Annotated in this window: 54 protein-coding genes and 2 pseudogenes (2 of these 56 cut by a window edge); 23 read left to right on the forward strand and 33 right to left on the reverse strand. The window is 68.1% G+C overall.

The window, feature by feature from the left end:
- Positions 1-396, forward strand: partial view of a DUF4190 domain-containing protein gene (locus ACZ6DT_RS16995; RefSeq protein WP_465595381.1) — the 3' portion only. Its footprint begins 255 nt before the window's first position; 396 of the gene's 651 nt are visible here — the last part of the coding sequence; the start codon falls outside the window, past its left edge; the stop codon is at positions 394-396.
- A gap of 210 nt (positions 397-606) precedes the next feature.
- On the opposite strand, the gene ACZ6DT_RS17000 is transcribed toward ACZ6DT_RS16995, so the two are convergent.
- From ACZ6DT_RS17000 to ACZ6DT_RS17035, 8 genes are all read right to left on the reverse strand, one after another.
- Positions 607-3396: an AfsR/SARP family transcriptional regulator gene (locus ACZ6DT_RS17000; protein WP_465595384.1), complete on the reverse strand. Its 2790-nt coding sequence runs from the start codon at positions 3394-3396 to the stop codon at positions 607-609.
- 426 nt (positions 3397-3822) lie between these two features.
- Positions 3823-4722: an ectoine hydroxylase gene (gene thpD, locus ACZ6DT_RS17005; protein ID WP_465595387.1), complete on the reverse strand. Its 900-nt coding sequence runs from the start codon at positions 4720-4722 to the stop codon at positions 3823-3825.
- A gap of 25 nt (positions 4723-4747) precedes the next feature.
- On the reverse strand, positions 4748-5137 hold the full coding sequence (locus ACZ6DT_RS17010) for an ectoine synthase (RefSeq protein ID WP_007033454.1): 390 nt from the start codon (positions 5135-5137) through the stop codon (positions 4748-4750).
- 35 nt (positions 5138-5172) lie between these two features.
- On the reverse strand, positions 5173-6423 hold the full coding sequence (gene ectB, locus ACZ6DT_RS17015) for a diaminobutyrate--2-oxoglutarate transaminase (RefSeq protein WP_465595390.1): 1251 nt from the start codon (positions 6421-6423) through the stop codon (positions 5173-5175).
- A gap of 42 nt (positions 6424-6465) precedes the next feature.
- Entirely contained in the window at positions 6466-6954 is a 489-nt protein-coding gene (ectA, locus tag ACZ6DT_RS17020; RefSeq protein WP_465595393.1) for a diaminobutyrate acetyltransferase, read from the reverse strand.
- Positions 6955-7189: 235 nt separating this feature from the next.
- On the reverse strand, positions 7190-10162 hold the full coding sequence (locus tag ACZ6DT_RS17025) for a patatin-like protein (protein ID WP_465595396.1): 2973 nt from the start codon (positions 10160-10162) through the stop codon (positions 7190-7192).
- 174 nt (positions 10163-10336) lie between these two features.
- On the reverse strand, positions 10337-11581 hold the full coding sequence (locus ACZ6DT_RS17030; protein ID WP_465595399.1) for a DUF445 domain-containing protein: 1245 nt from the start codon (positions 11579-11581) through the stop codon (positions 10337-10339).
- Positions 11582-11588: 7 nt separating this feature from the next.
- Positions 11589-12371, reverse strand: a complete 783-nt coding sequence (locus tag ACZ6DT_RS17035; RefSeq protein WP_465595402.1) for an Abi-alpha family protein — start codon at positions 12369-12371, stop codon at positions 11589-11591.
- Between the two features lie 88 nt (positions 12372-12459).
- On the opposite strand from ACZ6DT_RS17035, the gene ACZ6DT_RS17040 reads away from it, so the two are divergent.
- Positions 12460-13320: a maleylpyruvate isomerase family mycothiol-dependent enzyme gene (locus ACZ6DT_RS17040; RefSeq protein WP_465595405.1), complete on the forward strand. Its 861-nt coding sequence runs from the start codon at positions 12460-12462 to the stop codon at positions 13318-13320.
- Here ACZ6DT_RS17040 and ACZ6DT_RS17045 read toward each other — a convergent pair.
- On the reverse strand, positions 13283-13681 hold the full coding sequence (locus ACZ6DT_RS17045) for a pyridoxamine 5'-phosphate oxidase family protein (protein WP_465595408.1): 399 nt from the start codon (positions 13679-13681) through the stop codon (positions 13283-13285). The two genes, ACZ6DT_RS17040 and ACZ6DT_RS17045, sit on opposite strands and share 38 nt — an antisense overlap.
- Positions 13682-13763: 82 nt before the next feature.
- Here ACZ6DT_RS17045 and ACZ6DT_RS17050 point away from each other — a divergent pair, with 82 nt between their 5' ends.
- Complete coding sequence (locus ACZ6DT_RS17050; RefSeq protein WP_465595411.1) at positions 13764-14693, forward strand: cupin domain-containing protein; 930 nt, start codon at positions 13764-13766, stop codon at positions 14691-14693.
- Here ACZ6DT_RS17050 and ACZ6DT_RS17055 read toward each other — a convergent pair.
- From ACZ6DT_RS17055 to ACZ6DT_RS17070, 4 genes are read right to left on the reverse strand one after another with little or no spacing between them, the layout of a single operon-like run.
- Positions 14681-15046 carry a LapA family protein gene (locus ACZ6DT_RS17055; protein ID WP_465595414.1) on the reverse strand — a complete coding sequence of 122 codons (366 nt, stop codon included), beginning with the start codon at positions 15044-15046 and terminating at the stop codon, positions 14681-14683. The two genes, ACZ6DT_RS17050 and ACZ6DT_RS17055, sit on opposite strands and share 13 nt — an antisense overlap.
- Positions 15047-15084: 38 nt before the next feature.
- Positions 15085-16233: a dipeptidase gene (locus ACZ6DT_RS17060; protein ID WP_465595417.1), complete on the reverse strand. Its 1149-nt coding sequence runs from the start codon at positions 16231-16233 to the stop codon at positions 15085-15087.
- 9 nt (positions 16234-16242) lie between these two features.
- Positions 16243-16875, reverse strand: coding sequence for an alpha/beta hydrolase (locus ACZ6DT_RS17065; protein WP_465595420.1), 633 nt, complete (start codon positions 16873-16875; stop codon positions 16243-16245).
- Entirely contained in the window at positions 16872-17831 is a 960-nt protein-coding gene (locus ACZ6DT_RS17070; RefSeq protein WP_465595423.1) for a ring-cleaving dioxygenase, read from the reverse strand. The genes ACZ6DT_RS17065 and ACZ6DT_RS17070 overlap by 4 nt, the downstream gene beginning before the upstream one ends.
- 101 nt (positions 17832-17932) lie before the next feature.
- Here ACZ6DT_RS17070 and ACZ6DT_RS17075 point away from each other — a divergent pair, with 101 nt between their 5' ends.
- Complete coding sequence (locus tag ACZ6DT_RS17075; protein WP_465595426.1) at positions 17933-18394, forward strand: MarR family winged helix-turn-helix transcriptional regulator; 462 nt, start codon at positions 17933-17935, stop codon at positions 18392-18394.
- A gap of 134 nt (positions 18395-18528) precedes the next feature.
- Here the strand turns inward: ACZ6DT_RS17075 and ACZ6DT_RS17080 are convergent, their stop codons facing one another.
- Genes ACZ6DT_RS17080 through ACZ6DT_RS17095 form a run of 4 tightly spaced genes read right to left on the reverse strand, consistent with a single transcriptional unit; the run spans position 18529 to position 23680 of the window.
- Positions 18529-20136: a benzoate-CoA ligase family protein gene (locus tag ACZ6DT_RS17080; protein WP_465595429.1), complete on the reverse strand. Its 1608-nt coding sequence runs from the start codon at positions 20134-20136 to the stop codon at positions 18529-18531.
- An 18-nt stretch (positions 20137-20154) separates the two neighbouring features.
- Entirely contained in the window at positions 20155-21576 is a 1422-nt protein-coding gene (gene boxB / locus ACZ6DT_RS17085; protein ID WP_465595432.1) for a benzoyl-CoA 2,3-epoxidase subunit BoxB, read from the reverse strand.
- A 4-nt stretch (positions 21577-21580) separates the two neighbouring features.
- Positions 21581-23206, reverse strand: coding sequence for a 2,3-epoxybenzoyl-CoA dihydrolase (gene boxC, locus ACZ6DT_RS17090; protein ID WP_465595434.1), 1626 nt, complete (start codon positions 23204-23206; stop codon positions 21581-21583).
- A gap of 54 nt (positions 23207-23260) precedes the next feature.
- Positions 23261-23680: a hypothetical protein gene (locus ACZ6DT_RS17095; RefSeq protein WP_465595437.1), complete on the reverse strand. Its 420-nt coding sequence runs from the start codon at positions 23678-23680 to the stop codon at positions 23261-23263.
- A 709-nt stretch (positions 23681-24389) separates the two neighbouring features.
- On the opposite strand from ACZ6DT_RS17095, the gene ACZ6DT_RS17100 reads away from it, so the two are divergent.
- The gene (locus tag ACZ6DT_RS17100; protein ID WP_465595440.1) at positions 24390-24581 is read left to right on the forward strand and encodes a hypothetical protein; all 192 of its coding nucleotides are present in this window, start codon (positions 24390-24392) and stop codon (positions 24579-24581) included.
- Between the two features lie 32 nt (positions 24582-24613).
- Entirely contained in the window at positions 24614-25498 is an 885-nt protein-coding gene (locus ACZ6DT_RS17105; RefSeq protein ID WP_465595443.1) for an alpha/beta fold hydrolase, read from the forward strand.
- Here ACZ6DT_RS17105 and ACZ6DT_RS17110 read toward each other — a convergent pair.
- Both ACZ6DT_RS17110 and ACZ6DT_RS17115 read right to left on the reverse strand, forming a co-directional pair.
- A complete protein-coding gene (locus tag ACZ6DT_RS17110; protein WP_465595446.1) occupies positions 25479-26240 on the reverse strand; it encodes a 2-keto-4-pentenoate hydratase in 762 nt (253 codons plus the stop codon). The two genes, ACZ6DT_RS17105 and ACZ6DT_RS17110, sit on opposite strands and share 20 nt — an antisense overlap.
- The gene (locus tag ACZ6DT_RS17115) at positions 26237-27034 is read right to left on the reverse strand and encodes a 2-keto-4-pentenoate hydratase (RefSeq protein WP_465595449.1); all 798 of its coding nucleotides are present in this window, start codon (positions 27032-27034) and stop codon (positions 26237-26239) included. Before ACZ6DT_RS17115 ends, ACZ6DT_RS17110 begins: the two co-directional genes overlap by 4 nt.
- A gap of 130 nt (positions 27035-27164) precedes the next feature.
- Here ACZ6DT_RS17115 and ACZ6DT_RS17120 point away from each other — a divergent pair, with 130 nt between their 5' ends.
- The 7 genes and pseudogenes from ACZ6DT_RS17120 (at position 27165) to ACZ6DT_RS17150 (ending at position 31456) form a co-directional block, all read left to right on the forward strand.
- Complete coding sequence (locus tag ACZ6DT_RS17120; RefSeq protein ID WP_465595451.1) at positions 27165-27737, forward strand: hypothetical protein; 573 nt, start codon at positions 27165-27167, stop codon at positions 27735-27737.
- A 147-nt stretch (positions 27738-27884) separates the two neighbouring features.
- Entirely contained in the window at positions 27885-28292 is a 408-nt protein-coding gene (locus tag ACZ6DT_RS17125; RefSeq protein ID WP_465595454.1) for a CoA-binding protein, read from the forward strand.
- A 282-nt stretch (positions 28293-28574) separates the two neighbouring features.
- Positions 28575-29357, forward strand: coding sequence for an IclR family transcriptional regulator (locus ACZ6DT_RS17130; RefSeq protein ID WP_465595457.1), 783 nt, complete (start codon positions 28575-28577; stop codon positions 29355-29357).
- Positions 29358-29417: 60 nt separating this feature from the next.
- Positions 29418-29573 (forward strand): annotated as a pseudogene (locus ACZ6DT_RS17135) (hypothetical protein); the annotation flags it as partial.
- A gap of 22 nt (positions 29574-29595) precedes the next feature.
- A pseudogene (locus tag ACZ6DT_RS17140) lies at positions 29596-29856 on the forward strand (L-lactate permease); the annotation flags it as partial.
- A gap of 209 nt (positions 29857-30065) precedes the next feature.
- A complete protein-coding gene (locus ACZ6DT_RS17145) occupies positions 30066-30938 on the forward strand; it encodes a nuclease (RefSeq protein ID WP_465595460.1) in 873 nt (290 codons plus the stop codon).
- Positions 30939-31060: 122 nt separating this feature from the next.
- The gene (locus ACZ6DT_RS17150) at positions 31061-31456 is read left to right on the forward strand and encodes a sigma factor-like helix-turn-helix DNA-binding protein (protein WP_465595463.1); all 396 of its coding nucleotides are present in this window, start codon (positions 31061-31063) and stop codon (positions 31454-31456) included.
- 55 nt (positions 31457-31511) lie between these two features.
- On the opposite strand, the gene ACZ6DT_RS17155 is transcribed toward ACZ6DT_RS17150, so the two are convergent.
- Positions 31512-32783, reverse strand: a complete 1272-nt coding sequence (locus tag ACZ6DT_RS17155; RefSeq protein ID WP_465595466.1) for an RNA polymerase sigma factor — start codon at positions 32781-32783, stop codon at positions 31512-31514.
- 30 nt (positions 32784-32813) lie between these two features.
- The gene (locus tag ACZ6DT_RS17160; protein WP_465595469.1) at positions 32814-33230 is read right to left on the reverse strand and encodes a YciI family protein; all 417 of its coding nucleotides are present in this window, start codon (positions 33228-33230) and stop codon (positions 32814-32816) included.
- Positions 33231-33364: 134 nt separating this feature from the next.
- On the opposite strand from ACZ6DT_RS17160, the gene ACZ6DT_RS17165 reads away from it, so the two are divergent.
- Positions 33365-34360, forward strand: a complete 996-nt coding sequence (locus ACZ6DT_RS17165) for a small ribosomal subunit Rsm22 family protein (RefSeq protein WP_465595472.1) — start codon at positions 33365-33367, stop codon at positions 34358-34360.
- A gap of 170 nt (positions 34361-34530) precedes the next feature.
- On the opposite strand, the gene ACZ6DT_RS17170 is transcribed toward ACZ6DT_RS17165, so the two are convergent.
- The 3 genes from ACZ6DT_RS17170 to ACZ6DT_RS17180 all read right to left on the reverse strand — a co-directional run bounded on the left by ACZ6DT_RS17170 (position 34531) and on the right by ACZ6DT_RS17180 (position 36707).
- Complete coding sequence (locus ACZ6DT_RS17170; RefSeq protein ID WP_465595475.1) at positions 34531-35430, reverse strand: LysR family transcriptional regulator; 900 nt, start codon at positions 35428-35430, stop codon at positions 34531-34533.
- Between the two features lie 51 nt (positions 35431-35481).
- Positions 35482-35844: an ANTAR domain-containing protein gene (locus ACZ6DT_RS17175; protein ID WP_465595478.1), complete on the reverse strand. Its 363-nt coding sequence runs from the start codon at positions 35842-35844 to the stop codon at positions 35482-35484.
- A 242-nt stretch (positions 35845-36086) separates the two neighbouring features.
- Positions 36087-36707, reverse strand: coding sequence for a sigma-70 family RNA polymerase sigma factor (locus ACZ6DT_RS17180; RefSeq protein ID WP_465595481.1), 621 nt, complete (start codon positions 36705-36707; stop codon positions 36087-36089).
- Positions 36708-37010: 303 nt separating this feature from the next.
- Between ACZ6DT_RS17180 and ACZ6DT_RS17185 the strand changes: the two genes are divergently transcribed.
- Complete coding sequence (locus ACZ6DT_RS17185; protein WP_465595484.1) at positions 37011-38198, forward strand: beta-1,3-glucanase family protein; 1188 nt, start codon at positions 37011-37013, stop codon at positions 38196-38198.
- 79 nt (positions 38199-38277) lie between these two features.
- Here the strand turns inward: ACZ6DT_RS17185 and ACZ6DT_RS17190 are convergent, their stop codons facing one another.
- From ACZ6DT_RS17190 to ACZ6DT_RS17200, 3 genes are all read right to left on the reverse strand, one after another.
- Positions 38278-40473: a terpene synthase family protein gene (locus ACZ6DT_RS17190; protein WP_465595487.1), complete on the reverse strand. Its 2196-nt coding sequence runs from the start codon at positions 40471-40473 to the stop codon at positions 38278-38280.
- Between the two features lie 104 nt (positions 40474-40577).
- Positions 40578-41357 (reverse strand): DUF3800 domain-containing protein, encoded by a 780-nt coding sequence (locus ACZ6DT_RS17195; protein ID WP_465595490.1) that lies wholly within the window; start codon positions 41355-41357, stop codon positions 40578-40580.
- A gap of 32 nt (positions 41358-41389) precedes the next feature.
- Positions 41390-42181, reverse strand: a complete 792-nt coding sequence (locus tag ACZ6DT_RS17200) for an ArsR/SmtB family transcription factor (RefSeq protein ID WP_465595493.1) — start codon at positions 42179-42181, stop codon at positions 41390-41392.
- 184 nt (positions 42182-42365) lie between these two features.
- Between ACZ6DT_RS17200 and ACZ6DT_RS17205 the strand changes: the two genes are divergently transcribed.
- The gene (locus ACZ6DT_RS17205) at positions 42366-43151 is read left to right on the forward strand and encodes a tyrosine-protein phosphatase (protein ID WP_465595496.1); all 786 of its coding nucleotides are present in this window, start codon (positions 42366-42368) and stop codon (positions 43149-43151) included.
- A gap of 222 nt (positions 43152-43373) precedes the next feature.
- Here ACZ6DT_RS17205 and ACZ6DT_RS17210 read toward each other — a convergent pair whose 3' ends face one another.
- The 6 genes from ACZ6DT_RS17210 to ACZ6DT_RS17235 all read right to left on the reverse strand — a co-directional run bounded on the left by ACZ6DT_RS17210 (position 43374) and on the right by ACZ6DT_RS17235 (position 47768).
- A complete protein-coding gene (locus tag ACZ6DT_RS17210) occupies positions 43374-44219 on the reverse strand; it encodes a phosphotransferase (RefSeq protein ID WP_465595499.1) in 846 nt (281 codons plus the stop codon).
- Complete coding sequence (locus ACZ6DT_RS17215; protein ID WP_465595502.1) at positions 44216-45112, reverse strand: GNAT family N-acetyltransferase; 897 nt, start codon at positions 45110-45112, stop codon at positions 44216-44218. Before ACZ6DT_RS17215 ends, ACZ6DT_RS17210 begins: the two co-directional genes overlap by 4 nt.
- Before the next feature lie 83 nt (positions 45113-45195).
- Positions 45196-45339: a hypothetical protein gene (locus ACZ6DT_RS17220; RefSeq protein WP_465595504.1), complete on the reverse strand. Its 144-nt coding sequence runs from the start codon at positions 45337-45339 to the stop codon at positions 45196-45198.
- Positions 45340-45369: 30 nt separating this feature from the next.
- Positions 45370-46278 carry a radical SAM protein gene (locus tag ACZ6DT_RS17225; protein ID WP_465595507.1) on the reverse strand — a complete coding sequence of 303 codons (909 nt, stop codon included), beginning with the start codon at positions 46276-46278 and terminating at the stop codon, positions 45370-45372.
- A gap of 778 nt (positions 46279-47056) precedes the next feature.
- Positions 47057-47182 carry a hypothetical protein gene (locus ACZ6DT_RS17230; protein WP_465595510.1) on the reverse strand — a complete coding sequence of 42 codons (126 nt, stop codon included), beginning with the start codon at positions 47180-47182 and terminating at the stop codon, positions 47057-47059.
- A gap of 226 nt (positions 47183-47408) precedes the next feature.
- The gene (locus ACZ6DT_RS17235) at positions 47409-47768 is read right to left on the reverse strand and encodes a hypothetical protein (RefSeq protein WP_465595512.1); all 360 of its coding nucleotides are present in this window, start codon (positions 47766-47768) and stop codon (positions 47409-47411) included.
- A 468-nt stretch (positions 47769-48236) separates the two neighbouring features.
- Between ACZ6DT_RS17235 and ACZ6DT_RS17240 the strand changes: the two genes are divergently transcribed.
- The 7 genes in view from ACZ6DT_RS17240 to ACZ6DT_RS17270 are tightly spaced (each overlapping or abutting the next) and all read left to right on the forward strand, a layout consistent with a single transcriptional unit that may run on beyond the window.
- Positions 48237-49079: a DMT family protein gene (locus ACZ6DT_RS17240; protein ID WP_465595515.1), complete on the forward strand. Its 843-nt coding sequence runs from the start codon at positions 48237-48239 to the stop codon at positions 49077-49079.
- On the forward strand, positions 49076-50056 hold the full coding sequence (locus tag ACZ6DT_RS17245) for a polysaccharide deacetylase family protein (RefSeq protein ID WP_465595518.1): 981 nt from the start codon (positions 49076-49078) through the stop codon (positions 50054-50056). Before ACZ6DT_RS17240 ends, ACZ6DT_RS17245 begins: the two co-directional genes overlap by 4 nt.
- Entirely contained in the window at positions 50053-51282 is a 1230-nt protein-coding gene (locus tag ACZ6DT_RS17250) for an O-antigen ligase family protein (protein WP_465595521.1), read from the forward strand. The genes ACZ6DT_RS17245 and ACZ6DT_RS17250 overlap by 4 nt, the downstream gene beginning before the upstream one ends.
- The gene (locus ACZ6DT_RS17255) at positions 51264-52334 is read left to right on the forward strand and encodes a glycosyltransferase (protein ID WP_465595524.1); all 1071 of its coding nucleotides are present in this window, start codon (positions 51264-51266) and stop codon (positions 52332-52334) included. The genes ACZ6DT_RS17250 and ACZ6DT_RS17255 overlap by 19 nt, the downstream gene beginning before the upstream one ends.
- Complete coding sequence (locus ACZ6DT_RS17260) at positions 52331-53218, forward strand: YveK family protein (RefSeq protein ID WP_465595527.1); 888 nt, start codon at positions 52331-52333, stop codon at positions 53216-53218. The genes ACZ6DT_RS17255 and ACZ6DT_RS17260 overlap by 4 nt, the downstream gene beginning before the upstream one ends.
- Entirely contained in the window at positions 53215-54483 is a 1269-nt protein-coding gene (locus ACZ6DT_RS17265; RefSeq protein WP_465595530.1) for a glycosyltransferase 87 family protein, read from the forward strand. The genes ACZ6DT_RS17260 and ACZ6DT_RS17265 overlap by 4 nt, the downstream gene beginning before the upstream one ends.
- Positions 54480-55669, forward strand: partial view of an oligosaccharide flippase family protein gene (locus ACZ6DT_RS17270; RefSeq protein ID WP_465595533.1) — the 5' portion only. The gene runs 247 nt beyond the window's last position; only the first 1190 of its 1437 coding nucleotides appear in the window; it begins with the start codon at positions 54480-54482; its stop codon lies off the right edge, out of view. Before ACZ6DT_RS17265 ends, ACZ6DT_RS17270 begins: the two co-directional genes overlap by 4 nt.

Here is a 55669-nt window from a genome sequence, read left to right on the forward strand (position 1 = left end):
GGGATCGCGGGACTCGCGCTTTCCATCGCCGGTTTGGTGGCCGCGAGCGGGTTACTGGTCTACACCAGTTTCTTCGCTACCGGCGAGTCGGGACTGCACATCCCGGCCGTCGCCGGGGACAAGAACACCGTCGAGTTCGTCGTCAGCGCTTCGGGCGGCGCGACCGTCCGGTTCGGGTCGCTCAACGACCAGCGTACCGAGACGACCCCGGCGAGCACCGACGAATGGCGCGGCACGGCGTCCTTCAACTCGGGCGAATACCTGCTCACCGTCACCGCGGACACCCGGAACTCGTCGGTCAGCAACCAGATCGCCTGCTCGATCCTGGTCAACGGCCAGAAGGTCGCGGAGAACAAGGGCCAGACCATCGCCCTGTGCACCGCCGCCGCCGGCTGACGCGCCGCCTGGCGGCCGGCCGGTATCGCCCCCACCTCCACCGGCCGGACCGCCACGAGCCGCTCCTGGCGACTCTTCAGACGGGCCGCGGAAAGTGGCCCGCCCGAGCGCCGATCCCTACCGCGTGCCCCTCCCCTAGGGCTCGATCGACGCTGAACGGGACCCTACGCGCGGGAGCGCCGAGGCCACTAAGAATCCGCTAAGGATCACTCACGGACTTTCGTCGAGGTCCGTGAGTTCCGCACGGACGAGTCCGGCGAGTTTCGGATTGGCGTCCGAGAGGATTTTCAGCGCGAGCGCGAATTGCTCGCGGGCACCGTCCACATCCGACCCGGCTCGCAGTACCCGGCCCAACGTCAGTCGCAGCACGCCTTCCTGGAGGACGAACCGCCTGCTGATCGTCAGGTCCACGGCTTCCCAGACGTACCGTTCGGCGGCGGCGAGTTCACCGATCCGCATGCTCAATTCGGCGAGATTGTTCAGCGATACGACGACGTAGCTTTCGTCGCCGAGGGTCCGGTCGATCTCCAGCGAAGCGATCTGGTGCCCGATAGCCTCGATGAACCGCCCTGCCCGTTTTTCCGCCTCGGCGCAGTTGTTGAGCGCCTGCCCGCGCAGTTCGAGATCGCCGGTCCGGTCGGTCTCCTCGACCGCCTGCCGCAACGTCCTGATGGCCTCGTCGTACCGTCCCAGCAACGTCAGCGCGGAGCCGAGGTGGATGTTCGCGGAGATCATCAACCGGCTGTCGCCGATCGCGGTCGCGAGTTCCAGCGCGCGTTCGGCGTCGGCGAGGCACCCTTGCGGCAGTTCGAAAGTGAGCGCGATGGCGCAGCGTGAGATCAGCATCCAGCACCGGCCGAGGACGTCACCGGACCGCTCGGCGGCCTCCAGTCCGATCTCGACCAGCCGCCGCCACTCGTCCAGCAGCGGGTACACCGCGCGATAGGTGTGCGCGACCCTGGCCAGCCGCCAGACGTCGTCGTGACGGCCGCCGGCGCGGGCGGCTTCGAGGACCTCCAGGAGGTTCTCCCATTCCGCGGTGAACCAGTCCTGCGCGTCGGTGAAGGAGGTGATCGGCGGCGTCTGCGCGTCGCTCAGCGCGCCGGTGAAGTCGAGCGGGTCGACGATCCGCAGCATCTTGCGCCGGGCCCGGTCGGCGACGGCCTGATAGAACCGCACCGATCGCGACAGGACGTCTTCCCGGTCGGCTTCGTCGAGTTCGTTCTCCGCCAGTTCCCGGAGGAACAGGCGGACGAGGTCGTGCGGGACGAAGGAGTCGCGGCCGGTTTCGGCGAGCAGGTTGTGCGCGGCGAGCACCCGCAGATGCCGCCGCGCCTCGGCGACGGTGATCCCGCCGATCGCGGCCGTCAGATGGGAACCGGCCGAAACGCACTGGACCACGCCGAGCCGAAGGAACGTGGTCGCGACCTCGGACGGCAGTCCCCGGAACGAGACGTCGAACGCCGCGCGGACCCCGTCGTCCGGGCCCTCGACGTCGAGCGCGGCCAGCCTGGTGCGCTCATTGCCGAGTTCGTCGACCAGATCCTGCGCCGACCACTGCGCGCTGGCGGCGAGCCGGGCTCCCGCGATCCGCAGCGCGAGCGGGAGATAGCCGCAGAGCCGGGCGAGCGCGTGGTTGAGGTCGAATCCGGCGGGCCCGGCGAGTTCCTCGATCAGCCGGACGGCGTCACCGGGCGCGAGCGTGCCGAGCACACGCAGTCTGGCGGCGTTGGACACGGCGAGGCCGTCGAGCCGGGAACGGCTGGTCACCAGCGTCATCGATCGCGAACCGGGCGGCAGCAACGGCCGGACCTGCTCGGCGGAGCGGGCGTTGTCGAGGATCACCAGCATCCGGCGGCCGGCGATCATCGACCGGTAGAGCGCGATGCGTTCGTGGACCTGCTCGGGCACTCCCTCGGCCGGGACACCCAGCCCGAGCAGGAACTGGATGAGCAGATCGGCGGGTTCCAGCGGCGGATGATGCGGATCGAAACCCCGCAACGAGGCGAAGAGGATGCCGTCGGGGAAGCGGCGGCCCGCGCGATGCGCCCACCACACCACCAGGCTGCTCTTGCCGATCCCGGCGGTCCCGGTGACCACGCCGACCGCCGTCTCACCCGCTTCGGCCCGCTCGGCGAGTTCGTCGAGCCAGGCCAGATCGGCCTCGCGACCGGCGAGGTTCGGCACGGCGGGCGGCAACTGCTGGACGGGCGCCGCTTCGGCCTTCGGTTCCGCGACGACCTTGACCGGCAGGTCGTCGTTCAGGACGCGTTCGTGCAGCCAGCGCAGTCCCGCGCCGGGTTCGACGCCGAGGGTGCGCAGGGTCGCCCGGGACACCGTGCGGTAGAGCTCGAGCGCGTCACCGCGGCGCCCGGCGTGGTAGAGCGCGCGCATCAGCTGACCGGCCGTGCGTTCGGCGAGCGGATTCGCGCGGACCAGCGGGCTGAGCTCGACGATCAGTTCCGCGTGCCTGCCGAGTTCGAGATCCGCGTCGACCCTGGCGCCGTGGACGGCGAGCCGCAGATCCTCCAGTTCGGGCGCGCGGACCGAACCCGGAACCCCGGCCAGCGTCGGCCCCTGCCAGAGCGCGAGGGCCTCGGCGAGCAGTTCGGACGCCTTCTCCGGCTCCTCCGCCGAAGCCCGCTCCAGCAGCGACCGGGCGCGGTGGACGTCGATCCGGCCGGGTTCGACGGTGAGCTGGTAACCGGGCGGGGTGGTGAGGATCCGGGCGCCGCGTGCATTGTCGCCCTGGATGTCGCGGAGCACGCGCCGCAGATGCGAGACGTTGCCGTGGACGATCGTGCGGGCCGTGGCAGGCGGATCGTGGCCCCAGAGCGCGTCGATGATCTCGTCGAGCGCGACGACCTTGTTGACCTTCAACGCCAGCAGCGCGAGCAGACCGCGGACGCCGGGCCCGCCGACGGGGACCGGCCGATCGCCGTCGAGGAGCCGCACGGGACCGAGGAGCTGGAAACGGGCAGGGGAACCGCTTTCGCCCACGACAAGCCCCCCTCCTCCGATCTCTCCCCTTACCGGAGTAGCCAACCTACCGCGCGAAGACGCCGCCAACCAGAAAAGCCTCGCGTGCGATACGGACAAACACCCCCAAGCGGGCGGTTGTGTCCACTGTGGACTTCGGTGGCGGCTGTGCTCGCTCACGAAATCGAAAAGGCTCCGTGCCATCAGTCCCGATCTGATGGCACGGAGCCGGGGGATGTCCGATTTGGGCCGCCTGGGGGCGCGACCCACACCGGACATCAGCGTCCACGTCCGGCCGGGGGGCTCACCCCGAGCGAAGAACCCGTTCGGTCGTCGACAACACTTACGTGAGCGAGCCCACTGGCCCACACGCGTGGCGACAACGTAACAGGGTGCATACCGACGGCTACAAGCGCCCCATCATGGCCTTCGCTACCTGCGGTTTCGTCAGCGCGACAGGGGAGTCGAGTCGCGGCCGGCGATGAACGCCGGGCGTGGTTCGATCGCGGCGAACGGCTCCCGCAGCGCGTTTTCGACACTGTTGAACACGAGGAAGATGTTCGACCGCGGGTACGGCGTGATGTTGTTCGACGAACCGTGCATCACGTTCGAATCGAACCAGAGCGCCGAACCGGCCTGTCCGGTGAATTGGTCGATTCCGTGTTCGGCGGCGAGTTTGGTGATGTCCTCCTCGCGGGGGACACCGACCCGCTGCTCTTTCAGCGAACTCTTGTAGTTGTCCTCCGGGGTTTCCCCGGCGCATTGCACGAAGGTCCGGTGCGAACCCGGCATCACCATCAGCCCGCCGTTGAACGGGTAGTTGTCGGTGAGCGCGATGGAGCAGCTCACCGCCCGCGGCACGGGCATGCCGTCCTCGGCGTGCCAGGTCTCGAAGTCCGAGTGCCAGTAGAAGCCGGTGCCCTTGAAGCCGGGCATGTAGTTCACCCGGCTCTGGTGGATGTAGACCTCGGAGCCGAGGATCTGCCGGGCCCGGTCGAGTACGCGCGGGTCCCGGACGAGTTCCGCGATCAGCTCGTTGGTCTCGTGGACATCGAAGATGGAGCGGACTTCACCGGTCTTGGCCTCGGTGATGACGCGCTCGTCGCCGTCGTGGTCCCCGGAGGACATCCGGACGAGTTCCTGCCAGTACGTCTGTACCTCACCAGGCGACAGCAACTGGTCGACGACGGTGTAACCACGCGTCTCGTGGTTGGCGAGGGTGGCCGCGTCCAGGGGACCGTCGGCCTCGGTCCCCCAGACGGTGGGGTGTGTCCTTGGCAGGTGTTCGGGCTTACCCGTGATGCGGGTCGGGTAACTGTCGTCGACTCGGGTGTCGGTCAGCGTCAATGCAGTCGCCTCCTCGAGCGATTTTCTACGGTTCGGTCACGAGCGGGTATACGCCGTTTTCGTCGTGGACCTCGCGGCCGGTGATGGGTGGGTTGAACACGCAGACGCACTTGATCTCGGTCTTGGGCCGGACCTGATGCTTGTCGTGGTCGTTGAGCAGGTACAAGGTGCCCGGCTTCAGCTGGAAGACCTCGCCGGTCGCGGTGTTCTCGAGCTCGCCTTCACCGGAGGTGATGAACACCGCTTCGATGTGGTTCGCGTACCAGAAGTCGTTGACCGTCCCGGCGTACAGCGTGGTCTCGTGCACCGAGAAGCCGACGCCCTCCTTGGCCAGCACGATGCGCTTGCTGCGCCAGTTCGGGGTCTTGATGTCGGCGTCGGTGTCGGTGACCTCGTCGAGTGTTCTGACAAGCAACGGAAAAACTCCTTCTCGTTCTTGGTTGAGGGCGGTCAGTTCAGGACAGTCGCGATGGCCTCGTCGATGATCGACAGGCCCTTCGTGAGCTCCTCGTCGGTCAGCGTGAGCGGCGGGAGCAACTTCATGACCTCGCCGTCGGGGCCGGACGTCTCCATCAGCAGCCCGCGCTCGAAGGCGGCGGCGCAGACCTTGCCCGCGAGGTCGCCGTCGGCGAATTCGAGGCCACGGGCCAGACCGCGGCCCTTCGCGAGCAGGTTCGCGTCCGGGTACGCCTCGACGATGCCTTGGAACGCCGTGGCGATGCGCTCGCCCTTGGCCTTGGTCGACTTCTCCAGCTCGTCGTCGCTCCAGTAGACGCGCAGCGCCTCGGTCGCGGTGACGAACGCCGGGCTGATGCCGCGGAAGGTGCCGTTGTGCTCACCGGGCTCCCAGACGTCGAGGTCCGGGCGGATCAGCGTCAGCGCCATCGGGATGCCGTAGCCGCCGATGGACTTCGACAGGCAGACGATGTCGGGTTTGATGCCCGCGTCCTCGAAGCTGAAGAACGGACCGGTACGGCCGCAGCCCATCTGGACGTCGTCGAGGATCAGCAGGATGCCGTGCTTCTTGCACAGGTCGTCCAGCGCCTTGAGCCACTCGATGCGCGCGGCGTTGATGCCGCCCTCGCCCTGCACGCCTTCGACGATCACGGCGGCGGGCTCGTTCAGGCCGCTGCCGGAGTCCCCGAGCAGCTTCTCGAAGTAGAGGAAGTCCGGGATGGAGCCGTCGAAGTAGTTGTCGTACGGCATCGGGGTGGCGTGCACCAGCGGGACACCCGCGCCGCCGCGTTTCATCGAGTTGCCGGTCACCGAGAGGGCGCCCAGCGTCATCCCGTGGAAGGCGTTGGTGAAGTTGATGACCGATTCCTTGCCGGTCACCTTGCGGGCGAGCTTCAGCGCGGCCTCGACCGCGTTCGCGCCACCAGGGCCGGGGAAAACGACCTTGTAGTCGAGATCGCGCGGCTGGAGGATCGTCTCCTTGAAGGTCTGGAGGAAGTCCCGCTTCGCCACGGTGAACATGTCGAGCGCGTGCGTGACGCCGTCACGGGCGATGTAGTCGATCAGCGCCCGCTTCAGCGCGGGGTTGTTGTGCCCGTAGTTGAGCGCGCCGGCGCCGGCGAAGAAGTCGAGATAGGCCTTGCCGTCCTCGTCGTACAGGTAGCTCCCCTGGGCCCTGTCGAACACCACGGGCCAGCCACGGCTGTAACTGCGTACTTCGGATTCGAGTTCCTCGAAAATGCTCATAACGTTTTCTTTCTCCCTGAGATCCCCGGATTTACGTTCTGGTTATTGCCCGAGCGGACCGATTCGGTACAGGTCCTCCTGCTCGTGCGTTCCTTCCTCGGCCGGGAAATCCGTCGCGGAGAACAGATCCTGGCGTTCCACGGTGGCATCCCACCGCTTGGCGAACGAGGCGAACAACCGGATCGAAGCCTCGTTGTCCGGCGTGATCGTCGTTTCGAGGTATCGCACGCCCTGGGCGGTGAGACGGCTGAACAGCTCGTCGAGCAGGGCTCCGGCCAGGCCTTTTCCCCGCTGGGACGCGTCGACGGCCACCTGCCAGACGAAACAGGTGTCCTGCTTCCGGTACCCGATCACAAAGCCGACCGGGATTCCGTCCACTCGTCCGACGACCGAGGTGTCGGCGAAATCGTGGCACCACAGCAAATAGGCGTAAGGCGTGTTGAGATCGAGCTTCTTCGAATCGCGGGCGATTCTCCAGAGCGCGGCACCGTCCGCCTTGGTCGGGTTTTCGATCAAGTGCTTTCCGGACATGTCCAAGAAACGTACCGGAGGATTCGGGCGCGGTCAGTTCAGCGCGGCGGTGGCAACGCGGCTACCTGCAACAACCTTGAAACACACGTGACAAAGGTAACGGTAACGTTTGAAGCGCAGCACTGTTGGGTAAGGCCGCTTCGCCGCGGCCTCACCGGATGTGACGATACCAACGGTTACCACTTCGTCGCAGGCTCAGGGCGCGATTCGGGGCCCGGATACCCCAAGAAGAGGGCTACTTGCGGCGCGCACGCCCCCGGAAGACGGAAGCGAGCGGCGTCCAGACGGCGGGCAGCACGAGCAGGAGGCAGACGACCAGCCACCAGACCGGCGCCTCGCCGCGCCGCCAGCCCGCGACGACGTCGCCGAGCCGGCCGAACAACGGCTCGCGGACCGGGGGCAGGAACGCGGCGAACAACAACGCGGCCCCCACCAGCACGCCGAACACCGTGAGCACCATCCGCCACGTCCTGCGCAACGTCATCAGGCTGACCACCAGGAACACGAGGGCGCCCGCGGCCACCGGCACGCCGACCCACTGCAGGATGGGGCCGCCCTGCCCGCCGATGACGAAACCGGCCAGCACGGTGATCAGCGCGGCGAGCACGTTCCACGGTGACGGCAGGGTGGCCGCGCCGCGGGTGATCCACCAAGCGCTGCGCCCGGCGGCCTTGGCGAAGGTCGCGGCGGGCTGGACCGACTTCGGCACCCGGGTCGCCCCGGCGGCCGCGTTCAGCCCGGCGGCACCGGCCTTGACCAGCGTCTTCGTCAGCAGCATCGTCCCGCGTTCGTGTTCGAACCGTTCGCCGGAGACCTGGCACGCCTGGAACGCGCGCTGGGTCTGCTCGTCGGTTTCCGGCTCGTTTTCGATCAGGCGCCGGAACCGTTCCGACGGCTTCCCGTTCCCCTTGGCCGTTTTCACGTCGTGTCCACAGTGGAGGCCGACGCAGGGCAGCTCCTCGCGCGCGATCTCCAGCTGCCGGACCCTGGCGAGCACCATCGCCGTCACCGGCATGCTGATCGGCAGGGCGGCTTCGGATTCCACGTCGGCGAGCTCACCGTCGAGGCCGAGGAAAGCCAGCTCCCCGGCCAATTGCGCGCGCAGGGCGGCCGCCTCCTCTTGGGACAGCCCGTCTTCCGTCCCTGGCCGCCGCCAGCCGATCTTCTCGAAGGTGTCCCGCACCTGCGTCCGGAACGCCTCCCGCCCGGCGACGTCACGCAGCAGCCGCAGGCGTTTCGGGTCGAGCAGGCACTGGACCAGCCAGCCCGCGCCGTCGACCCGGCCCCACATCCAGTCGTTCGCGCGCCAGGAAGCCTTGTAGAAAGCGCCGAAATAGTCGGCTTGCATGCCCGTGAGCTTGTCCCACGAACGGCGTCGCTTCATGTCCAGCAGCGTCCGTGAATCCGCGCTCACCTGGACGAGATCCACCCGCTGGTCGACCGACGGCGGCTGCGCGAGCAGTCCCCTGGTCGCGATGTGCAGGCGCACCAGCCGCGAAGTGACGATCCTGTCACCCGCGCTCTCGGCGCCGGAGGTGAGCCCGGTCCACGCCAGCAGCGTGCTGACCGTGTCGGCGGCTTCGGTGCAGGGTTTCGCCTGCGCCAACGGCAAAAGGATCGGCGTCGCCTGCCGGAGCGCGGCGACCACGAGCGGCCACGCCTCCTTCAGCGTGTCCGAGCGGCCGAGCGCGGCCCATTTCCTGGCGAGGCCTTCGATCCAGGCGGCCAGTGTGTCGTCGGCCGTCGGCGGATCCTGTTCGGCGACCCAGCCCGCGAGCCGTTGCCCCCGCGCGGCCTTGTGCCGCGCCTCGTGCAGCAGCACGCGGCAACGGTTGAGCTGAACCGCGTGCTCCGGCGACGGATCGAGCCGGAAACCCGCGTTCACCAGTTGCAGGCCGGTGGCCACCGAATCGTCGAGCGCGGTGGTGCGGAAGGCGATCAGGTCGTCGAGTTCGCAGGTGTCCTTCGGCGGTTCGGCGGGCAGGCCGTCACGCAGCCCCGCCGCCGCGGCCGCGCGCAACTGTGCCGCCGTACCGGACGCCCACTGACGGCCGTGATCCTCCGCATCGGACAGTGAAAGCCCGCGGGTCGCGTCACGGACCAGCGCGGTGGCGTCCTCCTGTACCCGCCGGTCACGGTAATCGTTCATCAGCCGCTGGTCGACCAGCGCGTCCGGACCACCGCGAACCCCCATCGCGGCAAGGGAAACCCGGGTTCCCCTGGTACGGACGACGGCGTCGTTGTGCCGCGTCAGGTCCTCGAGTTCGGCGCTGATCGTCTGGCTCAGCACGGTGCCGACGACCTTGCTCATCGCGGTGCCCAGCAGCGGCGGCCGCTCCGGATCGACCGCGACCCGCCCGGCCTCGCGTTCCGCCGTCGGCACCACGTACAGCAGCAGCCGCCGGACGTCCGAATGCGACTGCCGTTCGAAGATCTCCCGCAGCGCCGGGCGCAACGGCTTGTTGAGCAGCACCCCGCCGTCGGTGAGCCAATGCGACCGCGTGGCGTCGGTGTACCGGGTCATGTCCGGATGCAACGGGCCGGTCTTCTCGCCGATCGGCATCCGGGAAAGTTCGAAGGCGCCGGGGAACGAGGCGGTGGACCGGGCCGCGAGCGCGAGCGGACCCACCACATCTTCCGTCCACAAAGGACCATCGAAGCGGAACAGGAGGCGATGTTCGGTGTCCCGCACCAGGTTGCCGAGCGCGTCGTCGAACCTGGTCGACTCGCCGTCGATCATCGTGCCGGTGAGCAGCACGGTGATGTCCGGGCAGTCGGGTTTCACCGTCGCCTTGTCGGTGATCCGGTGCAGCGCGTCCTTCAGATCCCCGAGCAGCACCTTGTCGCCGTCCAGCAGTGAGCGCGGCTCCTTCTCGCCGGGGTCGCGGATCAGGTTGTCGAGCGAGCCCGTGCTGATCCACGTGTCACGCAGCACCTGCGGGCTCGACCGGAAAGCCTCGGCCAGCCCGAGACACGCCGCGTTGATACCGCCCGCGCTCGTGCCGGTGAGCACGTCGAGCGAGACGCTGGCGTGGAGCAGGTCGAGCAAGGCCCGGTACGGGCTCTCGGATTCCGGCGTTCTCGACGCCTGGAGCAGATGCGAGGTCTCGGTGGCGACCCCGCCCATCCAGACCGCGAGACTCGCCCCGCCCACCATGGTCATCGCCAGCCGGATCTCCTGCGGCCACGGACTCCCCGCGTCGGCCATGTGCGCCCTCCCCAAGGCTCAGTGCAGGGGGCACTTTAGACCGGATGGGCCAGCCGGTGTACCACCGTTGGTGCCGCTTCGCTACCGGGGGTCGTCACCCACCCCCGCATTTCGTCCTCTGAATGCGCTCCTTGCGCGCGCAACTACCGCATTCAGAGGACGAAATGCGGGGCGTCAGGCGGCGAAGTGCTCCAGCAGCAGGACCTGGGCCTCACCGACGGCGCAGCCGAGGACGGCACCGGTCGCGATCAGGATCCATTCGTCCTGCTGGAAGGCAGGACGCAGCAGTCCCTCGAACTCGCGCGGCGACAGCTCCTTCATCTTCGACACCAGTATGTTCCGGATGTCCATCGCGTCGGTCGCGTAATCCTCGATGTACCGCATGGTCTCCGGCAGCTTGTCCATGATCTTCTCGGCGATGTTCAGCTTCATGTCCTGATATCGCCTGCTGCCGACGGCGAACACCACCAGCGGTTTCCCGACGCCGACGCGGCGCCCGAGTTGTTCGTCGAGCTGGCGCTGGATCAGGCCGAGCACCCGGTCCGACAGCGGGCCGTGCAGTACCGCCTCGATCACGTTGTGCGGGGTGATGATCTCCCGCGCGATCAGCGCGCCGTACGCCTCCGCGACCTCGCCGCGTCGCTTGAGGAACAGACCCTGCCAGCGCACGCCGAAGTACCGGCGTTCCTCGATCGGATAGAAGATCATCCGCAGCGCCAGCCAGTCGGTGAACCAGCCGGTGAAAAGCCCGAACAACGGCATGATCAGCGGAAACTTGAACAGGATCCACGCGATCATCTGGATCACGCCGATCAATCCGCCGAAGAAGATGCCGGAGCGGGCGATGAACTTGAACTCCTTGTCGCCCGCCTCCTGGAAGATCCGGTTCAGCAGCCGTTTGTCCTTGACCAGTGCGGTGACCACCATGCCCTTGAGGTCGAACACACTGTCCACATCGGACTTGATCAGCTCCAGCACGGCCGCGACCATCCGCGGTGTCTCGGCCTGGACGCGTTGGATCACCAGCCGCTGCATGCCCACCGGCAGGGATTCCCACAGCCCCGGCCGGTAGTGGGCCGCGACGTCGCGCACGATGTCCTCGACGGCGGCCTGGAGCGGTTTTTCGATCTCCTTGGCGATCCTCCGCGGATCGAGCCGGGCGACGACCTCCGCCGGTTCGATCAGCTGCTCGGTCATCGTGTCGCAGGCGATACTCGCCATCCGCGCGGCGCGTTTGGGCACGATGCCCTGCCAGCCGAGGAAGGGTTTGATCCCGACGAACTCGACCGGCTGGAACATCATCCGGATCGCGACGAGTTTGGTGGTGTAGCCGATCAGGGCGGCGACGATCGGGATGGAGACATAGATCGGCCAATGCTGGGCGAAGTCGGCGAGGATCCCGTCGAGGAACGCACCCATGCCGGGGTCAGCCGGCGCTCGGGTCGCAGGCCTGCCAGAACTGGGCGCCGAGGCGGGAAATATGGACGGTGCGTTTGACGAACTTGGCCCGTTTGACCGACTTCTCCGCCTCGCGGACGGTCTCGTCGGTCAGCAGGATCTCGTACTGCGTCTCGAGCGCGGGCACCTCTTCGTCCAGCTCGACCAGGCCGAGCCCGATCAGCCTGGTGAGGTAGCCGGGCACCTGGTCGGGCAGCGACACCCCGGCCGCCTTGCCGACCGTGGAGGCGTTGCGCAGTACGAATCGCCCGGCCGCACCGAGGTTCGTCCGCTCGGCGACGTCGACGGCGGGGAACGGCGAGCCGTCGGAAAGCGCGGAAAGGATGCGGGCCTCGTCCGGCGTGAGCTGCCGCAGGATGATCGCGTAGAGGTATTCGCGGGCCCGCTCGCGGCCGAAGCCGATCGAGTGGTTGAGCAGTTCCGCCATCGCGGCGCGGAGCGGTTCCAGCCGGGCGCGAGTGTGCACGAGGGTGATGGTCGCCTCGACCGGCCGCGAACCGTTGGTGCCGGGCCGGTTCATCGCGGACGCGGCGGTGAGCGCGGCGTGGTACGGGTCGTCGACCTCGTCGAGACGGCGGCGCAGCTCGGAAAGCAACTGCCGCTCACCCTCTTTGATGACCTGCTCGGCGATTTCGACGCCGGGGAGTTTGCGGGTGAACTCGAAACCCGTGCGGGCGGCCCAGCCCGCCAGCTGTCCCGCGCGTTTGGCGAAAGCGGCCAGGTCTTCTCCGGCGGGTCGATCGTCGCTCACGGGTACTCCCCTCACGTTCGCGCTGATGCTACCTGCGAGTAGGCCGAAGGGCCGAAATTGTGATCGACGAGGGTGTTTGGATGGAGACATGAGCTTCACGCGCTGGGGTCCGCCGATCGACGTCCTCCCGCTGTTCGCGCGGGAAGAGCAGGCGTTGCTGGACGTTCTCACCGGACTGGACGCGGAACGGTGGGCCGCGCCGACGGTGTGCGCGGGCTGGACGGTGCACGATCTCGCCGCCCACATCCTGGGCGGCAAACTCGGCAGACTGTCGCGCGACCGCGACGAGTACCGGACGACGGCGCCGCGTGCGGGCGAACGGTTCGGGGACTTCATCGACCGGATCAACGACGAATGGGTGGTCGCGTGCCGCAGGCTGTCTCCGGAAGTGCTGTTCGCGATGCTGGTGGACAGCACCTCGCAGATCGCCGAGATGTGGGGCCGCGCCGACCTCGACGGCGTCGGTGAGCCGGTGAGCTGGGCCGGGGACGAACCGGCGCCGGTGTGGCTCGACGTCGCCCGCGAGTACACCGAGTTCTGGGTGCACCAGCAGCAGATCCGCGAGGCCGTGAGCGCGCGGACGCTCGATGAGAAGGAGTTCCGCGGGCCGGTGGTCGACACCTTCATGCGGGCACTGCCGCACACCCTGCGTGACGTCGACGCGCGCGTCGGCAGGCAGGTCGTCCACACCGTGACCGGTCAGGGCGGCGGGAAATGGACGGCCGAGCGGACCGCCGACGGCTGGGCCCTCGACCGCGTCGCGCCGACGTCACGCTCGCCGCTGGCCTCGGTGACGACGGACGCGGACACCTTCTGGCGGCTGTGCACCGGGAACCCGGCGGACCGCGACCGGGTCACCGCCAAGGGCGACGAAAACGTTTGCGCCACCTTGCTCGGGATGACGTCGATCATCACATCAGGTAACGACGCACCTTCTCCGGCCGGATGACGAGCCGGACGAGATCCAGGTTCTGGATCACGGCGAGTTCGCCGGCGTGGGCCGGGTCTTCGAGGTCCCAGTAACGCTCGGCGAGGCGCGCGGCCAGTTCATGCGCCCCGTCGGGCTCCACCGTGACGCGGCCGGCGACCGACACCCAGCGCTCGCGTTCGCCCACCGGGGCGGCCACGATGATCGAGGCGCGGGGATCGTCGTCCAGCCGCCGGACCTTGGGCGACTCGCGGGGCGTGAACAGCTGGATCGCGCCTTCGCCGGTCGCCTCGAACCACACCGGCCGGACCGGACCACCGCCCACGGCCAGAAACCCGTGCAGGGGGCGGCGGAGGAATTCGAGGTCGTCAGTGGTCAGCATGAGCTCGATTCAACCCGGCCCGCTTGGACGTGCCCATAGGCGAGAGGCCGGATCGCCTGTGTATTCGTCTAACCTCGCGAGGGTGGACGTGTTCAGTGACCTGATCCGGGGCGTGCGGTCCCACGGCTCGTTGTTCGGCAGTTCGGCCCTGTCCCCGCCCTGGTCACTGCGTTTCGTGGACGGCGCGCCGCTCACCCTGTGCGCCGTGCTCACCGGGGCGGGCTGGATCGTGCCGGAGGACGGTCCGCCCGAGCCGCTTCGCGCGGGCGAGTCGGCCATCGTGCGTGGCCCTTCGATCTTCACCTTCGTCGACGAAATCGGCACCTCGGCCGAGCCGATCGCGTGTGGCGAGCACTGTGCGACGCCCGAACAGGGCGGGACGCGCCATCGTCTCGGCTGGGTCGACGACCCCGGCGGCGAGACGACCCTCATCGTCGGCGCGTATCCGGTTCGCGGCGAGATCGGCCGTCCGCTGCTGGACGCGCTGCCGGTCGTGCTGCGGGTGGACGCCGGGGGCGCGGGCGACCCCGTGCTGGAGCACCTCGCCGCCGAGGTCGCCATCGACGCGCCGGGGCAGCAGGTGGTCCTCGACCGGCTGCTGGACTGGTTGCTGGTCTGCTCGCTGCGCGAATGGTTCGACCGGCCCGGCGGCAGGCCCCCGGCGTGGTGGGCCGCGCAGCGGGATCCCGTGATCGGCGACGCGCTGCGCCTGCTGCACGCGGAACCGGCGGCGCCGTGGACGGTCGGCGCGCTGGCCGGGCGGACCGGGGTTTCGCGGTCGACGCTGGCCAAACGGTTCGCCGACCTGGTCGGCGAACCACCGCTGACCTACCTCACCCGCTGGCGGATGACCCTCGCGGCGGATCTCCTCGCCGGTCCGGGATCCGCGACCATCTCCGACATCGCCCGCACCGTGGGCTACTCCGATCCGTTCGGGTTCAGCGCGGCGTTCAAACGCGTGCGCGGGGTCAACCCGAGCGAGTTCCGGCGCGGCGTCCTTCAGCGCGGTTGATGCCGGGACTTCTTGGCCTGCTTGCGCAATTGCAGGATCCGGGCGCCGCCGACGAGCGCGACCAGCGCCCCGCCGGCGATCACGGAGAACAACATCGCGACCGCCAGCGGCATGCTGCCGGACATACCGAGGAAGTACACGGTGGCCGTGTCCTGGTTCTGCAGGATGAACACGAGCAGGAACACCAGCACGATCAACGCCACGACGACGGCGACCCAGGTGCCGCTCACCCGGGTCCGTTTGAGTTTCGGAGCGGCGCCGAATTCACCGCCGTGGCGTCCGCCGCCCGCGGTGCCGGACGGCGAGGCGGGCTCGACCGGAATGTCGGAGGCACCCTCCTGCGGCTGCGTCATGCGGGACAGTGTCCGCCGAAACGGACTTGATCGCCCTCTCAAGCGTCCGAACGGGTGACCTCGTCCGCCGCGCGCAGCACGCGCAAAGTGTTCTTCCCGGCCAATTTCGCGCAGTCCTCTTCACTCCAGCCGCGTTCCAGCAGCGCGGCGAACAGCACCGGATACTTCGAAACGTCTTCGAGGCCTTCGGGCAGCGTCGCGACTCCGTCGTAGTCGCCGCCGAGACCGATGTGGTCGACTCCGGCCACTTCGCGCGCGTGCTCGATGTGCGCGACGACGTCGTCGATGCCTGCCTTCGGCTTTTCGGGGCCGCCTCGTTCCGCGGTGAATTTCGTGCGCTGGTCGATGTTCCGGTAGTCCTTGCCCGCGGTTTCCATGTCCTGGCGCAGCTGGTCGTCCCACTCGGCGACCTTCGGTGAGATGAAGCCCGGCACGAACGTCACCATCGCGACGCCGTCCTTGGCGGCCAGGGTTTCCAGGACGTCGTCGGGGATGTTGCGGGGATGGTCGTTGACCGCGACGCACGAGGAGTGGCTGAAGATCACCGGCGCGGAACTGACCTCCAGCGCGGCGCGCATCGTGCTCGGCGCGACATGCGAGAGGTCGACCAGCATGCCGATCTTGTTCATCTCGCGGACCACGTCCCGCCCGAACTCGGTGAGCCCGCCGTGCGCCGGTTCGTCGGTGCCGGAATCGGCCCAGGTGGTGTTGTAGTTGTGCGTCAACGTCATGTAGCGGACGCCGAGCCGGCGCAGGATCCTCAGCACGCCAAGGGATTCCGCGATGCTGTGACCACCCTCGGCGCCCAGCAGCGACGCGATCTTGCCGTCACGGAAGGCGGCTTCGGCCTCATCGGCGGTGTCCACGAGGGCGAGGCGATCGGGGTAACGCTCGGCCATCTGGTGCACGATCTCGATCTGTTCGAGCACCGCCGTCACCGCGCTGTGCCCTTCGAACTGGCAAGGCACGTAGACGGACCAGAACTGCATACCGAGCCTGCCTTCGGCGAGCTTCGGGAAGTCGGTGTGCAGATGCGGCTGACGGACCGTGAGATCCGTGCCGGCCACGGCCTCGACCGGATCCGGCCCGGTCGTGACCCGCAGCTCCCATGGCAGATCGTTGTGCCCGTCCGCGAGGAGCACCCTCTCGAGCAGGGCCTGGGCGCGGACGAGGTCCCCGTTAGTCATCCGGCGATGTTACGTACGCGTGCTTTGCTCTCCCCGCTCCCCGTGGAGCCACCCCGCGGCCGCTACCAAACCGTTGCCGGTGACCTGGTGCCCACCGGGATGGCGGTGGGCGACGACGGCCGCGGAGCGCTCGCGCAGGTCACGGACGAGCGTGTCCGCCGAAGCGAGCGGCGCCATCGGATCGTGCTCGCCGTTGGACAGGAACACCCGCGTATCGGACAGATCGTGACGTGGCGGCGAAGGAAGCGGAGACATCGCCGCGAACAGCGCGGCCTCCCTGACGGCGTCCGGGCGGAGCAGGGTCACCGCGGCGGCGATGTTGGCGCCGTTGGAGAACCCGATCGCGACCAGCCGCCGATCACCGAGGCCGTACTTTTCGCGCGAAGCGAGCACGAAGTCGGCCAGCTGGTTCGCGCGGAAGACGACGTCCTCGTGGTCGAAAACGCCCTCCGTCAGCCTTCGGAACCACCGGGCGGCGCCGTGTTCCGACACCGGCCCGGCCGGCGCGAGCAGCGCCGACGTCGGGCTCAGCTGCCGGGCGAGCGGCACGAGGTCGTCCGGCCCGCCGCCGGTGCCGTGCAGGAGCAGCAGCACCGGCTCGTCGGGCGCCCCTTCGACGTACTTGTGCGCCAAGTCCGTCATCGCGGGTTGTTCTCGTTCGGGAGGTCCAGCTTCGGCAGCATGGCCTCGATGTCCTCGCGTTCGGGCTCCAGCCACGGCGGCAGTTTCAGCGCGCGGCCGAGTTCGAGCAGCGGCTCGTCGATCGCGAAGCCGGGCTCGTCGGTCGCGACCTCGAGCAAGGTGCCGCCCGGCTCACGGAAGTAGATCGAACGGAAGTACTGACGGTCCAAAATGGACGTCACGTTCACGCCGTCGTCGATCAGTTCGTCGCGCCAGGCGGCCTGGGTCTGCTCGTCCGGCGCGCGCCAGGCGACGTGGTGCACGGTGCCCGCCGCCACCAGCCCGCGCGGGGCGTCCGGCGTGACCAGGACGTCGACGAGCGCGCCGGGGCCGCCTTCACCGGCGGAGAACCGCAGGCGGTTGCCCTCCTGGTGGTCGAAGGTCAGGCCGAGCCCGTCGGTCAGCATCCCGGCGGTCGCGTCCTCTTTGGACACCGAGAGCGTGACGGAGTGCAGCCCGCGGATCGCGTGTTCGGCGGGGACGAGCTTCGTGTCCCACGGATCACGCGGGTCGCCCTGCGGATGCGCGACGAGCGCGAGCTTCAAGCCGTCCGGGTCGGCGAAGGTGAGCGTCTCCTCGCCGTCGGAGTTGCGGATCTGGCTGGTCTCGACGCGGCTTTCGGCGAGGTGCCGCTTCCACCAGCCGAGCGAGGTCTCCGGCACGGAGAACGAAGTCGTGGTCGCCTGGCCGGTGCCGTGACGGCCCTTCGGCGCGTCCTTCCACGGGAAGAACGTCATCAGCGAGCCGGGCTTGCCCGCCCCGTCGCCGTAGTAGAGGTGAAAGGTGCCGGGGTCGTCGAAGTTGACCGTGGTCTTCACCAGCCGCAGGCCGAGGGCCCGGGTGTAGAAATCCACGTTGCGCTGGGGATCGCCACCGATCGCGGTGACGTGGTGCAGGCCCGAGGTCTTGATCGACATGGTGGCCCCTTCCTCTGGTAGCCGGTGAACTCAAGTTAATCCGACAACCTCTCGCGCGCAAGATATATTCCGGAGAGACTTCTTGGTGTACCCTCGCTCGCGTGACAGGGGTGAAATCGGAGGAACCGAACGACGACGAAGTGGTCACGTGGTGGGGCCTGGTGATCGAGGGCTACCTGGCCACGCAGAACAAGCTGATGGGCGAGATCGCCGAACGGTTCGGCCTGGCGCCGGCGTCGTTCGACATCCTGCTGCGGCTCGTCCGGTCACCCGAGCACCGGATGCCGATGACGCGGCTGGCCGTCGAGGCGGCGTTGTCCAGCGGCGGGTTCACCAAGGTCGCGGACAGGCTGGTGGCCGCGGACCTGATCTGCCGCGTGCCCAGTCCGGACGACCGCCGTGTCACCTTCGCGGCGCTCACCGAGCACGGCCTCGACGTCGCGGAGCGGGCGCGGGAGGCATGTGCGGAAATCCTGCGGCGCATCGTCCTGACCCCCCTGGGCGACGACGCGCACGACCTGGCCGAGGCCATGCGGACCCTGCGCACCGTCAACGGCGCTTGACACCCACGCCGGAACTCGCGTGCTTCACGCCGGATCTCGCGTGATCAGACGCGGGACTCGCGTGATTGAAGGCGGAACACGCGAGATCCGGGTTCAATCACGCGAGATCCGGGTTCAATCACGCGAGATCGGGGTTAGCCGGGCAGGGGTGAGGCGGGGTCGGGCTGGTAGGCCCGCACCTCGTCCATGTCCCGCACCAGTTCCCGGATGACGTTGCGCCGGATCTTGCCGGTCGCCGTCTTCGGCAGTTCGCCCAGCTCGACGACGCTCCGCGGCCGTTTGAACGACGCGAGCCCGGCCCGGCAGAACTCGATCAGCTCGTCCGCGTCCAGCCGGTGTCCTGGCACGCCGACCACGCACGCGACCGGTTTTTCGATGCCGTCGGCGTCGAAAGCGGCCACCACCGCGACCTCGGCGACCGCCGGATGTTTCAGCAGCCTGTCCTCGACCTCGGCGGGCGAGACCCAGATCCCGCCCGGTTTCAACATGTCGTCGAACCGCCCGAGGCAGGTGTAGCTGCCGTCGGCGTTGCGCACGAAACTGTCGCCCGTGCGCAGCCATTCGCCCTGGAAGACCTGTTTCGTCGTCTCGTACCGCGCCCAGTACCCGGTCGCGATCGACGGTCCGGCGACGAACAGCTCGCCCGGTTCCCCGTCCGGCACGGGCGCGCCGTGCTCATCGCGCAGGACGATCTCGTAGCCGGGCACGGGAACCCCGGTGCTCCCGGGACGGACTTGCCGCGCCCGGTTGGACAGGAAGATGTGCAACGCCTCCGTCGAGCCGATGCCGTCGAGGATCTCGACACCGAACCGGTCACGGAACCGTTCGTACAGCACGGCGGGCAGCGGCTCCCCCGCCGAGACCGCTTGGCGCACCGAAGAGAACGTGTCGTCGGGGATGTCGCTGGCGAGCAGCGCAGCATAGAAGGTCGGGACGGCGAAGAACAACGTCGGCCGCTCCTCGCGGGCCCTGGCGGCGATCAGCCCCGGGGTCGGCCTCGCCGGTTCGAGCAGCGCCGTCCCACCCGCCGCGAGCGGGAAGAACGCCGAATTCCCCAGGCCGTAGGCGAAGAACAGCTTCGGGACGGAAAGGAATCGGTCGTTCGGCCCGACGTCCAGCACGTCGCGCGCATACGTCTCGCATACCGCCCGGATACCCGCGTGCCGGTGCATCGCGCCCTTCGGCTTGCCCGTCGTCCCCGAGGTGTACAACCAGAGCGCGGGCGAGTCCTCCCAGGTCGGCGACGGCGTGAAACCGTCATCCTCCACTGTGGACAGATCACTCCACTGACGCGCGCGGACCCCGGACGGCAGTTCGGCCGCCTTCGCCCTGTCCAGCACGACGTCGGTGACCTCCGGCGCCAGCCCCAGCGCGACCGTCGCCTGCGCGGCGAACTCGCCGGAAACGCACAGCACCCTGGCCCGCGAATCGGCGAGCATCTTGCCGAGGTCGAGCCCGGTGACCATGGTGGACACCGGCACCGCGACCGCTCCGGCCAGCATCGCGCCGAGGATCCCGGTGAGCAGTTCGACGTCGTCGACCATGCAGAACAGGACACGCTCCTCGGGGCGGACGCCGATCGCCTTCAGCCCCGCGGCGACCCGGCGGGTCTCGGCCGCGAGCTCCGCGTACGTGAGACTTCGCCGCGGGGAAACGACCGCGTCCTTCGTCCCGCGCCCTTCCGCCAGATGCCGGTCGAGCAGGTAGCTCGCCGCGTTGAACCCGGTAGCGGCAGCGGTCACGGGCGCACCTTCAATCGCTCAGCTCAGGTAAACGTATTCGTAGTCGAACGGTTTCCCATTGATGCCCTGGCGTGGCGGCGCCACCCAGCTCGCGATCTTTCCTCGCTCGTACACCGGGTGCATCAGCGATCGCACGAAGGTCAGGTCTTCGGGAGTGGGCAGCCACTTGCGTTTGCCGGCCAGCCAGGTCCGCTCGTCGACAACGGTGCCGTCGGGCGTCACATGGTGGCCGGAGTTTATGCCGACTTCGCGATTGAATCCAGGGTGCGGGAGGACGAATCGGAAGTCGATCCCGGCCTCCTCGAGGATCTTGTTCCAGCGGTTGACCCCGGTCTGGCAGTCGGCGCGGTACTCCTCCCGCAGGTCGAGGTTCAGCAGCAGGATGGCGGGGAGTTCTTCGGTCTCCCAGGTGCCGTCGGCCCTCGGCTTGGACAGCGTTCCGGCGGCGTCGGTGAGCTTGTGGTCGTCCTTGCGGCGGGTCTCCTGCCAGCGGCCTTTCAGCCCGGCGGTGTAGTAGTTCGCCGCGTTGGTCGAGGTCTCGCCGCCGAACAGGTCGAGCGAGACGGTGTAGTGGAAGTTGAGGTAACGCTGGATGACCTCCAGCGGGATCCCGCCGTGCCCGGCGATGTCGAAGGTGTCGTGCTCGCGGATCAGTTCGGCACTGCGGGTGACCACCCGGTCGACCCCGGTGGTGCCGACGAACATGTGGTGCGCCTCTTCCTTGAGCATGAATTCACAAGTACGGGAAAGCGGGTCGAAGCCGCTTTCCTTGAGGGTGCCGAGCTGGTATTTGCCATCGCGATCGGTGAAATAGGTGAACATGTAGAACGCGAGCCAATCCGCGGTCTCCGCATTGAAGGCGCCGAGGATCCGCGGGGCGTCCGGACTTCCGGAATTCCGGAGCAGCAACCCTTCCGCTTCATCCCGGCCTTCGCGGCCGAAGTAGGCGTGCAGCAGATACACCATCGCCCACAGATGGCGGCCTTCTTCGACATTGACCTGGAAAAGGTTCCGCAGGTCGTAGAGGCTCGGCGCGGTGAGCCCCAGCAGTTTCTGCTGCTCGACCGACGCGGGTTCGGTGTCTCCCTGGATGACGATGAGCCGCTGCAGGTCGGCGCGGTATTCGCCGGGGACCTGCTGCCACACCCGTTCGCCCTGATGCTCACCGAAGGTGAGGACGCGGTCCGGATCCGGTTCCGCGAGGAAGATCCCCCACCGGTAGTCAGGCACGTTGACGTGGTCGAAATGTGCCCAGCCGTCCCGGCCGACGCTGACCGCGGTGCGCAGGTACACGCCCTGTGTCCGCAGCGCGGGGCCCATTTCACCCCACCAGTCCAGGAATTTCGGCTGCCAGCCCTCCAGCGCCCGCTGGAGCCGCCGGTCCCCGGAGAGATCAACGTTGTTGGGGATACGTGCGTCGTAATCGATCTTGGTGGGCATGGGTTCAGACCCGCTTCCTGTCGAAGACGGCCTTCTGGCCGGTACCGTAGCGGCGCAGCGCGCCCTCGGGACCGGATGCGTTCGGACGGGTGAAGATCCAGTTCTGCCAAGCGGCCAAGCGGCCGAAGATCTTGCTTTCCAGCGTTTCGGGGCCGACGAACCGGTGGTTCGCCTCCATTCCGGTCAAGGCGTCCGGGCTGAGCGAAGCCCGTCCTTCCAGCGCGATCCGGATCTCGTCCGCCCAATCGAGGTCGTCCGGGGCGTCGGTGACCAGGCCGAGTTCGTGAGCCTCCGCCGGACTCAGCGGCCGGTCGCGTACTTCCGCGAGCCTCGTGACGTGCTCCGGGTCGCCGAAGAACCGGGACTCGAGGCGGGTCAGGCCGTTGCCCATCGGGAAACGCCCGAAATTGGCTTCCGACAACGTGATCGAGACGCGTTCTTCGCTTTCTTCGTCGTCGGCCGAAGACCTGCTTGCAGGGTCGAGCATCGACACTGGCGGACCGTCCAAGATGTACTGCCGGTCGGCGGCGAGCGCGAGTTCCAGCAAGAGCCCCGCGAAGCAGCTACCAGGTTCGATGAGCGCGATCAGGCTGCGACTGGTGACATCGAGCCGTTTCAGCGTCCGCTTGAAGTAATGGACGATTTCGTTGCTCAGACAGTCTTTCGCGTCGAACACGGCCCGCTCGTGTTCGAGAACCTTCACGGGATCACCTTCGGTGCGGAGTACCCAGGTGCCGAGTTCGGGTTCGTTGGTGCGCAGGCGAAGGATCGCGTCGTCCAATTCGCGGGTGACGTCCAGCAACCAGCCGTCGTCGTCCTCAGGTCCCTTGACGGTGATCGTCGCTTCAGTCTTGCCGCGGGCTATGTCGACGTAACGATGCTTCAGTGGCTTCAGCTCGACGCCTTCGCCGTCGAGCCGCTCGCTCGTCCGCGCGAACTCCTTCGCCCTGGCCAGTACGGCTTCGCGGAATCCCTGCCGCGGCACGAGCTCGTCGACGAGCCGCCACTCGACGGCCGTCCGCCCTTTCACCCCGTCGGGGCGGGTGGCGAAGACGTCGGCGAGGTCCCGCCGCACGCCGCGTTTGTCGACCACCCTGGTGAGCCCGCCGGTGCCGGGGAGGACACCGAGAAGGGGCACTTCCGGCAGCGCGACGGTCGAGGAGTTGTCGTCGACCAGCAGGATCTTCTCGCAGGCGAGCGCGATTTCGTAGCCGCCGCCGGCGCAGGTGCCGTTGACCGCCGCGACGTAGATCTGCCCGGAGTGCGCGGCGGCGTCCTCCATGGCGTTGCGGGTCTCATTGGTGAACTTGCAGAAGTTCACCTTCCACTCGTGTGATGACGACGCCAGCATGCGAATGTTCGCACCGGCGCAGAAGACGTTGTCCTTCGCGCTGGTCACGATGACCGCGCGGATCTCGGGATGCTCGAACCGCAGCCGCTGCGTCGCGTCGTACAACTCGATGTCGACGCCGAGGTCGTACGAGTTGAGTTTGAGCTCGTAACCCGGTACGAGACCCCCGTCGGCGTCGACATCGAGTTCGAGCCACGCGACGTCACCGTCGGTGGACAGTTTCCAGTGCCGGTAGCCGCCGGGATGACGTTCGAACGTCACCGATGTGGTCCGCGTCACCCTTCCGATTTTCTACATTGCACTGACTACCGTCAATGTCATGTAGAAAGTTGGTCACGCGTGCGCGGGTGCCCGGTTGAGCTTCGTCGCCGCCCAGGTCACGAACACCCACAGCGCCAGCGCGGAGACCGTGTCGGTGTAGATCGTGGCGAACCAGAACGCGGGAATCTGCGGCACGGCGATTAGGAAGTGACCGAGGCTCGCGAGGCCGGACAGCGAATAGACCATCAGGAACGCGAGCGCCCGCCAGTAACGTCCGCGCAGGTAGTCGCGGTAGCCGAGCACGCCGAACACCGTGAAGAGGACGTACGCGACGACGACCAAGATGGCGGTGGCGCCCACCGAGACCCCCTCGACCTGCGGATAGTCCGCCGCCCTGAGCACGTTGTGCGCGTAGTGCAGCGTGGTGGACAGCAGCGTGAAGGCCAGGATCAGCCGCAACGCGGTGAGTCCCCGGCTCTGAAGAGCTTCCATGTTCGCCCCCTTGCGATTTGATAGATCGCTCTAGCGAGAGCGTAGCCCATGGTGGGCGAGAGATGAAGGGACCTTTGCTACCGCGGGCGGCGGGCTGGCGTGACCGGGCCGACGACAGGACGGTGTGTGGGGATAGGGGGCCGCTTCACGCACGGGAGCAAGGGACCTTTGCTACCGCGGGCTGGCGTGACCGGGCCGACGACAGGACGGTGTGTGGAAATAGGGACGTTGAGTGTCCCTGTTCCCACACACCCCTCACCCCGCGTAGCAACGCTGACAGACCGTGTGGATTCTGGTGCGTTAGACGACCCGAAACCCACACGGTCACCTGAGGTGGCCGGGCCGCTTCACGCCACGGGATCAAGGGACCTTTGCTACCGCGTGGTGCCCGGCCTCGCCGCCGAGCGCAGGTTGCGAAAGGTGACCGGAGAGCGGCGATACATCGTGAAGGCACAGGCCCAGCGGGTCGAGAGCCCCTCAGCTCCCGGAATTGTCGGTGGGTGCGCGTAGACATGGACGAGTACCAGGATCCGCTCCGCGGACCGGATCCTGGTACTGGAGAAAGGACGACTGATCGAACAGGGCACGCACGCCGGACTCATCGAGGAAGGAGGCCTCTACCACGAGCTTCACGAAATCCAAGCCCGTGCGTATCGCGGCGAGTGAGCGGGTAACCGGTCGGGGAAAGCCCCGATCCAGTGGAGGAACCATGTCCGACCGGGAAGACCGCGAAGCAGCCGACGGCCCCAGCCCCGCCGACGCGTCCGAAGAGGCCATCCAGCTCAGCGCGCCTGACGGTGGTGAACCGGGGGACACCGAGCCGGACGAAATCGCCGAATACGCGGGCACTCAGCGGACCGCCGGGCCGGAAAGTCAGGCCATTCACATCGAAGACGCGTAGCCGTTTTCGCCGCCGACGATCACACTGTGCTGATGCCGGAGATGATCGCGGAAGTAAACGGCGTCGAGCTGTGCCACGAGACGTTCGGTTCGCCGGACGGCAGGCCGTTGCTGATGATCATGGGCCTGGCCTCGCAGATGATCTGGTGGGACGACGAGCTCTGCGAGGACCTCGCCGACGAGGGGTTCTTCGTCATCCGCTACGACAACCGCGACGCCGGCCGGTCCAGCCGGATGACCGGGCGGGTGAACCTGCCGCTCGCGTACGCCCTGCGCACGGCGCCGTACTCCTTGGCGGACATGGCGGGCGACGCCGCCGGACTGCTGACGAAACTCGGCGTCGAGAGCGCGCATGTCGTGGGCGCGTCGATGGGCGGGATGGTCGCGCAGACCCTGGCCATCGAGTATCCGTCGCGGGTGCGTTCACTGACGTCGATCATGTCGACCACCGGCAACCGGTTCGTCGGACGGCCGAGCGCCAAGGTGCTGGCGATGCTGCTTTCGGCGCCTCCGCGTGATCGTGCGCAGTACGTCGATTCACTGGTGCGCACCTTCCGCGTCATCGGCTCGCCCGGTTACTCCTTCGACGAGGCTCGGATGCGGGAACGGGCGGAGCGGTCGTTCGATCGCGGCGTCGATCCCGGTGGGACCGCGCGGCAGCTGGCCGCCATCGTTTCGAGCCGGGATCGCTTCCGCGCGTTGCGGAAACTCGAACTGCCCGCGTTCGTCGTGCACGGTTCGCGGGATCCGCTCGTGCACGTTTCCGGTGGCCGGGCGACGGCCCGCGCGCTGCGGGAGTCCGAAGTGGACATCGTACCCGGGATGGGGCACGACCTCCCGCGGGCGATCTGGCCGCGGTTGACGCGCGGGCTGGTCCGCACGGCCGACCGCGCCGACGTCAAGACCCGGCGAGCGTGATCGAGCCCAGATGCGAGAAGTGCGCCGCCACCCGTGAACCCGGGCGCACGTCGACGGCGTCGGTCATCCCGCCGGTGAGCACGATCCAGCCCGGCTCCAGCGCGAGCCCTCGAGCGCCGAGGGTGTTGGCCGCCAGCGCCAGTGCTTCCGCCGGATGGCCCTGTACGGCCGCGCCGGTGGCGGTGTCGACGATGGCGCCGTCGACCTCCAACAGCGCCGCCTCCAGCGAAAGGTCCACCGTGGACGGTTCGACGCCGACTGGGCCCAGCGTGAAATACGCCGAGAAACCGTTGTCCGCCACGGCGTCCGGCAGCTTGCCCCGGTAGTCACGGTAGCGACTGTCGACGATCTCGATACCGCCATGGACCCGGCTCACCGCCGCCATCGCGGTCGCCGCGGTCACGCCGGGCCCCGAGAGTCGTTCACCCAGCACGAAAACCAGTTCTGGCTCCGCACGCGGGTGGATCAGCGACGGCACCGGGACCCCGGCGGGCAGGACCATCGCGTCGGTCAGCCACGCGAGCAACGGCGTGTCGATCCCCATCCGTTGTCGCATCGCCTGCGACGTCAAGCCCAGCTTGACGCCGATCAGTGTCTCGCCGCGCTCCAGCCTGAGCCGGAGCGCCTCGTCCTGGATCGCGTACGCGGTGTCGACGTCCAAAGCGGGCCACGTGTCCGTCAACGGCTCGCGTTCTTCCCCGGACAGCAGCGTTTCCGCCGCCTCCCGCACATCAAGGCTCACGACCGCTCCTCTCCGGAGAACTTCGCGGTGACACTGCCGAGCCCCGCCATCGTCGCGACCACGGTGTCGCCGGGGCTCACCGGGATCGCGCGCGTCATCGAGCCCGGCAGCACGACGTGCCCCGGTTCGAGCGCGACGCCGAGCGGTCCGATCGTGTTCGCGAGCCACACCAGCGCGTTCACCGGCGAGCCGAGCACCGCGCCGCCGGCCCCGGTCGCCGCGATCTCACCGTTCTGATGCAGGACACAGCCCACCAGCCGCAGATCGACATCGCCGATCGCGGTCGGCCTGCCGCCGAGGACGACCCCGCCGGAGGACGCGTTGTCCGCGATGGTGTCGACGATGCCGATCTTCCAGTCCTGGATGCGGGAATCGACGATCTCCAGCGCCGGGACGACGAAGTCCACCGCCCGCAGCGCGTCCGCCACCGTGACCCCGGGGCCGCACAGCCGCGAGCCGAGCACGAACGCGATCTCCGGTTCGATCTTCGGCTGCAGGAATCCGCCGATCGGGATCGGCTGGTGTTCGAGGTGGAACATCGAACCGGTCAGATGGCCGTAGTCGGGCTGGTCGACGCCCATCTGCCGCTGCATGGCGGCGGACGCGAGACCGACCTTGTGCCCGCGCACACCGTCGCCGCGTTCGGCCCAGTGGTGGACGAGCCGCTGCTGGATGCGGTATGCGTCTTCCAGCGTCGCGGCGGGGTAGGTCTCGATGAGGGGCGCGATCGGCTTGCCGGTCTCGTACGCGCTGAGCAGCGCGGCCGCGGCCTCCTGCAGTGTGGAGGCGTCCATGGGCTCCTTCCGACAGTCGGACTCTGCCCCGCCCCCGGTGCCCGCACAAGACGCCCGTTCCACTGGCCGGTACGAGAAGATTAGGCCGAAAGTGTCTTGCGGGGCCGCGATCATCACCTAGCCTGCACCCATGTCCGATTGGGCGCTCTCCCGGGCGAAGACCAGGATCGACCGCCGTGAGGAGCTCGACGAGCTCACCGCGCGCATCCGTTACGAGGTGCGGGTGCACCTCAACGAGCCCCCCGCGCACAACGCCTACGACGAACTGACCGACATCTTCGCCATCGGGCACGCGGAGTGTTCGGCATTGCTCAAGCACCGCCGTGTCCTGCCGTTGTGGGAGCGGCTGTTGCTCCAGCGCTACACCCGACGGCTCTACGGCAAGGCCGTCTCCTCGACCGTCGGTGACCTCCCCGCCGACGCGGGGCCGGCGCCCGCGGCCGCGTTCGGCCCGGAGATCGCCTCACTTTCCCCCGATTCCGGTGACACCGGCGCGAAGTTCGACCTGCAGGGCCGCGGCCTGGTCAACGTCTTCCGGATCGCCGCCGGGAGGCACGGTGATATCTGGCCGGACCGCCACGACGTCGCGACGACGTCCGCGCGCAGCGTCTTGACCTGTTCGGCGGTATTCCTGCGGCGCCGCCCCTGGCACGTCGTCTGGCCGGTGTACCGGGTGCGCGGCCTGCGGCTCTGGAAGCTTTAGAGCCTGTTGATGGGTTCATCCGGAAAGTGACCATAGGAGTGAACCCGCCCTGGCCGAAGGCCCCGCTATCGCGGTGGCGGGGCGCGGACGCGGGTTCACCACCAGACACTCAGGAATTCACCGGCGTCCGCCGTGGTTGTATCGGATATGACCGATCGCGCCACCGAGATCCTCGCCGGTTCGAAGACGATCGCCGTCGTGGGCCTGAGCCGCGATCCGGCCAAGGCTTCGCACGGGGTCGCCGCCGTACTGCAGGCACACGGGTTCCGGATCATCCCCGTCCATCCTTCGGCCGACGAGTTGCTGGGCGAAAAGGCCTACCGCTCGCTCACCGACATCCCGGAGCCGGTCGACCTGGTCGACGTCTTCCGCCCGGCCGCGGACACCCCGCCGATCGCCGAACAGGCCGTCGCGATCGGCGCCAAGGCGCTCTGGCTTCAGCAGGACATCGTCTCCGCCGAGTCCCGCCGGATCGCCGAAGAAGGCGGCCTGGCCTATGTCGAAGACCGCTGCACGGCCGTCGTCCGAGCGGTCGCGAATCTGTCGGTGCGTTAGAAACGCACTCCCGCCCGAGCCCTCGCCGCGATTTTCCGGCGAGGGTTCTTTCATGTCCGTGAACAGAAAGATGACCCCTGAAGTCATACGCCGAATCGGAACCCACCTAACGGATTGGGCCGAACCGGTGATCTTGACCGGATGGCCCCGAGCAGGGAAAACTTGTCCGGTAGTCACTTTGTTAAGAGACCTTCCCAACGGTGGGCCGAGCTGTTAACGTCCGAACCCGCTTAGCGGAAACAGGTGCCGATCACCGGTACCCCGGTCCAACGGAGGGGCGAAGTGGGCACACCACGAGGCCTGGATTCCAGTGGCACACTCGAGCGCGGCCTAGCTGTTCTCGAGCACGTCGGCAAGAACCAGGAGATTTCCACCAACGCGATCGCCCGGACTCTGGGTCTCTCCCGGAGCGCCGCCTACCGCATCGTCGGCACCCTCAAGAACCTCGAATACCTCGAAGCCGATCGCGCCACCGGCCGCGTGCGGCTCGGCACCAGGCTGGTCGAACTCGGCGCCCGCGCGATGGCGGCGACCGACCTCCACCGGTGCGCGCCGCGCTATCTCGCGTCGCTCGCCGAGCGGAGCGGCGAGACGACGTATCTCGCCGTCCCCGACAACGACACGATGGTCTACGTCGCCACCGAACGCAGCGCCAACGCCGTCACCCTGGCCTGCCGTCTCGGCACCCGCCGCCCGCAGCACGCGACGTCGCTGGGCAAGGCGTGGCTGGCGGCACTGCCCGAACAGGACCGCGTCGAACGCATCCGCCGGATGAAACTCGACAGTCTCACGCTCAAGACGATCAACGATCCGGCCCGGCTGCTCGACGACCTCGCCAGGACGAGCCGTCGCGGCTGGGCCGTGGACGACGTCGAAAACGAACCGGACGTGGGCTGTGTGGCCGCCGCCGTCCGCGACCACACCGGACGGCCGATCGCCGCGATCAGCATCGCGGGCCCCGCCGGCCGGGTGCTCCGCCGCACCGACGAACTGGGCGCGACGGTGGCCGGGACCGCCGCCGCGCTTTCGCTCCGGCTGGGTTACGTCCGCGCGCAAAGGGGCTGAGGTGGGCTGGGTCCAGGACTAGCAGCCGGCGGGCTGTGGCTGTCCGCGGCGCTGGCGGCGTTGCCGATCGTCGTGCTGCTGGTCGCGGTATCGCTGTACCGCATGACCGCCGGGCTCGCCTTCGATTCCGTGGCCATGGGCCTCGTGTTCGGGGTGTGGTCGGTGGCCTGGATCGCGTTCCACGCCGTGTACTTCCACCACGTCACCGTCGCGACCGGACGGTTCGAGTGGCGACCACGGGGTGCTGTTCCCGTTGTTCTCCGCCTACATCGGCCGGCTGGGCGTCTTTCTCACCGGCTCGGACGCGTCGACGAACAGCCTCTTCGGGCCGATGCAGGTGATTTCGGCGCGGCAACCGCACGTCGACCCGATCCTCGCCGGTGCCACGAACACCTCCGGCGGCGTGATGGGCAAGCTGATCTCGCCGCGGAACCTGTCCATCGGCGTCATCGCGTTGCCGCACGCGACGGTGCTGGAGTTCATGATCCCGAGCCCGTGAAGTCGACGTGCAACCACTCGCAGCCCGCCGCTCGCGCGTGGGTCACGGCCGACGCGATTCATCCGGCGGCATCGCCTGCTCGATCATTGCGCGCGAATGAATTCCGGCCTCCGAAAATGTCCACAATGGTCACGCGATCTTTACCGGCGATTGGGCTGGATGGATGAACGTCAGCTTCGTTCACCGAAATGGGAACTACCGTTGTCCTCATGCCCATGACGCTGATCAAAGGTACGTTCCAGTTAGTCGGAGCCGCACCGGACGGCGATTCGGTGCGGTTCTATCCCGAAGATCCCCAGGCTACCAAGAAGGCGGGCCTGAAGGTCCGGCTCAATTCGCGGGGCGGGATGCAGTTGCGGCTCGACGCGATCGACGCGCTCGAAACGCATTACCAGGCCAGGGGAACCGGCGGGATGTGGCATCAGCCCGCGGAATTCGCCGACGCCGCCGCGACGAACCTGCTGAAGGTCCTCGGCTTCAAAACGGTCGAACGCGATGAACGGGGAAGGGTCACTTCGGCGACCCCGATCAAGGTACCGGGTCACATACTGACGCGATTCGCCGACAAATACGGACGAGCGGTGGCGTTCGCCTTTCCCGGACAACGGCCGGGAAGGTCCGCGGACCTTTCCAAGGTCCATCTCGACGTCAAAACGCTGAAGAACTCCGTGAACCACCGGCAGGTCGCGGACGGCCTCGTCTATCCGACGTTCTATTCACTGCTCTATCCCGATCTCCGTGCCGCTTTGGCCGAAGCCGCGATCAAGGCCCGTCAGGACGGGCTCGGGCTGTGGTCGCAGGACGTCACGAACTCCGGGTTCAGGCTTTCGTCGCGGCGTCAGCTGGCCGACGAACTGGTGATCCTGCCGAAACTGTTCCGCAGGCTCGTCGACTACCTCGCGCTCGACGAAACCGGCGGGGTCTCGCTCACCGGCTTCTCCGACTTCCTCGATTCCCGCGACGACCGCCTGTTCACCGTCCCGGACGGGCACGCCACGGAGTTCGAGACCCTGGTGAGCGTGAAGCGGCAGACCGTGAACCTGACGACCGAGCCCGAGCGGATCGTCTTCATCGAGGCGTGAATGTCGGCCCGTGTCGGCAAAAAGACCGTACCTGCCGCCCCTTCGCCGTGCTCATCTGAAAGGTGGAGAGGGAGCCGATGCAAGGACACGGTTCGCGACGGTCGCCGGAGGCCGGCGGGCGGATGGAGACAGCCTCGAAGCTCGTCGACGCCGTCCGCGTCTTGGTCGTGCGTTACTGCCGGGCGCGGATCGGACGTCGGTCGGGCACCTACGACATCGCCGACGAGATCGCGAAGGACAGCTGCCGCGAAATCCTCGCCGGGGCGGCGGGGGCGGCCGCGCCCCTCGCGTTCGCCTACGACGTCACGCACGGCCTCGTCGACGACTTCCACCGGACCACCGCCGAACTGCCGAACCCCCTTTCGGGGCTGCCGGGCCAGCAGCGCGAGATCATGGTGCTGCGGTCGCTCGTCGGGCTTTCCGCCGACGACACCGCGCTGGCGCTCGGCTGCACCGTGCAGGCCGTCCGGCTGGGCCAGCACCGGGCGCTGACCGCGCTGCGGCCGGCCCCCGCCTGACGCATTTCGTCCTCTGAACGCGGTAGTTGCGCGTGCAAGGACCGCATCCAGAGGACTAAACGCGGTCGCACTCCGCCGCGCGGTTCAGCAGGAGGGTGCGCTCACGGTCGTTCCCGGTCATCTCCGCCGCGCGCTCGAATTCGGCGCGGGCCTCGGCCAGACGGCCGAGCTTCGCCAGGAAGTCGCCGCGCACGCTCGGCAGCAGGTGGTACGACTTCAGCGCGGGCTCCGAGGTCAGCTTGTCGACGACCGCGAGTCCCGCTTCCGGTCCGACGGCCATCGACAGCGCCACGGCGCGGTTCAGTTCGATCACCGGCGACGGGTTCAGCTTCCCGAGCCCTTCGTACAGGGTCGCGATGCGTGCCCAGTCGGTCTCCTCGCCCGTTCGCGCCCGCGCGTGGCAGGCGGCGATGGCGGCTTGCGCGGCGTAGACGCCGAAAGCGCCGCCCGTGAGCGATTCGGCGAGTTCCAGGGCGGCGAGGCCGCGGCCGATCAGGAGCCGGTTCCATTTCGTCCGGTCCTGATCCATCAGCAGTACGGGTTCGCCGTTCGGTCCGACGCGCGCCGCCGATCGCGACGCCTGGATCTCCATCAGCGAAACGAGTCCGTGCACCTCGGGTTCCTTCGGCACGAGCCCGGCCAGTATCCGGCCGAGCCGCAGCGCTTCTTCACACAGCGCCGGCCGCATCCAGTCCTCACCCGCCGTCGCGGAGTAGCCCTCGTTGAAGATCAGGTAGATCACTTCGAGCACCGACTCCAGGCGCGCGACGCGGTCGGCCCCCTCGGGCACCTCGAACGGCACCTTGGCGTCGCCGAGCGTCTTCTTCGCGCGGACGATGCGCTGCGCGATGGCGGTCTCCTTGGCGAGGAACGCCCGGGCGATCTCGTGCGTCTGGAGTCCGCCGATCATCTTCAGCGTCAGCGCCACCCTGGCCTCGGTCGAAAGCACCGGATGGCAGGCGGTGAACACCAGTCGCAGCAGATCGTCCTCGATGTGGTCGTCGAGGCCCGCGGTGAAGTCGGGTTCCTCCTCGAACTCCTGCTCGCGGCCGATCTCGCCGAGCTTCCGTTCGTACCGCTCGTTGCGCCGGAAGGTGTCGACGGCCCGGCGTTTGGCCGTGGTCATGAGCCAGGCGCCCGGATTCCTCGGGACCCCCGACTCCGGCCACTGCTCGAGCGCGGCGACCAGCGCGTCCTGCGCGAGTTCCTCCGCGAGGCCGACGTCGCGCGTCATCCGCGCGAGGCCGGCGATGAGGCGGGCCGACTCGATCCGCCACACCGCGTCGATCGCCGAACGGGGGTCTGCTGTTGCCGTCACGCCGACCAATCAACATCGTCGGCGCGACGACCGCAACCACTAGTTCGCCTCGGCCTGCTCCCGCAGCTTCTGCTCGTGCTCGACGATCTCGGGAGTGGCGTTGTCGAAGTCTTCCATCTCCGCGACCCGGCGAATTTCGATCTCGCCCTCGCGGAACGGCGCGCGCTTCATCCATTCGATGACCTCGGCCTTGTCCTTGACCTGCAAGATCCAGAAACCCGCGATGAGTTCCTTGCTCTCGGCGAAAGGCCCGTCGACGACCCTGGCCTCGGTGGTGCCGGAGTACTGGAGGCGGACGCCCTCGGCGCTGGGGAGCAGTCCTTCACCCGCGAGCATGACGCCGGCCTTCACCAGCTCCTCGTTGAACTTCCCCATCTCCTGCAACTCCTCGGCACTCGGCTGAGCACCGGCCACGTCGGTCTTCTCGTCGCTCTTGACAATCACCATGAACCGCATCTCGAGTCTCCGTTCCCGGCGGGGCTCGTCCCCTGCCACATCAACGCGTCGATCGGGCACCCCCGGTTTCGACACGGTCCCCGAACTTTTTTCGCGAGTATTCGAACAGCCGCGAAACCGCAGGTCAAGGCCGCATGGGAGAATCCTGGGCCGTGGCGACCCTCCCCTCAGATCTCCGCTCCGCCCTCGATCAAGAGCTGGGCAAGTACCCGCAGAACAGGCTGACGCAGTCCGTCGAGCGGCTCAGCACGCGCTACCGCGAGAACAACCCCGCGGACGCGCCCATCCTCTCCTCCGAGATCGACATCGCGGCGTACGCGGGCTACCGGATGCCGGCCACGTACGCGGCCGTACACGCCGTTCTCGCCGAAGCCGCCCTTCGCGCTCCCGGGTTCGCTCCGCGCACGCAGATCGACGTCGGCGGCGGGACCGGCGCCGCGATCTGGGCGGCGGCCGACGTGTGGCCGTCGCTGGAGGAGAGCACCGTCGTCGAACAGGTCCCGGGCGCGATCGCGCTGGGCAGGCGACTGGCGGGGAACGCCGGTGGCAAGGCGGTCCGCGGCTCGACCTGGCAGCGCGGCCTGATCGACCCGGCCGCACCCGCGCCGGACGCCGATCTGGTGACCCTTTCCTACGTCCTCGGCGAGCTGCCCGAAACCCGCCGGGCGGACACCGTCCGCTGGCTGTCGGCGAAGGCCGGGATGCTGGTGCTGATCGAACCCGGCACGCCCGCGGGCTACGAACGGATCGTCGACGCGCGGGATCGGCTCGTCGAACTCGGGCTTTCGCTGGTCGCGCCCTGCCCGCACGAGGGCGCGTGCCCGATCCCGCGCGGCAAGGACTGGTGCCATTTCTCCGCGCGCCTCCCGCGCACCGGCCTGCACCGCCAGCTCAAGTCCGGGACGCTCGGCTTCGAGGACGAGAAGTTCTCGTACGTCGTCGCCTCGCGCACGGCGCCGGCACGGGCCGAAGGCCGGATCCTGCGGCATCCGGTCAAACGCAAGGGCATGGTCAGCCTGTCCCTGTGCGCCGAAGCCGGGCTCACCGAAACGATCGTCACCAAACGGCACGGCGAGGCCTACCGCGCGGCCCGCGACGCCGAATGGGGTGACGCCTGGCCCGGCCGGTGACCTCATGAGTGTGTCGCCGGGTCCTGCCGTCAACCCGGATGACGCGTGCTTCCAGCCGTAACTCGCGTGATTGGAGCCGTTCCGGCTCCAATCACGCGAGATCCGGCTCCAATCACGCGAGTTAAGGCTCCAATCACGTGTGTTCCGCCTCCAGTCCCCTCAGGTGACCTTCACGGACCTCGCCGCGCGGGATTGCCGATGACGGCGAGCAACGCGCCGAGTGCCGGATTGTCGTTGCCCCGCCGCCACATCAGTTCGAGTTCCACCGGACGGCCCTCGACCCCGCCCACCGGGCGCAGCACGACACCCTCGAACCGCAGCGCGGCGGCCGCGGCGGGCACCAGCGCGACGCCGAGGGCTGCCTTGACCAGTGCGAGCACCGTATGCACCTGACAGGGGTATTGCGTGTACTCCGGCAACACCCGGGCGGCGCGGAACACCGCCACGAGCAGATCGTGGAAGTACCGGCCCTCCGACGGCGAGTACATGATGAACGGCTCGCCGTCGAAGTCCCGGACGTCGGGATTCTTCTCGCGCCGCGCCAAAGGATGCGCGGAAGGCAGCGCCGCCAGCAGCGGTTCCCGCCACAGCGGCAAAGTCACGACGTCGGCGCCGGTGACCGGCGGCCGGATCATGCCGAGATCGATCCCGCCCGCCAGCAATTCCTCCACCTGCGCCGCGGTCGCCATCTCCCGCAGCACGAGATCGACACCGGGCACCTCGGCGTTCACCGCGCCGACGACGCGGTCGAGATACGAATAGGCGGCGGTGGCGGTGAAACCGAGCGTGACGACGCCGACCTCACCCTTCTTCGCCCGACGGGCATACAACGTCGCCTCTTGCGCCGAACGCAGTATCTTCCTTGCCTCGGCGAGAAAAACCCGTCCGGCGGGTGTCAGCCGGACCATACGGTGCTTACGGTCGAAAAGTTCGACCCCCAGTTCGCGCTCCAGCAACTGGATCCGTCTGCTCAACGGCGGCTGGGTCATCGAGAGCCGCTCCGCCGCCCGGCCGTAGTGCAGTTCCTCGGCCACCGCGACGAAACTCACCAGCTGTTCCAGGGAGAACACCCATCCAGTCTAGGTATCACCGGCGAGCGGACAAGCGCCAATCGGTATCGTTCAGCGCGGGATTTCCACTGTGCGGTCGATGATCCCGGTCGCGACGGAGAGAATCTTGCGATTGTTGCTCCGCGCGTAGGCGCACATTACGCCGAACGCGTCGTCCACCGAAACCCGGAGCCGTTCGGCGAGCACTCCTTTCGCCTGTTCGATGATCACCCGGCTGTTCAACGCCGTTTGCCGCCGCGCGGTGAGGGTTTCCTGCCGCCACAACAGACGGTGATGCTGGATGCCGATCGTGGCGATGTCCGCGAGCGCCTGCCCGAGCCTCGATCCGGCGTCGTCGCGCGAATCGGGGCGGGTGCCGAACAGGTTCAGCGCGCCGATCACTTCGTCGCGGCGGCGCACCGGCAACGCGTACACGGAACGAGATTGCGCGTCATCGCCCGGACCCCCGAAGAGCCGAACGGACGAGCCGGATGGCATCAATCGTCCGTTCAGCCGGTTCCGGTCCCCCGGTCCGGCCCTAGGGTGGGACCCGAGACCGCTCGTCCTGGCCCCCGGCGAACGTGTCCGCCGGCGAGCTCTGGAGGGGCCATGTGCGTTCGCATTCTCGAGACCCGGGCCAAACGGGGGAATCCCTTTCTCCGGCTGCTGGTCCGTATTCAGCTCAAGACGTCCTGGCGCTGAACGCGGGCGCGCAGCCTGCTGATCGCCCGGTGTTTGGTCACCCGCACGCGCGACGACGTCGTACCGAGCGCCGCGGCGGTCTCGTTCGACGTCAGTTCGCCGATCACCCGCATCCCCAGCACTTCCCGATGGGCGACGGGCAGGGACCGCATCAGCCTGCCGAGCCGGACCCCGAGGTCGGCCCGCAGTGCGCGCTGTTCCGGTTCGTCGGCGGCCATCGCCGGACGTTCGGGGAGTTCACCGGTCAGCACCTGTTTGCTCCGCGACGCCTTCCGGAAGGCGTCGGCGACCTTGTTCGCCGCGATGGCGCGCAGGAGGAACAGGAAGGAGCCGCCGCGCAGGCCGTGCCCGGGAAGCGCGACGAAGACCGCGAGGCAGATCTCCTGCGCCACGTCGGCCGGTTCGAGACAGGTCAGGTCGCGGCCGCCGAGGCGGATCTCGGCGTACTTCCGCGCCCACGCGTTGACGGCGGCCATGAGGTCGTCCATGCCGTGCGGCCCGCCGTCCACCGCCGCCTTGGCGAGGTCGTCCCAGCCGACGGGGGAAATCCACGTCTCGCCGCCGCCGGTTCTTCGCATCGGAAAATCGTCGTTCATGTCCCGCTCCCACGGATGAGAAACCCGGCCGCCGGGGTCCAGGACGGAACGCGGTCAACGGTAGTCGAGAGAACCGGCCACCTCAATCGACGAAGGTCCGCGACAAATTGTCCGCCCCGGCGGAAAACCGGACAGATTCCCACCAGTGGTCTGGACATCTCCGGGCCCGGCGACGTAACTTCCCGTGCTGAGACCCTTCGCCAAGGTCACACCCCAGGCCGGGAACGCGCCCCCGGCCGACATCCGCAAGCACCGCCGCGGCGCGTTCGCGTCCCGCGGCGGGATTCCGCCGAGGAGTGAATTGTGCGCATCCGTAAGAAGATCCGGCGCGTTTTGACCGCGTTGACGGTCGCTCTCCCCCTGGTCACCGGCGTTTCAGCGCTTTCGGCACCCACCGCGGTCGCCGCCGGCCCCGATCCGCTGCCTTTGACCGTCACCAACAATTCGAACCGCTCCGAGGCGGTTCATCTCTACGTACTCGGGACGAACCTCGACACCGGCAAACTCGGCTACGTCAACGCCGCCGGCGCCTTCACCCCGTGGCCTCCGGGGGCGAACCCGCCGAGCCCCGCGCCGGACGTCGCGATCGCGGGGCCCGGCAACGGCGGTTCGACCACGCTGCGGATCCCGCGGATGCTCTCGGGCCGCGTCTACCTGTCGTTCGGGCAGAAGATCAAGTTCTTCCTGACCCCGGACGGGCTGGTCCAGCCGGCGCCGTGGGCCGACGGCGACCCGAACCGCGACATCCTGTTCGACTGGAGCGAATTCACCTACGACAACGGCGGGTTGTTCATCAACAGCTCGCAGGTCGACATGTTCAGCGTGCCGCACGCCGTCGGGCTCACCAACGGGGCCGGTACGAACAAGGAGGCCGGACGCCTCAAGGCCGGCGGCCGCGAGAACATCTTCAACGCCGTCCAAGGCCAGTCCGGATTCTCGAATCTGGTGTACAACCGGCTGCGGGTCCTCGCGCCGGGCAAGGGGCTCGACACCGGCAAGTTCAGCGGGAACTACCTCGACGGCTATGTCACGAGCGCCTGGAACACCTACAAGTCGACACCGCTGACCGTGGTCCCGTTCGAGGCCGAACCCGGCAAGAAGTTCACCGGCCGGACCGGCGGGGACGACGTCATGCGCTTCACCGACACCTCGGGCGCGACGGTCGCGTCGTTCGGCAAGCCGAGCACCCGCGACGTCTTCAACTGCGACGGACGGCTTCACGCGCCGAACGATCAGGTCGTCGGCCCGATCGCGCGGACGCTGTGCGCGGCGCTGCACCGCTCGACCCTCGGCTCCCTGCACACGCAGCCGACCTACGACGCGGGCCAGTTCTACAAGCAGCCCGTGACCGACCACTACTCGCGGATCGTGCACGAGCAGATGGTCGACGGGAAGGCGTACGGATTCGCCTTCGACGACGTCGGGCACTTCGAGTCGCTGGTGCACGACGGCGACCCGCGCACCGCGCGGATCATCCTGACCGCGTTCTGAGCCGCGAGCGCCCGATCAGGGTAGTTCGCGCGGTTTCCCGAGTGAGTCGTGAGTGTCCGTTATGGACACCCACGGCCCGTCAACGCGCCCCGCTCCCGATCCGCCAGGCCGACATGCCGATCCCGCTCGGCTTGAGCGAGAACTTCGGCGGCTCGGGAGTGCGGAGGCGTTCCAGCTCCTCCGGTGTGTACCGCACGCATTTACGGTGCCACTCCAGGATTCCGGCCATCCAGTCCTTCATGTTGTCCGCGTATCGGGTCAGCACCGCGCGGACGTCGTCGTGGAGCCCGAGGTCGTCGCACATCCGCGGCAGATCCTCGTCGGCGAGCTGGTCGAACTGGTCCATCCGCGCGTTCATCAGCCGGGCCGCGATGTCACGGGCCTCGATCCGGTCGAGGCCCAAGAAACGCTCCACGACGTAGACCAGGTTGTGCACCTCGCCCTCGTATTCGACTTCCTTCTGGTAAGAGAAGAGATCGTTGGTGAACGTCGCGTAGTCCTGGGCGGCGGTGTCGAGTTCGAACAGCACCCGATTCTGGTAGATCTCCGGCGGTACGACATCGCCGAGCTGGAGCCGGGCGAGGCTCTTCGTCAGGTCCGAACCGAACGTCCGCCGCCGCATCTCCACGTAGTCGACCGGGTCGGGTACACGGTTCTGCGCCTGGTTCGCCACCTCCCAGACCCAGCTCGCGGTCATCCTCTCGATCGCCTGCCGGAATTCCGCCCGCGCGGGTGGGGCCAGCGGTCCTGCGGTGCGCTTCCACAGGTCCTCGAGGCCGCGCTCGACCGGGTTCGACGGCTTCGGCACCGGCTCGCCGTCGAGTGGCATGAAGAGGGAAAGGCGGTCATTGCACAGTTTCGCGGCGACGGGGTCCCTTCTCATCCCGAAGACGACTGGGAAGTAGTCGTCGCCGTAGGTGCCCCAGGTCAGCCAATCCGACGACAGTTTGAGCTGTTCGAGATCCGAGTCCGCGTGGATCATCGCGGCGCAGTGCGGCAGGTCGATGCCGCGCATCCGGCGCTCGTCCCAGATCCCGCCGTCCTCGAACATCCCCATCTCCCGCGCCCAGCCCGGCGCGTACTCCCGGGCGGCGGCGAGATGCGGACTGGTGCGCACGGGGTACGGCATGCGGAATTCCGGCAGCGGCAGCTGTCCCACCTTCGCGAACGGCGGAGGCGCCTGCTGCCGTACCCGCTGGGCCAGCCCCAGCCGGTTCGGCGAGAGCCGCAGCGATCCGGTGCCGAGCCCGCTCGGCCCGTGGGCGCCGGTCACCGGGCCCTCGTTCATGTACCGGCTCGACCGCGCGTGCCATTCGTGACCGCCGGACTGCCAGTCCTGCAGGCCTTTGACGTACAGGCCGATCCCGATCTGTTCGGGCAGCGAGACGTCGTGTTCGGCCAGCAGCGCGGGCACTTCGACGAGCGCGGTGTTCTCGAACTGCTGCAACCGCGAGGTCAGCAGGTCGTTGGTGAGTTCGGCGGCCTCCTGCGTCGGGCAGTCGAGGAACTTCTCGAAGACGAGGACGGCGTTGGAGTTTTCGCCCTCTTCCCGCACTTCTCGTTGGTAGGAAAAGAGATCGTTGCGAAGGTGGACGGCGTCGGCGAAGGTGTCACGCAGCACCTCCATCGGCCTGGTCGCGGCGATCCTGTCCGGCACTTCGGCACCGACGGCGTACTCGATCAGGTTCGCCGACCACGGCGCCCCGCCGACGCGACGGCGCATCTGGACGTATTCGATGGGGTTCGCGATCCGGCCGCGGTCGATGTTGTCCAGTTCCCAGAGCGATTCGACCATCAGGTTGTGCGTACTGGTGACGAAACGCCGCCGCCAGGCTTCCGACATCGAAGGAATGGTGCGCGCCCAAAGGTCCTTGAGCCCGGCTTCGGCGGGATTCTCCGGTTCCGGAGAGGTTTCCCCCGGCCCGGTCATGAACAGTTCCAGCCGGTCCAAATAAGCCTTCGCGCCCTCGGTGTTCCGGGTGTACTTGAATTGCGCGAGGAAATCGTCGTCGAAGAAGAACACCCAGACGTACCAGTCCGTGACCAGATCGAGGGACGGCCCGTCACAGTCCGGATGGGTGTGCGCGCAGAGCAGCGCGTAATCCATTTTCGCCAGCGCCTGTTCGGTCCAGACGACGTCACCGGACGGCGCCGGTGAATCGAGCATGCCCATTCGCCTGGACCAGGCCATACTGTGCGTTCGCGCCGCTTCGAGGTGCGGATTCATCCTGGCCGGATGCGGCACGTAGAACTCGGGCAAGGTGAAAGCCTGCATCGGCGACTGCCTCCCGCGCGGGTGTCGGATACGTCTCGACGTTTCCAGTCCGCGGCGGTGCCGGGCAACGGCCACCCGGGCGATTCGGTGCACCATGGAGTGAATCAGTCCCAGATGGACGCCGAATCGACATACGGCGCGAGCAATCCGCTCAAGACCTCGTCACCGTTCCCGGTCAATTCGTCCTCGGCGATCCGGCGGGCGACGCCGACCAGGAAATCGGCGGCCTGCACCCGCGGATCCGACCGTGAATCCACGAACTTCACCCCGGCCGAAGCCGGGCTCGACTCGATCCGGGCGAGTCGTTCGCCCTTGAGCGACGGTTGTTCGTCGTGGACGAGGAACACCTGCTCCCCGCCCTCGCTCCAGTACTCGACGGCGCGGAGGATCGCGGGCACCAGCGGATCGAGGAGCTTGGCGTCACGCGCCGCGGCGACCTTCGCCCGCAATTCCGCGGTGTCCCCGACCATCGCGAAGAACGACCCCGCCGCCGGATCCCGGCGGTTCCTGGTCCGCAGCACGTCGTTGAACGCGGCCAGGAGTTCGTCGTCCGGCCGCACCGCCGGGCCGACGAGTGCGCGGAGTTCGTTCGCCAGCAGCAGTTTCTTGTCCACGAGGTACACGTGCGCCCGCCCGTGGACCGGCCCGCGCGGGCCGAGGAACCATTCGAGGACCCGCCGGTGTTTCGTGCGGAGGAGGTGGTTGGCCTTGTACTCGACCGCCGGCGAGCGGATCCTGCGCCGCAGTTCGGCCAGGCATTCCGCGGCCTCTTCGGGACTCAACCGGACCCCGGCGTGCGCGAAGACGTCGGTCTGCCCGCCGATCAGTTTCTCGCCCTCGGACCCGGACTCGTCGCAGGCGATCTCCAGGGGCACGCTGCGCATCGTGCCCGATCACGGCGGCGCCGTCGACCGGGTTACGCGGGTTCGGGCAGCGGCTCACCGGTCTCGAGCAGCGTCTTGAGGCTCGACAGGATCGACGGCCAGCCGCCCTTGACCATCTCCAGCACGGTGCTGCCCTGGTCGAAACCGTCGTGCACGACGGTCAGCTTCACCGTGTCGCCGACGGGTTCGAGGTCGAACGTGACCTTCGACCGTGACTCGGCCTGAAGCTTCGCCGACACGTCGTCGTCGAGCCTCACCGACTTGGCGAACTCCGGGGTGAAGGTGTGCCAGGTGTAGGACAGGCGCCGGTACGGGTCGGACTCGAGGATGACCTGTTCGGGGTCTTCCAGCCGCACGCCGAGCTGCTCCCAGGCCATGGTCGACCCGGGCTTCCAGTCCGAAGTGAACTCACAACCCCAGTACTGCTTGGTGAAGACCGGATCGGTGAGCGCCTGCCAAAGCCGCTCCGGCGTCGTCCTGATGTAGCTGGTGTACACGAATTCGTCGGTGCTCATGGGTTGCTGCTCCAATGCCTTCTTGAGGTCGGCGAGCGCGTCGACCCGGCCCTGGTGGTACCGGTCGATCCAGCGCTCGGCGATCGCGTTGATCGGCTCCGCGTTCACGTAATGCAACTTCTCGCGGCCGCGGCGGACCGTGGTCACCAGGTTGGCCGCTTCCAGCACGGCCAGATGCTTGCTGACCGACTGCCGCGCCATGTCCAGCCCCGCGCACAGCTCACGCAGGGTCTGCCCGTTGCGCGCGTTCAGGTCGTCGAGCAACCGGCGCCGGCTGGTGTCCGCCAGCGCCTTGAAGACCTCGTCCATGCCGCTCTCCCTGACATGCAGCCGCCCGGCTGCCTTTTAACTTTAGGCAGCCGCGCGGCTGCCTGTCAAGGCCGGTCAGAACCGCACCACGACTCGGGGGCAAACGAGGAACCAACCTGCGTGCCGAGCGTCGATACAGGCAGACCCGGCTTGACCGACAACTTCAGGAGGGAGCACCCGAACGATGAGCACGAGCAGAGGCGTGGCCTGGGAAGGCTTCTTCAACACCAGGGACCTCGGTGGACTGCCGACCAAGTCCGGCGGCACGACCAGCCATGGAGCCTTCTTCAGGGCAGCGGACCTTCGTTTCGTCACGGAGACAGGTTGGGCCCAAGCGCGCGAGTCCGGTGTCCGTACGGTCATCGACCTCCGCAACGCGGACGAGATCCGGCCTCGCGAAACTCCGTTGACGGCACGGGCGGGCTCGGCACAGTTCGCTGCCACCCCAGAAGGTCCCACCACACCGACAGGCGTCGATCTGCTCGAAGTCCCGCTCGACGACATCGACGACATCGAGTTCTGGCAGCACGTCAACCGTGAGCGACTCAACGGCACCCCGCTCTATTATCCCGTCTTCCTCCAGCGGAAGGCCGAGCGTTGCGCGGCCGTCATCAAGGCGATCGCCGACACCGATCCAGGCGGAGTTCTGTTCCACTGCGGCGCCGGCCGAGACCGAACCGGCCTGATCGCCCTTCTGTTGCTCGCACTGGCCGACGTCGAACCCGAGGAGATCGCCGCGGACTACACCATGTCGACCGAAGGCCTCAAGGCCCTGTTCGCCGCGATGGGAACCGCCGGCCAAGAACCGATCATCCAGGCTGTCCTCATGGACCGGGGCACCACGCTCGAAGAGACCGTCATCGCGACCCTCGACGGCATCGACGTCGAGCAGTACTTGCTCAGCGCCGGCGTTACCAGCAGCGAACTCCACAACGTTCGCAACAGACTCTTGAGTCTCCCCTCGCACTGAAGCTCGCAACGGCTCCGGAGAGCCTTGGGAGTCCAGCGAACACCTGACAGCGCCGGTCGGTCCGCGACGCTAAGGGAGGGAGTTCGCACTTTCATCGCGATGAAAGTGCGCCGAAAGCGCGAGCCGCATTGTTCGCCATGCTCTTCGGTCGCGTCGTGGCCGCCACACGGACGACATCGTTCCCAAAGGTGCACGCAGCTCGGACGTCGAAGCCCCACGAACCTAACGTGGAGCCGCGACGCGGTACTGGTGCCAGTTCCGCGCGGCTTGGCAGAGCTTGTGCTTCCACGGTTGCGGGTCGTCGTCGGCGATCTGTTCCCAGAGGTGCACGTTGACCGCGGCGAAGGTGTCGATCCCGGCGGCCGGTGCTTCCTGCCAGGCGGGGATCGTGGCTGCCCAGGTTTCCGCCGTCCTGGGTGAGTGACCTTCGGCGATCAGCCACAGCGCCGCGCACGCGGGATCGACCCAGGCGGCGCCGAGGGTGGGCCATGCCCAGTCCACGATCCTGGCCCCGCTGCTGGTGACGAGGATGTTGTGGGGGTTGAGGTCGGTGTGCAAGAGCTGATCGCCGGCCAGCAGAGCCAATTCGCGCTGATCGACGTGGCCCGCCCAACGTTGCTCGATACGTGCCAGTGACAGCCCTGGTGCCGGCACCTGTCCGAGCCGGGTGAGAACAGTGGTCAGCTCGCCGAGGTCGGCGGAGCCTGGTCGTAGGTCAGCGTGATGTCCACTGAGGTGTTCGAAGCCGAGGATGTTCCATCCACCGGTTTCGACCTGCCAGCACAGTGCGGGCCCGATGCCGGCGATGTGTTCGGCGATGGTGGCCTCGCGCAGCTGCGTGGCGATACGACGGTGGTCAGCGGGCATGCCTTTGATGAACACCGAGGTGCTCGTGGTGTGCAGGATCGCCGTGAGACCGGAGTTCAGCCCGGAGCTGATCGGGTCCACGGCGTGGATGGTCCCGGTTTCGTGCTCGACCGCGTCGCGAACGGTGGCGGGCAGGTCGAACCACGCGGTGCGTTCTCTGGTGTCGTTCAGCATGGCGCGAGCGGTCGAGGTGGTGTTCATGCGGGCACCGTGGTGGCGAAGCCGAGGGTGATCAGGCCTTCGGAGCGGAACAGCAGGTCCGACGGGCCATCAGCGGCGGTTTGCAACAGCTGATAGTCGGCGCGGTGACGTTCACCCCAGGCGGCGGCGTGCCGCCACAGGGCACGGCCATGTCCGCGTCCGCGGCGGTCCGCCAAGACGCCGAAGTACTGCGGCAACATCGCCGACGCGCCGTGGCGGTCGGTCATCGTCGCCAGGGGCCCGATCGCGCCGACGATTCGCTCGTCCACCACGGCGACGAGGATCGGACCGTCGACCAGACCGTCACGCCAGCGTCGATGCAGGAATTCGAAACCCATCCCGGGCAGCTGCTCGGCGAATTCCCAGAACGTGTTTCTCACCTGCGCGGATGTGGCGTCCAGGTCGAGCACCGCTGCCCCCGATACGGGCGGGACGCCGGTGGCAAGTGATGCGCCAAATGCTTTGAGCAGGATCCGGGTAGTGCTCTGTGTACTTTCCGTAATTACGGCGGCGTCGTCAGGATGGAACCAGACAAGACGACCGGCGCGGGCGCCGTGTGTCACGCACCAACGGCGAGTCACCTCCCGCAGCGCCACGACATCGGGCCGTTCCAGGCTGTAGACGTAGACCTTGATCGTGGCTCTCCCCCGGTGCGACAGAGTGGGTATGATCGTGAGGTCGGGACAGTGCACGATCTCGTCGGTCAGCACGGTTTCAAATTTGGCCGCTGACCAGCGGCTTTCCTTGTCGAACGACAGCATCGTCCCCGCGGCAGCGGCGGCGATGACCTCGTCGAAGATCTCCGGCTCGAGGATGTCCGGGTGCACTGGCCCAAGGGTGGGGACATACGGGACGTGCAGGACACGGCGCAGCCACTGCGGACGGAAGCGCATGGCGGCACGCTACCCGGACGGCCGAGACGCCCGGTGACCACCGGTGGTGTGACACGCCGATGATCACCGGGACGTGCCATGGGTCAGTACGGGTTGTCGTCGCCGGCGTTGCAGCTGCACTTCGACGACTCGACCAGCACGTCCAGGTCGTCGACGAGTTCGATCTCCTCGATCGGCACCTCGACGGCCGTTGCGCGGAAGTGAATTTCCACGGCGACAGCGGTCATAACGTTCTACCCTCCTCCAGTGGGCTCGGATCAGTGCTGGCAGTAGGCAGCCAGTGGCGCCTTCGCTTTGCGATACAGTGTGACGAGCGGCATGCACGTTCCGCAGGTGCCTTGTAGCCCGCATCCGGTGCAGTCACCCTGACGCAAGAGCAACTTGTCGGCGATCCCGCCGAGCCGGGTGAGACCTGCGACGCCTTCGTCCATCAGCGGGACCTGCGGGTCGCGGCCGACCTTGCAAATGCTGGCGTGGCCGTGCGGGTCGACGTGGAAGAAGGTGTGCCCGGCGGAGCAACCGGTGAACGGCTTGCGTTTGCGCAGGTACTCCTGTGACTGCGCCGGCAGGCTCTCCGCGCCGCCGTAGATCGTCGGTGACATGTTCGAGAACACGTGGTGCGGCAGCTCGTACCGCTCGGCCAGTGCTTTCATCGCGTCCAGCTCGTGGGCATTGTGCTCGGTGACGATCAGGTTCAGGTTCAGTGGCAGCCCTGCCTCGTGCGCGGCGGCGATACCGCGGGAGAACTTCGCGAACGATCCGCGGCGCCGCGTCAGACCGTCGTAGGACTCGGCGGTCGCGCCGTAGACGCTGATCGTCAGCCGATACGGACGATGAGTCGCGAGCAGGTCGAGGATGGCGGGGTTGGCCAGCCGGGAGCCGTTGGAGGAGATCGACAGCATCATGCCCAGCTCGAACGCACGGGTATAGACATCGGGAAACAGCTTGTCGATGAGGGGTTCGCCGCCGGTGAGCTGCAGCCACAGCACCCTGGCCTCGGCCATGATGTCCAGCAGCCGGACCCGATCCTGCCAGGACAGCCCCTCGAATTTCTTCAATCCCAGATAGCAGTGTTCGCAGTCGTAGTTGCAGCCGAGATTCAGTTCGTAGGACGCCCGCCCAAAGCCATAAGACGACTCGTTCCGGACCAGAATCGTGCCGGGCACAGCACTACCGTAGATGTCGAGATCCGGCCAACGACGGCGAACCGCCTCCGCCAGCCACTCTGGGCACGAACCTGTCGCGGCGTCTCCGTTCAGCTCTCGCCAATAGCGCGGCGGAAGCTTGATCCCAGAGACATGGCCGGGCCGGACAAGAAGGAAATCCTCCAGGAATGGACTGGCGACAAGTGCATACATAAGCGCCCCTCTGGCCGGCGAGCAACGGTGCGTGGCCTGTGGACTTCGACCGTGCCGCAACGCGAGGGCACTGGTCAATGAGCCCGGCGTTTACACACCCGACGGCTCACAACAGCTCAGGCCAACGGACGAGACCAACCTCGGACTCTCACCCCCAGCAATCGGCACCACACCACCATCGTGTACTTGCCATGACAGCGAATCGTCCGGTCACGAACGGCGAACGCGCGTATGATCGGCCGCCCTTTCGCCAGACTCGTCCCGCATGCCGCTTTCACAACATCTCGTTCGCATGGGTACTTTGCGTTCGGCGCACAGTCGCCTCAACCGACCCACTCCGGCAGTGGTGTCATAGGACAAAACGGGCTCAGGCTACCTGTCAAGTCGTTGTTTGCCACGTTGCCCGCAACTACCTTGTGCGCACGGCCGGACAAGCGCCAAGGGAGGAAGTTGTGTCAAAGAGCCGCAACTAGCCATTCGCGTAGTCGCGGTCTACCTCGCACCAATTTCCTTCGTTGAGGTAATGAACCGCACCGCTGTCCGGCGGACTGGTGGCGGCGATCGCGGTCAACGCCGCTGTCGAGGCTCAGTGGCCTGATTTCGCACAGACGGCGGCCACGCAGAGATAGGCGACCGCGAGGACCGCCGACCAAGTCGCACTTGTTTCGACGGCCAGATAGAGATGCACCAGCGCGAGGACGCCATAGGTCACAGCGAGTCCTCGCAGGGCTTCGGAGCTGCCCAAAGACCACCCACCGCCCGGATTCACGCCCGGAATACTCCAGTGCGCGGCGGCAGAGCGGCGGACCACGGCCACCCAACGCCGATGTGCCCGGCACGCCGCCGTCGAACGGCGGGTACCGGGCACATCGGACGAACGCGAATCGTCAAGCTTCCACCCGCGTCTTGGTTCCCGCACACCCAACGGGAACCGGCACTCAGTTGTGCTGGCTCGTCCCGCCGTCGAGCACGCCGCCCGCGGCGCAGTTGTCGGGGGTCTCACCGCTGGCTTCGTGGGCACCCGGCGAGAGGATCGGCACTCCGATGCCGTTGAGCGTGTCGCGGATCGGCACCTGGACACCCAGCACGTTGATGTCGTTGTCACAGACGCCGAGTACGGCGTTGACATTGTGCAGCACGTCGATGTTGTTCAGGTTGGCCAACCCGGCCTGCTCGCTGATGTCATGGCCGTGGTGACCGTGGCCTTCGTCGTCCGGCGTCCCGGCGGACGCGATTCCACCGGTCAGGAACGCTCCGGCCGCCATCGCGGCGGTGACGAAACCAATCTTCTTCAGCATGCATTCTCCTCTGATAGGAATGGGGTGACGTAGGGGAAGGGCACCGGCGTGCCGCAGCGCAAAAGCTACCGACCCGGTGAACGGATCTCCATTCGATGCCATCATCGTGTGGTTCGAAACCACGTCTGACCGAGGTTCTTGTACCCCGAAAGGAGGACGCAAGGCGGAATGGACATCGTTTACGAATCCTGTCGGCGGTGACCTCATGAGCCCGGTGTCCCGGCTGCGCGACTTTTTGCGAGGTATGCGGACGGAGATCAGTCACATACAGTATCGAGAAATTGTTTAGAGCATGTTCCACTACCCGTCCGAATTACAAGCACTGGTGTAAATCTTTTCTTTGGGTGACAAAACTCCCGCCGCGGTCCTTCGAACGTGGCGACTCCGCCCCATCTCTACGCTTCCTGCCATCTCAGCGAAGTGGCCGAATGCCGGCCCGGTTCGTGTCGTGGCGAGAAGGAGCCGTTGGTGGTCGCTTACGGGATACTCGTCGTGTCGGCCGTGCTGTACGCGATAGGGATCGTCGCTCAGAGCGTCGCCGCCCAGCGAGCCGCGCACGAGCGTGGAACAGGTCTGGGATTGCTCGCCCGGCTGGCCGCCGACCGGCTCTATCTGGTGGGCTTCGCCGGACAGGTAGGCGGTTTCGCGTTCGCGTTCTTCGCTCGCGAATCACTGCCGCTGTACCTGGTCCAGACCGCTTCGTCGTCGGCGATCGGACTGGCGACCCTTTTCGGCGTCGTGGTCTTGAACTGGCGGGTGCGGCTCAGTGAGGTGCTGATGCTGGCGCTGATGGCGGGTGGACTGGTCGTCCTCGCCGGCTCGTCGAAACCCTCCGTCGCCGACGATTTCTCACCGGCCACCGTTCTGCTCCTGACGGCCGCGCTGGTCGCGATCGGAGTGACCATGACCCAGCTGGGCCGGACGGACACTTTTCTCTTGCCCGCCCTGCTTTCCGGGGTTTCGTTCGCCGTGGTGGCGATCATCAGCCGGGTGCTGGCCCATGAGGAACTCACCTCTCTGCCGTCGAATCCGCTGACCGGGCTGATGCTGGCCGCCGCCGTACTCGGGCAGGCTTCGATGGCGGTCGCTCTGCAGCGTGGCCTCGCCACGGCGGTAGTGGCGACGGCCGACGCCACGACGATCGTGCTGTCCTCCATCGCCGGTATCACGGTGCTCGGTGATCAAGTCGCCGAAGGAACCGGGCCTTGGGTGGTCTCAGGACTCACGGCGGTCGTCGCCTGCGTTCTGGTGCTCGGCTCGTTGGCCCGCACCACGTCGACCTCGGCCGGTGTCGCGGAGAAGACGGCATGACCGCGCGGCCACTGGCGAGCGTGTCGATCGACCTCGACAATCTGTGGGCCTACCGCAAGACCCACGGCGACCCCGAGTGGCGCCGGTATCCCAGTTTTCTGCCTTCGGCCGTGCCGCGGCTGCTCGAAGTCCTCGGTGAGCAGCGGCTGACGACGACGGTGTTCGTGGTCGGTGCCGACGTCGTCCGCGAAGACGGCGCCAAGGCGGTCAACGAGATCACCGCGGCCGGTCACGAAGTCGGCAACCACTCGTTCGGCCACGAGCCTTGGCTTCACCGCTATACCCGTGCCCGTCTCGAAGACGAACTGCGACGTACCGATGACGCGATCGTCGAGGCCGGTGCCCCGCTCCCCCTCGGCTTCCGCGGGCCGGGTTTCAGCCTCAGCCGAGACCTCGTCGAAGTACTGGCCGGACGCGGATACGCCTACGACGCCAGCACACTTCCGACCTGGATCGGCCCGTTGGCCAGGGCCTATCACAATCGCACGGCACCTCCGCGCGACGGCGGTGACGACGGCGACGGTCGTGACGAACTGTTCGGCGGGTTTTCTCGGGTGCTGGCGCCGGTGCACGCGTATCGCTGGCGAACGAGCTTCGGCACCGGTCTCGTGGAGCTTCCGGTGACGACGATGCCGTTGGTGCGCACGCCGATCCACGGTTCGTACCTGCTGCAACTGCACGAGATCTCGCCCCGGTTGGCCAGGGGTTATTTCAAGACGGCATTACGGCTTTGTCTCGCCAGGGGGGTCGCGCCGTCCCTCCTGCTGCATCCCACCGACGTCCTCGGCGCCGCGGAAGCACCCGGTATGGAGTTCTTCCCCGGGATGGCCGCGCCCAGCGGACGCAAGGTGGCTTGGCTGGGGTGGGTGCTGCGCGCCTTGCGCGAGCATTTCGACGTCGTCGGCACCGGTGAATACGTACACCGGACCAACCCGCGGCGGGAGCGCTCGGTGACCTGCCTGGACGCCGGGAGATGACCGCCTTCACGGTCGTCACCCCGGTCGAACACGACGCACGGGCGGCGATGTTGCGCGCTCTCGCGTACGCCACGGTCGCCTTGGCGCCGATCGAGGGCTATCTGGCAGCCGCGCACCCGCATCTCGGCAAGGTCGTGCCCGCGCTGCTCGTCACCACGTGGCTGGTGACCCGTGTCCATCAGCGACGGTTGCCCCGGCCGACGCCGCTGCACGCGGTACTGGCGCTGCTCGCGACGGTGGTGGCGATCACCGCGGCGGCCCATTCATCGGGCACCTTCACCGCGGAGTACACCTTGCGCTGGCTGCCGTTCCTGGTGCTCACCGCGGTGCTGGCGGACGTCGCCGGTCGTGAGGCACCGATCCGCGGGTTGCTGCTGGCCATGGCCACGGGAGCGACCGCGGCCGCGCTCGGCGGGCTGTACAGCCTCGTCGCCGACGGGCAAACACGCGCCGCCGGTCCGCAAGAGGATCCGAACGACCTCGCGTATTTCCTGGTCGCCGCGGTTCCGCTGCTCTTCGTCGCACGTCGGGGTTCACCTCGGCGGTCGACCGTCGTGACCCTCGCTTGCATCGTGCTGGTGGCCGGCGCGACGGCGACCTTCTCCCGCGGTGGCGCCTTGGGGCTGGCCGCCGCCGTCGGCTGGCTGACCCTGCGCCGCGTCCTGTCCTGGCGGGTACTCGCCGCCGCGGCCGCCGCGGCCGGGGTGCTCTGCGCGGCGGCGATGCTGCTCGCCGGGCCGCGGATCGAACGGGCGTTCCAGGAGAAGACCTACATCGCGGCCTCCAATGTGGACACCAGGGAGCTGCGCTGGCAAGCGGCGGCCCGGATGGTGGCCGAACATCCGGTCCTGGGCGCCGGTCCTGGTGGATTTCGCGAAGAGTACGCCGCCGAATCGCACAACGCGGAACTCGACGAGCAGACCCCGGTGGCGCACAACATGTACCTCGAGGTGTCCGCGGAACTGGGCCTGCCGGGATTCGCCCTGTTCATCGCGATGATCGTGCTCGCGGCGACGGCGAGCGAACGGGTCGTCCGGACGGGCGACCCCGCCGCCAGGACCGAGGCGATCGTGATCCAGGCGTCGTTGCTGGCCGTACTGGTCACTTCGACGTTCCTCTCCGAGCAGTACTACCTCCCGTTGTGGTCGCTGACCGCGTTCGCCGTGGCGGCCGGAGACCGGGTTCGCCGAGAGAAAGGCGGGTTCCCATGCGTGTCCTGCACGTGATCAGTGAGATGGGCGCCGGCGGCGCCGAAACCCTCGTGGCGGGCATGGCGGCCCGCGGCGAGGAGTACGGCTGGGTGTCCGCGGTCGCCAGTGGCGGTGGATTCCGCGCCGACGCGCTGGCCGCGGACGGGGTGGCGACCTTCCCGGTCCCGCTCGCCCTTCGCAGCGGGACAGGCGTGCTGCGGGCGGCGTGGGCGGTCCGCCGGGCGATCGCCCGGTTCCGGCCGGAGGTCGTGGTGGCCCACAACGTCGGCGCGAGCCTGGTCGCCCGGCTCGCGCTCGTTGCCGGGCGGCGGCGGCCGTTGGTGACCGTCTTCCACGGCGTCGCCGACGATGAGCTGACGAGGGCCGCACGGATCCTCCGGCGCACGTCCGACCGGGTGGTCGCCGTTTCCCCCGCCACGGCCGACCGGCTGGCCGAAGCGGGCCTGACCCGCCCGGTCGTGATCCGCAACGCCGTGTTCGCGCGGCCTCCGGTCTTCGGCCGGGCGGCGGTGCGGGCGTCGCTCGGCGTCGCGGCCGGGACGCCGGTCGCGCTCTGCCTCGCCCGGTTGGAGCCGCAGAAACGCCACGACGTGCTGCTGGACGCGTGGGCGCTGCTCGGAGGCGACGCGGTGCTGTGGTTGGCGGGTGACGGGAGCCTGCGTGCCGACCTCGAGTCCCGTCTCGGGGAGGCGAACGGCCGGATCCGGTTCCTCGGTACTCGCGAAGACGTGCCCGATCTGCTCGCGGCGGCCGACGTGACGGTGCTGACCAGCGATTGGGAGGGCCTGCCGCTGGCCGTACTCGAAGCGATGGCGGCCGGGCGGCCGGTCGTCGCGACCGATGTCGGCGGTGTCGGTGAGGTGCTGTCCGGCGGCGCCGGGGTGGTGGTGCCGCCCGGCGACCCGCTGGCCGTGGCGGAGGCCTTGGGCCCGTTGCTGCGCGACAAGTCCGCACGGGACTCCTTGGCCGCCCAAGGCCTGCGGACGATCCAGCGGGAGTACGACCCGCACACGGTGATGAAGGCCTACGACGAACTGCTCCGCACGACGCTGGAAGGAAAGCGGTGAAAGAACTCCTGACGCGAATTCCGCGCTTCGCGGTCCTCGGCGCCGCCGTGGGACTGCTGATCGGCTCGCTGGTCTTGGTGGTGGGCTTGTCCCGCGACGAGCAGTACCAAGGGCGCGTGAGCCTGCTGGCCGAGCCCATCGGACAGGCGGAGGGCTCGGTCGCGCAGTACGGCGAAGTCGTCTCCCTGACTTTGCCCGCCTTGGTCGAACTCGCCCGCAGTCCTTCGGTGCTTCAGGCCGCGGCACCGGTTTCCGGTTACTCACCGGAAGAACTCGGTCGCCGGATTTCGGTGGAACTGGTGCCGGCGTCCGGGGTGGCGCGCCTGTCGGTGCGGGCGGCGTCGTCGGAGCAGGCGGAGGCGACGGCGACGGCACTGGGCAAGGCACTGGCCGACGCGAATCTGCTGGCCCCGGTCGGCAGGCTGCGGCCATTGGACGCCAAGGCCGACGTCGCCGTGGTCACGCCGGACACTTCGCTGGTGACCGGGCTCGCCCTGGTCGCGGCCGTGGCCGCCGGGCTCGCCGCGGCGGCGATCCGCCGGTCGATGCCGTCGGAACCCGGGGGTGGGACGAGGTCCGTGCGCCGGGCGCTGCTCGCGGCGGGGATCCAGCGGCCGGTGGCGGTACTGCGCGGTGACGACCCGGGGATCACCGACCGGCTGGCCGTTCTCGGCCTCGCGACGGGGCGGCCGGTACGCGTGGTCCCGGTCTCCCCCGAATACAGCGAGAAGGCCGAGAAGCTGGCGGCCGCGCTTTCGGCGGACCAGAACCAAAGCGGCTCTTCAGTGGTGGCCGTGGCCGGACGGCGAAGTCAGGACGAGCTGACCGCGGCGGCCGGTGTCCTGCCCGCCGAGGCCGTGCTCATCGCGGTGGTGCTGGCGTGAGCACGAGAGAGCGCGTCGTCCTGGTGGTCGCGACGATCGTCGGCTCGGTGAGTGCGTGGCACGCGCTCACGCCGTCGTGGCGAGTGCCGCTGCCGGGACAGGCGGACCCGGCCGAGGAGCGGCTGCAGGATTTCCGCGACGCGCTGTACTTCCCGATCCGCGAGTTCCTCGCGGGCGGTAATCCCTACGATCCCGCCGCGATGTTCGCGCACTGGCCGGTGCGGCAGGACTTCAACCTCTACCAGCCCTACCACCTCTTGGCGCAGCTGCCGTTCGCGCTGCCCGGGTACCGGGTGGGCGCGGTGGCCTTCACGGTGTTCTCCTTGCTGCTGCTGGTGGCGCTCGCGGCGCTGGCCACGGTCGCGATCCGGCGGCTCGTCCCCGTCCCGTTCGCGGTCACCACCGTGGTGCTCGCGGCGCTGCTGGTGACCAGCCAGGTCGGGAAGGCACAGCTCTACGTCGGCCAGGTGAACCCGCTGATCGCCGTCGGCGCGGCGGGGGCGTTGCTCGCCCGGCGGGACCGGCCGGGCTGGGCGGCGGCGGCGCTCGCGCTCGCCTGGCTCAAGCCGCAGTACGGTCTTCCGCTGGCGATCTTGCTCTTCGCGAGGGGATCGCGGCGGGTGGCACTGGCCGGGACCGCCGTCGCGGCGGCCGCGAGCCTCCCGGTCGTGGTGCTGCTGGTGATCCGCAGCGGCGGGGTCGGCGCCTTCCTCGACGTCGTCGCCGCGAACATCGCTCACGCCCGTGGTACCGCTTACGGTGCGGTCGATTCCCTTACCGCGCAACGGATCGATGTCGGGGCGGTGGTGTTCCGGGTCACCGGCCAGGCTCCGTCCGGCATCGAGCCGCTCGTCTTGGCGGGGGTGCTCGTCACGAGCGTGCTGCTCGTGCGGCGGCTCGACCAGGTGTCGGCCTCCCCGGTCGCCGACCTGCTCACCTGTCTCGCCGTGGTGGTCTGCGTGGTGCACCAGCCCGGTGACGTGCTGATCGCCGTGCCCGCGATGGCCGCGGTGGCGGTGCTCTGGTGGCGTCATCGAGCCGAGCCGGGATGGGGCGCGGCCGGACTCGCCGTGCCGGCGGCGGCGATACCGTTCGCCCATCTGTACACGGTGGACTCGGCGGTGGTCTCCCTGTTCGGCACGCGGGTGGCCGTCACGGTCGACGGGGTCGCCGTGGTCTTCGCGTGGTGCGCGCTGGTCTGGGGCGCCGTCCGGCTGACCGGGGCCCGATCAGCCTCGCCGGTCGCGGCCGGGAGCGGCGGATGACCGGCGGACTCGGGACGAGGGCGGTCCGGGGCTCGCTGTGGCTCGGCGCGGTCAACCTGGTCAGCAAGGGCAGCCAGATGCTGATCACGCTGATACTGGCGGCGCTGCTGACCGAGGGGGAACTCGGGATCGTCGCGTTGGCGGTGTCGATGGTCAACCTAGGCCAGGTGGTGCAGTCGATCGGCGTCTACGACGTGATCAGCCGCACCGAACGCGATCCGCGCCGGATGGCGGGGACCGTGCTGACGATGAGCGTGGGCGCCGGCCTGGTCCTGGCTATCGTGCTCGCCGCCGCGGCGGGTCCGGTCACCGCGGTGCTCGGTGCCCCGGACGCCGCCGGCTTGGTCCGCCTGGCCGCGATCGGCCTCCCGTTCTCGGCCGCGGGCGGGGTCCAGATGGGGTTGCTGCATCGGAAACTGGACTTCCGGCGACGGCTCTTGCCCGACGGGGGGAGCGCTGTCCTGGGTGCCGTCGTGACGGTCGTGCTCGCCCTCGACGGTGCCGGACCGGCGTCCGTCGTGATCGGCCTGGTGTGCACGTCGGTCGCCCAGCCACTGCTCGGTGGGCTGGTGGGCGGCGGGGTGCGGCCGTGCTGGGACCCCTCGGCGGCGGCGGAAGCCTTGCGCTGGGCCTCGGCCGTGGGGCCCGCGGCCGTCGTGGCGGCGGTGCTCGTCAACCTCGACTACCTCGTGGTCGGCCATCTGCTCGGGCCGGACGCGGTCGGTGTCTACTCGCTGGCCTACCGGCTGGCCTGGGTGCCCTACATCATGGTGGCGGTCGTACTGGGCGCGGTGGCCTTTCCGGTGTTCACGCGGCTTTGCGGAGAAGAAGGCGCGCTGCGGGAGATGGTCACCCGGTTCACCCGCGCCGTGCTCGTGATCGCCGGCGGCCTGTACCTCGCGCTGACCGTACTCGCCGACCGTGTCGTGGTGCTGGGCGCGCGATGGGCGGACGCGGCGGGTCCCCTGATCCTGCTGTCCGGTTACGGCCTGGGCATCTGCTTGCTGCAGATCTGGTACCAGGCGGTGAAGGCGACCGGGCACGCCAAGCGGTATCTGGCGCTGGAGTGCACCCATCTGGCGATGCTCGTGGCCGGGCTGGCGTTGCTGGCGGACCTCGGGATCGGCGCGGTGGCGGCGGTTCAGTTCGCCTCGGCCTGGCTCATGCTCCCGATCGCCTGGCGCGT

The organism is Amycolatopsis sp. NPDC041971 (assembly GCF_055588925.1).

Excerpts from the sequence above, each read along its gene's own strand:
- ACZ6DT_RS17250 (WP_465595521.1), top strand. The coding sequence starts at position 50,053 with ATGACCGCCTTCACGGTCGTCACCCCGGTCGAACACGACGCACGGGCG.
- ACZ6DT_RS17215 (WP_465595502.1), bottom strand. The coding sequence starts at position 45,112 with ATGCGCTTCCGTCCGCAGTGGCTGCGCCGTGTCCTGCACGTCCCGTAT.
- ACZ6DT_RS17105 (WP_465595443.1), top strand. The coding sequence starts at position 24,614 with ATGCCGGAGATGATCGCGGAAGTAAACGGCGTCGAGCTGTGCCACGAG.
- ACZ6DT_RS17145 (WP_465595460.1), top strand. The coding sequence starts at position 30,066 with ATGCCCATGACGCTGATCAAAGGTACGTTCCAGTTAGTCGGAGCCGCA.
- ACZ6DT_RS17165 (WP_465595472.1), top strand. The coding sequence starts at position 33,365 with ATGGGAGAATCCTGGGCCGTGGCGACCCTCCCCTCAGATCTCCGCTCC.
- ACZ6DT_RS17210 (WP_465595499.1), bottom strand. The coding sequence starts at position 44,219 with ATGAACACCACCTCGACCGCTCGCGCCATGCTGAACGACACCAGAGAA.
- ACZ6DT_RS17235 (WP_465595512.1), bottom strand. The coding sequence starts at position 47,768 with ATGCTGAAGAAGATTGGTTTCGTCACCGCCGCGATGGCGGCCGGAGCG.
- ACZ6DT_RS17040 (WP_465595405.1), top strand. The coding sequence starts at position 12,460 with ATGAGCTTCACGCGCTGGGGTCCGCCGATCGACGTCCTCCCGCTGTTC.
- ACZ6DT_RS17060 (WP_465595417.1), bottom strand. The coding sequence starts at position 16,233 with ATGACTAACGGGGACCTCGTCCGCGCCCAGGCCCTGCTCGAGAGGGTG.
- ACZ6DT_RS17195 (WP_465595490.1), bottom strand. The coding sequence starts at position 41,357 with ATGCGCAGCGTGCCCCTGGAGATCGCCTGCGACGAGTCCGGGTCCGAG.
- ACZ6DT_RS17025 (WP_465595396.1), bottom strand. The coding sequence starts at position 10,162 with ATGGCCGACGCGGGGAGTCCGTGGCCGCAGGAGATCCGGCTGGCGATG.
- ACZ6DT_RS17205 (WP_465595496.1), top strand. The coding sequence starts at position 42,366 with ATGAGCACGAGCAGAGGCGTGGCCTGGGAAGGCTTCTTCAACACCAGG.
- ACZ6DT_RS17030 (WP_465595399.1), bottom strand. The coding sequence starts at position 11,581 with ATGGGTGCGTTCCTCGACGGGATCCTCGCCGACTTCGCCCAGCATTGG.
- ACZ6DT_RS17255 (WP_465595524.1), top strand. The coding sequence starts at position 51,264 with ATGCGTGTCCTGCACGTGATCAGTGAGATGGGCGCCGGCGGCGCCGAA.
- ACZ6DT_RS17115 (WP_465595449.1), bottom strand. The coding sequence starts at position 27,034 with ATGGACGCCTCCACACTGCAGGAGGCCGCGGCCGCGCTGCTCAGCGCG.
- boxB (WP_465595432.1), bottom strand. The coding sequence starts at position 21,576 with ATGCCCACCAAGATCGATTACGACGCACGTATCCCCAACAACGTTGAT.
- ectA (WP_465595393.1), bottom strand. The coding sequence starts at position 6,954 with ATGTCCGGAAAGCACTTGATCGAAAACCCGACCAAGGCGGACGGTGCC.
- ACZ6DT_RS17190 (WP_465595487.1), bottom strand. The coding sequence starts at position 40,473 with ATGCAGGCTTTCACCTTGCCCGAGTTCTACGTGCCGCATCCGGCCAGG.
- ACZ6DT_RS17160 (WP_465595469.1), bottom strand. The coding sequence starts at position 33,230 with ATGCGGTTCATGGTGATTGTCAAGAGCGACGAGAAGACCGACGTGGCC.
- ACZ6DT_RS17100 (WP_465595440.1), top strand. The coding sequence starts at position 24,390 with ATGTCCGACCGGGAAGACCGCGAAGCAGCCGACGGCCCCAGCCCCGCC.
- ACZ6DT_RS17245 (WP_465595518.1), top strand. The coding sequence starts at position 49,076 with ATGACCGCGCGGCCACTGGCGAGCGTGTCGATCGACCTCGACAATCTG.
- ectB (WP_465595390.1), bottom strand. The coding sequence starts at position 6,423 with ATGAGCATTTTCGAGGAACTCGAATCCGAAGTACGCAGTTACAGCCGT.
- ACZ6DT_RS17120 (WP_465595451.1), top strand. The coding sequence starts at position 27,165 with ATGTCCGATTGGGCGCTCTCCCGGGCGAAGACCAGGATCGACCGCCGT.
- ACZ6DT_RS17065 (WP_465595420.1), bottom strand. The coding sequence starts at position 16,875 with ATGACGGACTTGGCGCACAAGTACGTCGAAGGGGCGCCCGACGAGCCG.
- ACZ6DT_RS17095 (WP_465595437.1), bottom strand. The coding sequence starts at position 23,680 with ATGGAAGCTCTTCAGAGCCGGGGACTCACCGCGTTGCGGCTGATCCTG.
- ACZ6DT_RS17220 (WP_465595504.1), bottom strand. The coding sequence starts at position 45,339 with ATGACCGCTGTCGCCGTGGAAATTCACTTCCGCGCAACGGCCGTCGAG.
- ACZ6DT_RS17200 (WP_465595493.1), bottom strand. The coding sequence starts at position 42,181 with ATGGACGAGGTCTTCAAGGCGCTGGCGGACACCAGCCGGCGCCGGTTG.
- ACZ6DT_RS17045 (WP_465595408.1), bottom strand. The coding sequence starts at position 13,681 with ATGCTGACCACTGACGACCTCGAATTCCTCCGCCGCCCCCTGCACGGG.
- ACZ6DT_RS17150 (WP_465595463.1), top strand. The coding sequence starts at position 31,061 with ATGGAGACAGCCTCGAAGCTCGTCGACGCCGTCCGCGTCTTGGTCGTG.
- ACZ6DT_RS17055 (WP_465595414.1), bottom strand. The coding sequence starts at position 15,046 with ATGACGCAGCCGCAGGAGGGTGCCTCCGACATTCCGGTCGAGCCCGCC.
- ACZ6DT_RS17125 (WP_465595454.1), top strand. The coding sequence starts at position 27,885 with ATGACCGATCGCGCCACCGAGATCCTCGCCGGTTCGAAGACGATCGCC.
- ACZ6DT_RS17070 (WP_465595423.1), bottom strand. The coding sequence starts at position 17,831 with ATGTCGATCAAGACCTCGGGCCTGCACCACGTCACCGCGATCGGTGGC.
- ACZ6DT_RS17180 (WP_465595481.1), bottom strand. The coding sequence starts at position 36,707 with ATGAACGACGATTTTCCGATGCGAAGAACCGGCGGCGGCGAGACGTGG.